Genomic DNA, 44,101 nt, shown 5'->3' on the forward strand with positions numbered 1-44,101 from the left:
ACGAGCTTGGACGTCTTCGACGCCACCCCGGCCGAACTCGCCTCCTGGATCAGAGGTCACTGGGGCATCGAGAACCTCCTGCACCACGTCCGTGATCGGACCTTCCGCGAGGACGACTCCAAGGTCCGCACCGGACACCTGCCCCGTACCATGGCCGGCCTACGCAACCTCGCCATCAGCATCTTCCGGCAGAACGGCGACACCAACATCGCCGCCGCCCTCCGGCACACCGGCCGCGACCACCGGCGGCCTCTGACAGCTCTGGGCCTTACGTGATCAACCCGGACAGATCGCGATCACGCAATGACCTTGGTCCACACCCCTCGCCGACTGCGGCTCGACGGCCTTGACGGCCTCGGTCACGGTCACGTTCCCGCTGGTCCCCGATGCATCTTCCTTGATCAGAAGTTACACCGAACGTTTTACAGTCCCTCGCCAAGACCCAGGGGCCTGGCTGACATTCAGCGGACCCAGCTTCACCAACACCGGGGGGAGGGGAGAAGATACAGCGGCAGGCACGGGCCACCTCTTGATCGTTGAGCTTAGACACCCCAATGATCACGAAGCCCGTGCCTGCTTTGCTATGCACCCCGACCGGTCGCCGCCCGACCAACCCGCGCGACCCAGGAACTTGATCAAGTCCTGACAGGACGGTGCCGTGGCGAGCGACTTTCCACCTTTCCCGGCGGCCGCATCCCTCATGTTTTTGAGTCGGCGATCTCGATACAGGCGGCCGATTCTTTTCTTTTCGCGAGAGCGCGAAACAGCTTGCGAGGAACTTGGAGGCGTTGAGCACCGGGGTCATTCGTTGCAAAGGTGTATCCGGCCGTCTCGGCGCAGAGTGGCAGCGGACGTCAGCGCCTACTGCTCGCCACCCTGGCATCGAGAGCTGTCCACCCTTGCATGACCCGATGCGGGGGCCGGGGGTACGCGTGAGGTGACTGGGCAACACGGTGCGCCGACCCGGCGGCGGTACCTGGACGTGGCTGGATCGAGCCCGGGCGCTGCGCCCGGTCCTCGTGCGCAGCGTGCTTCCCCGTTTCAGCGACCGGCTCGCCGGCCGGTCCCGGCACACCGGCTCACTGCGTACGCTCACTGTGCGATTGGCGCGAGAATTTCGCGCGCCCGCGTGCGCCGGTGCAAACGACTGCGTCCTTTGCCGTATTGTCATGAACTTTCGAGCGTGCATGCCTGAGAGTGAACTATTCCCCTGTTTTCGATGGCCGGCTTGCCATTCGGGTGAACTCTTGCGTGCCGGATACCGGGCGGTGACTCTCGTACACATTTTCATCAACTCGCCTCGCACTGCACGGCATTGGCAGGGAAAGCAGTTCGTTTCGCGAAAGCCGTACACATGGCGCCCTACTCCTCGGGTCCGGTGCGGTCAAGCACACAGAACAGTGATTGCATTGCTCAACGACATCTCCCTAGCGTGGCCGTGATGACGTTTCGCGATTCGGACGGGGATGCACCGCCGTGTCCTCCCCGGACATCACATGGGACCGATGGACGTCGAAAGTCCTCGGAATCCGTATCGGGGAAACGCACCACCTCACGAAAAAGCGGTCCCGCCACGAGCCCGACCGCTTCCCTCCTTCAGAAGCGGCACACCATGACCAACACCACCAACGCCCTGCTCGGCTGGTCTCCCGAAGCCGTCGTCTTCGACTGCGACGGCACGCTGATGGACACCGAACGCCACTGGCAGGACGCACGCAACCACGTGTTCCGGGCCTTCGGGATCCACCCCGCCCCGGGCTTCGCCGAGCGGGCCAAGGGCATCCACTACGTCGACTGCGGTCGGATGATGGCCCAGGAGGCGGCCAAACCCGAACTGACGGCGGAGATGACCGATTCGCTGCTTTACCACTTCATGGCGCGGGTCGCCGAGGACCCGGTCACGATGCCCGGAGCCGCCGCCCTCGTACGCCGGCTCGCCGGACGCCTTCCCCTCGCGGTGGCGAGCAACTGCCCTGTGGCGGTGGTGGAGTCGAGTCTGGACAGGGCCGGGCTGCTGGGTCACTTCGAGCACGTCCTGGTCCCGAGCGAAGAGGACGCCCGCGCCGGGAGAGGAGAGCCGGTGCGCCCGAAGCCGTGGCCGGACCTCTACCTGACGGCCGCCCGCCGGTGCGGTGTTGCACCGCACCGGTCCCTGGCCGTCGAGGACTCGATGGCGGGGATCGAGTCGGCCCGGCGGGCCGGGCTGCGTGTCGTCGGGGTGGGCCCGCGCCCGCAGCCCGAGGACGCGGACCGGGCCGACCTGTGGGTGGCGTCCCTGAACGACCCGGATCTGTCGGCCTGGGTGGAGTCCTGGTCGGCGCCCGGTGCGCGGGGATAGAGGCCGGCGGCCCACTCAGCCCAGGCGCGTGCCGAGGTCCTCCACGACTGTTTCCGCGGAGGCGAAGAACAGCGCGATGCCCACCGCGCCCGGGTCGGGGACTCCTTCGGCGCGTTCGCCGAGGTAGCTGGAACGTCCCATCCTGGCGCGCAGGCGTGCGGTGCTGCGCACTCCGGCCCAGGCCGCGTCGGCGGCCAGGGCCAGGGCCCGCGCGGGCGGGGTGTCGTCCGGGGCGGCCCGGAGGGCCTCGGCCGCCGGGCCCAGCGCGTCGACCAGGGTCTTGTCGCCGGGTGCGGCGTCACCCACTCGGCGGATGGCTGCCAGGCCGTCCGCCGCTCCGGCTGCGAAGGCCGGCGTGGTGGCGGCCCCCGAGTCGGTCACTGCGGCGGCCAGCGACTGGAACAGCAGGCCGAACAACGGGCCGCTGGTGCCGCCGACCTCGTCGAGGAAGGCGGTGGCCGCGGCGTGGAGAGACGCGGCGGGGTCACCGCCCGACGGGGGACCCGCGTCGAGACGCCGAAGGGTGAAGTGTGCTCCGGTGCTGAGGTTGATGCCGAAGTCGCCGTCGCCCACTTCCTGGTCCAGGGAGGTGAGGGAGTCCTTCGCGGTGAGGGCGGACTGCACGAAGCGACGCATCCAGGCGTCGGGGGAGAACGCGTCAGGGGACGTGCTGGTCGTCATGGGGTGCCTCCCGTACTCGGGGGAACGCTCTCGGGGACGGTCGTGTGCCGCCTTCTCACCACCGCATGGCGGCGGTCCGCACGGGCGCGTCGTACAGGCTCAGGACCTCGTGGTCGGCGGCGAGCAGGGTGAGGGAGAAGCCGCGCATGTCCAGGGCGGTGACGTACTCGCCGACGAGAGAACGGGCGGGTTCGACACCACGGTCGTCGAGCAGGCCGCAGACCTCGGCATGGACGGCGTGCAGCTCCAGCGAGGTGACGGCCCCGAGGCCGTTGACCAGGACGATGACGGAGGAGTCCCCGGTCGGGGAGAGCGCGTCCAGAAGCGCCAGGGTCATCCGCTCCACGAGGGGTCCGAGGAGTTCCCGGCGGATGGTCTCCCGGGCACGCTCGCCGTGGATGCCGACCCCGTACTCCAGTTCCGCCGGGTCGAGGAGGAAGGCGGGTTTGCCGGTCGTGGGGGCGGTGTGGGCGGCAGAGGCCACGGCAAGGGTGCGACAACTCGCGGCGAGACGGGTACCGAGCACCCGGAGTTCCCGGAGACCGAGGCCGGTGTCGGCCGCCGCCCCCAGCACCTTCTCGATCAGGACGGCGCCGCCCGTGCCCCGGCGGCCCGCGGCGATGTCCTCGGAGTCGGTCGCGAGGTCGTCGTCGACCAGGACACGGGCGCACGGGATGCCACGGTGGGCGAGCCGTTCGGCGGCGATGCCGAAGTTGATCCGGTCCCCGGTGTAGTTCTTCACGATGTGCAGCACACCCTCGGACCGGGCCGCGGCGAGGGACCCCTCGTACACCTGCCGGTTGTGCGGTGAGGCGAACACGAGCCCCGGGCAGGCGACGTCCAGCATCCCCCGGCCGACGTATCCGGCATGCAGGGGTTCGTGCCCCGACCCTCCGCCCGAAAGGAGGCCGACCCTCCGGGCGGGTGCCGGGTCGCGGGCCAGGAGGAAGCCGTGGTGGTGGTCGAGCGTGAGCAGATCCGCGTGGGCCCGGGCGAAACCCCTGAGTGCCTCCGGTACCAGGGTGCCGTCACCGTTCTCGAAGTACGATGCCATCCAGGTCCTCCGTCGTCGAGGGCCGCGGGCGGCCGGGCCCTCCCGCCGAGGTGATTTACATGCTGCGCTCTCGACCGCCCCGGGGCAATTCGTGGAGCAGTCGATCACACATTCGTACGCACCCGGGACGATCGGCTGATCCCGAGGTACTCACCGCGTCCCACTCCTCGCTGCCCAGGGCTCACCTCACCGGCGGCCACCGCAGCAGCGCGCACACCGGCGCAGGCAGTCTGCGACGCACCGCAGAGCTGCCCGGATCGGTCCGCGTACAGGCGGACGAGCCCACACTCCGCCTCCGCGGAGCACCGGCGGGGGCACCCGGCGCCCACGGGGGGCCACGCCGCGTCCGGCCCTCCCCGATCCGCGCGCACCGCCTTGGTGATACTGCCACTGATACTGTTGTTCCTGTTCCAGTATCACCAAGGGGGAACCCGTGCCTGCTGACCGCGTACTGCCCAGCCACGGAGCGGTCCGACTGCTCCACGACGTTCGCACCGTGGCGCGGGAGACGCTCGCGCCGCACGCCGCCGCGGCCGAGGCGGCGGCGGTCTTCCCCCGTGACACCTTTCGGGTCCTGGGCGGCACGGGCATGCTCGGGCTCCCCTACCCCGCGGAGTTCGGCGGCGGGGGCTGGCCCCACGAGGTGTACCTACAGGCGCTGGAAGAGGTGGCGACGGTCTGGGCCACGGCGGGGGTCGGGGTGTCGGTCCACGTCATGGCCTGCTTCCCGCTCGTCCACTTCGGCACGCAGGAGCAGCGCCGGCGGTGGCTGCCGGACATGCTCGGCGGGCGGACGCTCGGCGCGTACTGCCTCTCCGAGCCCGATGCCGGCTCCGATCCGGCGGCGATGCGCACCCGGGCGGTCCGGGACGGCGACCACTACGTCGTGGACGGGCTCAAGGCATGGACCACGCACGGCGGCCACGCGGACTTCTACACGGTGATGGCCCGCACCTCCGACCACCGTTCGCGGGGGATCTCCTGCTTCCTCGTCCCCGCTGACACTCCCGGCCTCACCGCCGACCCGCCCGAACGCAAGATGGGGCTGACCGGATCGGCCACGGCGAGCATGCGGCTCGACGGCGTACGGGTGCCCGCGTCTCGGCGGATCGGCGAGGAGGGGCAGGGCCTGCCGATCGCCCTCGCCGCCCTCGACCACGGCCGCATGGGCATCGCAACCGTCGCCACCGGGCTCGCCCAGGCGGCGCTGGACGCGGCGGTCGATCACGCCTGCCACCACGAGTCCTCCGGTGCGCGACTCATCGAGCAGCAGGGACCGGCGTTCGCGCTGGCGGACATGGCGACCGCCGTCGCCTCGGCCCGCGCGGCCACGCTCGCCGCGGCGCGCCGCAAGGACCTGGGCCTGGACTTCGGGCGTGACGCGTCCATCGCCAAGCTGCTCGCGACGGACAACGCCATGAGGGTGACCGGTGGCGCCGTCGATCTCCTGGGCGACGAGGGGTACTCGGCCGACCGTCCGGTCGAGCGCTACATGCGCGAGGCCAAGGTCATGCAGATCTTCGAGGGCACCAACCAGATACAGCGCCTGCTGATCGGCCGCGCGCTGCGCACCGCCGGCGCGGGCCTGCTGACCGCCGCGCCCGCCGCCGACCACCCGGTTCGGGCCGCCGACGCCCGCCCGGCGGACGGGGCCCTGCCCACGGCTCCGCGCTGAGCGGAGCCGACCGCCGGCACCGCGATCAGGAGGCGACGGCGTGCACGAGGAGCGAGGCCAGTTCGGCGAACGCCTCCGAGTCGGTCAGCCCGGTGCGGGACCCGACCTCGCCCCGCTGGATCGCCTCCATGGTCGCCGCGGCCACCTCCCCGACGAACGCGGCGTGCACCTCGCGGAAGGCTCCCGCGGCGACGCCTTCCGTGATCAGTTCGCGGACGCGGTCGGCGGCGAGGCGGGTGTTCGCCTCGTACACCTCCCGAGTGACGTCGAGCTCGGCCATGTCGTCGAGGAACCGGCGCGACAGGGGATGCAGCTGCTCGGCGACGGCCGTGAGGTAGACGACCACCCGCTGCGCCGGGGCGGCGGTGTCCGCCACCTGCTTCTCCACCGCGGCCGTCGCGTTCCTGAAGTAGTGCTTGACCGCCTCGCGCACCAGGCCCTGCTTGCTGCGGGCGAGCTGGTACAGCGTCGTCTTCGAGCAGTGCAGGCGTTCCGCCAGGACGTCGAGGGTGAACGCGGCGAACCCCTCCGCGACCATGAGCGCCACCAGCCGCTCCAGAAGATCGGTCTGATGTGCGGTGCGACGCGTGGCTGGCATGGGCGCAAGGATATCGAGAGGCCCCGTACCCGGCGCCGGCCCACGGACGCCCGGTTCCACCGCGGGCAGCGGAGCCCGTCGGGAGATCTTGCCGGGATTGAGCAGCCGTGCGGGTCGAGAGCCTTCTTCACCGCGTGGTGCACCGCCATCAGCTCGGACGACACCGCGGCCGCGAGGCCCGGCCGCTTGAGCAGCCCGACACCGTGCTCCCCCGTGGCCGTCCCGCCGAGCACGATCGCTTCGGCGATGATTCCCTTGAAAGCCCACTGGGCACGGATTCTCACGGCCTCGTCACCGGGCGGCGCGACCGGCAGCCGGTGCAGATTGCCGTCACCGGCGTGCGCGATGTTCGCGATCACGAAGTCGTGCCGGCCGAACGTGTCGGGGGCGAGCACTCCTGGTGGGTGGTGGACGCGCTGGTAGGCAGCGGGGCGGAGCACGCCCCCGACACCTTCGTACCGCTGTGGATCGCCGCCGGCTGGCCCTTCCGGCGCTCCGGCGCCCGGAGCGGGACAGCACCTGGGGAGGACTGGTTCGCGCTGCCGCAGGCTCCGTGACACGCCCTGGGCCCGTACGCCGCGCCCGGCACCCGGCACCCGGTGAACGCGGGGTCGGGGGCCGGGGCGGGGGCGGGGGCGTCAGCGAACGGTGGCGGTCATCGGCTCGTCCGCCGGTGGACGAGGGAGGGCCCGGGGGCCCCTCGCGAGAATGGTGAGGAGGAGGACGGCCATCACAGCGACCCCCGCCCACATGGCCTGCTGCCAACCGTCGACGAAGGACTGCCGCGCGGCGTCGGCGAGTGACGGTCCGTGCGCACCCGCACCCTCGGCGGCACCCAGAGCGTTGGCGACGCCTTCCCGGGCCGTCTCGGCCGCCCCCTGCGGGACGCCGTCGAGCCTACCGTCGATGGCGTTGCGGTATCCGGAGGAGACGAGTGCGCCGAGCAGGGCGACGCCGAGCGCGGTGCCGAATTCGCGGGTGACGTCGTTGAGTGCCGAGGCGACACCCTGGCGTTCGCGCGGCAGGGAGGCGGTGATGGCCTCGGTCGAGGGCGTCATCGACAGGCCCATGCCGATGCCCATGGCGAGCATGCCGGGAAGGATGGAGAGGTAGCCGCCGTCGACGGAGACGCTGCCTGCCATCAGGGTCAACCCGGCACCGAGCAGGAGGATTCCGGTGGCCATGGCCGCGCGGGGGCCGGTACGCGTGACCAGTTCGGGGGCGAGGCCGGAGGCCGCCATCATGAGCAGGGCCATCGGCATCAGCGCGAGCGTGGACAGCAGCCCCGACCAGCCGAGCACCGCCTGGAAGAACAGGAACAGGACGACGAATACGCCGGCCTGCACACCGAACACCACCAGCAGCGTCAGCGATCCGCCGGCCAGCCCGCGCTCACGGAACAGTCGCACGTCCAGCAGCGCGGCGTCCCGGAGGCGCAGCTCCCGGACGACGAAGCCGATGGCGGCGAGGACGCCGACGGCGAGGCCGATCAGGGTGCCGGGCGCGGTCCAGCCGCGTTCCGGCCCCTCCTGGAGGACGAAGATGAGCCCGACCACGGCGAGGACGGAGGTCAGCGCACCGACCGTGTCGAAGGAGTGGCCGGGAGCCTCGCGGGAGTCGGGCACCGAGCGCAGCGCCATGACCAGGGCGACGAGGACCAGGACCACGGGCAGGACGAACAGCCACCGCCAGTTCGCGACGTCGACCAGGGCGGCCGAGAGGAACATGCCCAGGACGCCACCGCCCCCGGCGACGCCGGTCCACACGCCGATCGCCCGGCCGCGCGCCTCTTCGGGGAAGGTCGTGGTGATGACCGCAAGCGTGATGGGCATGATCATCGCCGCGCCGACCCCGCTCACCAGGCGCGCGGCGAGCATCACCTCGACCGTCGGGGCGAGTCCCGCCGCCGCGCTCGCGAGGCCGAAAACGGTCAGGCCGGTGAGCAGCATGCGCTTGCGGCCCCAGCGGTCCCCGAGCGCGCCGAGCGGCAGCAGCAGTGCAGCCAGGCCGAGGGTGTAGATGTTGATCATCCACAGGATCGTGCCCTGGGAGGCCCCGAACGCGACGGCGAGATCGGGTTGGGCGACGTTCAACCCGGACACCGAGGCGATGACGGCCATCAGCGCGACGCAGACCGTGACCAGGATCGTGCGGCGCCGTCGGGCGTCCGGGACGGTCGAACCGTCCGCGGCGCCCGGGTGCGTGGCGCGTTTCGGCTCGGCCGCACGGGCGCGGGGAAACCGGTTGGTACTCATGGGGTCCTCTCGACGGGGGGGGGGACGAAACGCCGGTGCCGGACGGCGCCGGCGAAGGCGGGCGGAGGGCGGGCCGCCGGTGGCGGAGGGCGGAGCGTCGCGGGCGGGGCACGGGCGTGCCACGGAGGCGCGGACGGGCGCAGCCTCCGGGGTCCGGAGCAGGCCGTCGACCGGGCCTGGGTCGGGCCGACGTCGGGCCTCAGCCGGGCGCTGGGCCGGGTCGAGCCGGGGTCAGGCCGCGCGGGTGACGGGCCCGGAGGCGGCCAGGGCGGCCTCGGTGTCGGCGGTGACGAGGTCGGCGTTGATGTGGGCGCCGGCCAGGGCACCCGCCGCGGCCGAGGCTCCCACCTGGGCGGCCGGCTCGGTGGCGTTGCCGGCCACCCACACGCCGCGAACGTCGGTGGCGCCGGTCGGACCGGAGGCGAGGCGCCAGCCCGTGCCGCCGGGCAGGTCCTCCCCCGGGAGGGCGAGCCCGTCCAGGCCCTCGGTGCGGGCGTGCATCGCGGTGGCCACCGCGAGAACCCTGCGGGCCACGACCCGCCCGTCGGTCAGCCGCACGCCCGCCACGGCGCCGTCCTCCGTCGGCACGACCTCCTGCACCGGGGTGTCCTCGACGCGGATGCCGCGGGCGGCGAAGCGGGCGCGGGTCGCCTCGTCCAGCGCGGTCCCGCGGGTGAAATGGACGAGGTCGTCGGTCAACTGTCGGAACAGCAGGGCGTGGTGGACGGAAGCGGAGCCGGCGGAAAGGATACCGATCGGTTCGTCGCGCGCCTCCCAGCCGTGGCAGTAGGGGCAGTGCACCACACCGCGTCCCCAGTGCTCCGCCAGCCCCGGCACCTCGGGCAGTACGTCGCGGACCCCGGTCGCCACCAGCAGGCGTCGCGCCGTCAGCGTGCGGCCGTCGGCCAGGGCGACTGTGAACCGCGGATCGCCCTCGGCGGACGGTGTGGACGGGGCAGCGGAGGCCACCGTGCCGGTCACGACCCGGCCGCCGTACCGCAGCACCTCGGTGCGGCCGGTGCGCAGCAGTTCGGCCGGCGGGGTGCCGTCCAGACCAAGCAGCCCGTGTACACCTTCGGCGGGCGCGTTGCGGGGCGTACCGCTGTCGATCACGACGACCGAACGGCGGGATCGGGCGAGCATCAGCGCGCCGTTGAGGCCCGCCGCGCCGCCTCCGATCACCACGGCGTCGGCGGTCGCACCGGGCAGTGGCCCCGTCGGGTGTGGGGACGTGCGCACAGTCATGGTCTCGTCGCCTTCCTCTCGTGGCGGATCCCGGTCGTTCCGGCACCGCTGGGGACGACGGTAAGCATGGTTTGCATCGGGGGCATACACTCTTGCTCATGACGCAAGATGATGACGACCTGGACAGCCTGGTGCGCAAACGCATCCGCGCGCTGCGGATGGCGCAGGGCTGGTCGCTGGAGGAACTGGCGACGCGCGCCCGGCTCAGCCAGTCCACGCTCAGCCGCATCGAGAACGGTCAGCGCCGCCTGGCCCTGGACAGCCTGGTCACCCTCGCCCGGGCCCTGGACACCACCCTCGACCAACTCGTCGAGACCGCCGCGGACGACGTCATCACCAGCCCGGTGATCGACGGCGCGCACGACCGGATGCGCTGGCCCGTGAAGGCGGATCCCGGCATGACCGTCATCCGTCAGCGGATGACCGAGCCGCCACCGGACAACCCGGCACGGATGCGCGCCCACCCCGGCCGGGAGTGGCTCGTCGTGCTCTCCGGCACCGCGACCCTGATGCTCGGTCATCGCCGCTTCCGGGTCGAGACGAACCAGGCCGCGGAGTTCCCCACCATGCTCCCGCACGCCATCGGCACCGCGGGGGGGCCGTGCGACATTCTCGGCATCTTCGACCGCGACGCGCGCCGCAGCCACCAGCGCGGGAACGGCGAGGGCGACACCGGCGGTGCCTGACCCCGCAGGCTCCGCACCCCGCACGGGGACGCACCCGGGGCCACCTTGCGCTTCGGGCACCGCACAGAGCCGTCGTCTTGCGGTAGGAGCAAAGGTTCGTGCCAAAACCGCTCGACGGTCCTAATGTGGCGCCCATGAGCCAAATACCCTCGCACGCAGCCCACCACAGCCACAGCCACAGCGATCGCCGCACGGACGACGACCGCACCGGCGGCACGGAGCACTCGGAGCACAGCAGTCACGGCCAGGGACACGGCCACCACGACCACGACCAGGTGGAGCTGCTCGATCTGGACGCGGAGGTCCTCGCCGAACACCTCGCCTCCCTCGTCGGATGGCTCCCCGTGAAGAGCGGGCCGCACCGGATCCTGGATCTCGGCAGCGGCACGGGGACCGGCACGTTCGCCCTCCTCGCCCGCTTCCCCGAAGCGCGGGTCACCGCCGTGGACTCCTCGGCGGCGCATCTGCGGCGCCTGCGCGAGAAGGCGTGCACGTACGGGGTGGAGCAGCGTGTCCGCACGGTGCAGGCCGACCTCGATTCCGAGTGGCCCGACCTCGGCACACCCGACCTCGTGTGGGCCTCGGCTTCGCTGCACCACATGGCCGACCCGGAAGCGGTGTTGCGCAAGGTGCACGCCGCCCTCGCACCCGGTGGCCTGTTCGTCGTCGTCGAACTGGCCCGCTTCCCCCGGTTCCTGCCCGAGGGCGCTCCCGAGGACCGGCCCGGGCTGGAAGAGCGCCTCCACGCCGTGGGCGACCACCGCCACGCCGGGCAGTTGCCGCACCTGGGCGCCGACTGGGGTCCGATGCTGACCGCGGCCGGGTTCGCCGTGGAGGGCGAACGCACCGTGGACGTGCACGTCGAGGGATCAGGCAGCGAGGCGATCGGCCGCTACGCATTCAGCGGTGTGCGACGCCTCCGGGACGCCACAGCCGACGCGCTGACTGCCGAGGACCTCGCCGCGCTCGACCGGCTGCTCGACCCCGACGACCCCCGTGGCCTACTGCGCCGTGACGACCTGGCGGTGCGCACCGAACGCAGCGTGTGGGCCGCGCGTCGCGAACGCTGACGTTTCGGTCCCGGAGCCGCCACCGTGCACCGCCCCGCCCGCCCCGCCCGGGTTTCCGGGAATCCCGGGCGGGGCGGGCGACACTCCGGTCAGGCCGCCACAGGAGCCGCACGACCGGGTTCCGGGAAGGAGAAGAGACACGATGACGACGACCCACCACATACCCGGGCTCCCCTTCGTCCTCGCCTCCTCGCCCCCTCGCCCAGCGCGAGGTGGCGCGTCGACGAGGCCGCCGGCCCGGTGGCGGTCACCGCGTCGCCCCGCAGCGACCTCTTCATCGCCCCGGGCGCGGACGACGGCGCCGGGACGGGGGCCGAGGGTACACAGGGCACCTCCGACGCCGTGACGCTGCTCGGCATCCCACCGGAGGGCGACTTCCGGTTCGGCGCCCGCGTCACCGTCGGATTCGGAGCCGCTTTCGACGCCGGCGCGCTGCTCCTGCGGATCGATGACCAGCACTGGGGCAAGCTCTGCTTCGAGTACTCCCCAGCCCGCGAGCCCGTGGTCGTCGCGCGCGGCGTCGCCGACGATGCCAACGCCTTCACCGTGGACGGACGGTGTGGCTCCGGGTCTCCCGGATCGGTCGCGCCTTCGCCTACCACGCCTCCCTGGACGGCAGCCCCTGGCGGCTGGTCCGCCACTTCGCGCTCCACGACCCGGCCGCGCCCGTCACTCTCGGGTTCGAGGCGCAGTCGCCGACCGGTGACGGCTGCGAGGTCCGCTTCGACGACGTCCGCGTCACCCGTGAGCGGCTGGACGAGCTCCGCGACGGCTCCTGAACCCGGGCGGGCCCGCGGTCCTCAGCCGCCGGACTGGACACCGGTGACGTAGAGGCCCCGGACGAGGCCCGGTCCGGGGTGACGGATGGTTCCCGCGAGTTCGCGCCCCTCCTCCGCCGGTCGTCGCCTCCCCTCGGCGGGCAGGGGGATCTCGAAGTGCACGGTACCCACTCCCGGGCCGTGCTCACCTGTCGTGCGGGCGTCGAACACCTCGACAGCCGTACTGCGCCAGAAGGCCTCACTGCCGTCCACGTTGACGTTGGTGTGCAGGCAGATGTGCTCGTAGCCGGGTGTGGCGGCGACGAATTCGCACGCCCGGCGCACCAGGGTGCGCGCCAGCCCGCGCCGACGGTGGTCGGCTCGGACGTAGACCCTGACCAGTTGCGCCGTGGTGGCCGGCGCATAGCGTTCGGCGAGCCACCGCGGGTGCGGAGGGTGCTTCGGCCCGCCGGAACGTACGCCTGTCGTGGCCACCACCTCGCCTCCGTGCACGGCCACCAGCAGCAGGTGCCGCGGGGTCTCCAGGTAGGTGCCGCGCAGGTCGACGACATCGCGGTGCCAGGCGGGCACGTAGCCGTAGCCGAACTCCTGGTAGAAGGTGTCGAGCATCAGACGGCGGGCTCCGTCCACATCCGTCCCGGTGGCGGGGCGGACGGCGTACGGGACGTCAGGAGCGGCGTCGGTCATCGTGGTTCTCCGTGATCGGTGTTCGAGCGTGCGTCGCCGCAACGGGTTCCTGAGGGAAGGCGCCTGCCGGGCCCGGCCCTCCGGAGCGGAGAGGCGGGTGGTGCGGCAGCCACCGAGGGTCTCCGCGGAGAGCCCCCCGCGCGGCGGAGACCGCGGTCCACGCGGTGTTCGCAAACGACTCACCATCAGATGACACCGATAACGATTATCGCTACGGTGGGGCTCCGTCAAGCCGGACACGCCAGGCGCGGCGGTGCCACCGACACGCCTGGCGTCCTCAGCCCCCGGAGAAGGGAAACCGTGGCTCATCCGCTGAGGCGGCGAGAACCGGGTCGGGTCGATGAGCAGCCTGCTGCCACGTGCCCAGCAAGCGGAGGGCCACGAGTTCACCTTCGTCACCCGGACCTGCATCACTACCTGCGCCCCGCGTCCGAGAGCGGCACGCACCCCCTGCTCAACGCCCGCAACGTGCTGACGGCCGAGACGAACGAATTCGCCGCGCCACTTCCGGAGGTCGAGCGCCTGCCCGGGGCCCTGGCACCGGACGGGGTGGTCACCTCCTGCGACTACTACCCGGACGCCGCCCGGATCGTGCGTGCCGCCGGGGCGGAAGCCGCATCGCGCCCGGTGGTCGAGGTGCTGCGGATTCAGGGGGAGACCTGGTGACGCACAGCCGTCGGCCATGTCGGCAGGTCCGTGGGGCGCACGCTGGCCGCCGACGCCGGGGTCCGGCTCACGGGCGTGCTCTACCTCGCGGCGACCGCGGCGTTCCTCGGTGCGGGGACCGCTCCGGACGCCTCCGACCGGGTTGCGACGGCCGACCGCAACCGGACGGGGCTCTTCGTGCAGCCCTGGGCCGTGGTGGTGCCCGCCCTGCTGATCGTCGCCCTGACCCTGGGGAGCAACTCGCTCTTCGACGCCGCGCTGCAGAAGAAGGGAAGGCACACGTGAGGGTGATCGCCGAGCTCCGGGGGCGGCGCGTCGAGATCGGCGGCCGGGCGCTGGCCGACGAGGTGCTGGTCATGCGCGGCGGTCGCGTGGTGGAGTCCGGGCCGGTGGAGCGACCGGACACCTCGCCCCGGCACCCGGGGACCCGCGCACTCTTCACCGCCGGAACCGCCGCGCCCCCGCCCTCACGGCGGAAGCGGGGAGACGTACTACTGCGGGTCGCCCTCCTCACCGCACGACACGGACGAGTGTCCGTGCTCCGCCTCCGGGACGAACTGGCCCTGCGAGCGGGCGAATCACTGCCGGTCGTCGGCCGCTCCGGCAGCGATATGACGACGCTCGCATGCTGCGTCGCCGGACTCCACCGCGATTACGACGGCGGGATCGTGCTCGACGGTGATCCGCTGCCGCGAAGCCTGCGCGGTCGCAGCCGCGCGCGGTCGGCCGCGGTGCGGTACGTCTTCCGGGACGCACGGGCCGCGTTCGACGAGCAGCGGCCGGTGCTCGACCAGGTGGCACGTACAGCGGTCGGAATGCCCGGAGCCACCCCCGTCGCGGCTCCGTCCCGTCCGGGGGGGCGCCGCGCACCGGTTCGGGACCAAGCTCCGCCGGAGGTGCTCGCAGTGAATGTGCGCGGCGCGGAGGAACGAGCCGCCGGGCCCCAGGACCCACGCGCTCTCATCCCCGCCGGGCCGCCCACGAGGCCACGGCGCACCGGCACCGGTGTGGCGGCAGCCGGTGCGTGCTCCTTGCTGCTGCTCGCGTCACTCGCCTGGCGCGCAGGGCTCGGCGACTGGCTGACCCATCCGGCCCTCCTCGCCTGGCAGACGGTCTGCATCGCCCTCCTCGTCCAGTCACTGCCGTTCCTGATCCTCGGCACGGCGGTGTCCGGGGCGATCAGCGCCTTCGTGCCCGCCCGCGTGTTCCGCCGGGTGCTGCCCCGCAGCCCGGCACTCGCCGTTCCCGTGGCCAGCGCGGCAGGCGTGGTGCTGCCGGGGTGCGAGTGCGCCTCGGTACCGGTCGCGGGGAGCCTGATCCGGCGCGGGGTGACGCCGGCGGCCGCGTTCGCCTTCCTCCTCTCCGCTCCGGCAGTGAACCCCGTCGTCCTCGTCTCCACCGCGGTGGCCTTTCCCGGGAGTCCTGAGATGGTCGTGGCCCGGCTGGCGGCGTCGCTGCTCACCTCCGCGGTGATGGGCTGGCTCTGGCTTCGACTGGGCCGCGCCGAATGGCTGCGGATGCCCGCCCGGTTCACCGGGCACCGTCCCGGCCGCAGCAGGTGGGAGGAGTTCCGCCTGGGCTCTCAGCACGACTTCCTGCACGCCGGCGGCTTCCTCGTGCTCGGCGCGATGGCGGCCGCGGCCTTCAACGTGGCCGTCCCCCGTTCCGTGACATCGGCGTTCTCCGACCGGCCGTGGCTGTCCGTGCTCTTCCTGGCCGCTCTGGCCGTCGTTCTCTCGGTCTGCTCGGAGGCGGACGCCTTCGTGGCGGCGTCCCTCACCGGTTTCTCCCCCACCGCCCGGCTCGCGTTCATGGTGGTCGGTCCCATGGTCGACCTGAAGCTGATCGCACTCCAGTCGGGCACCTTCGGGCGCGCCTTCGCGCTGCGGTTCTCCGCGGCCACGACCGTGGTAGCCGTGTCCTTCAGTGTCCTCGTCGGGTGGTGGCTGTGGTGAACCGCATCTGGCAGTCGGTACTGCTCCTGCTGACGGGGGCGGGGGTACTGCGCGTCTCGCTTCTCGGGGACATCGCGCTGCGCTATGTGAGGGAAGGCCTCCAGCCCTTCCTGATCGTCTCCGGTCTCGTCCTGGTCGCTCTCGGACTGCTCGGCTCCGTGCGGGACGGGATCCGGCCCGGGGGCGTGCGGCGGCCGCCCCGGGGGGAGTGGCACGCGGAGGCAGACGCCCACGGGCACGGCCACTCCCGCGGACCACGGATCGCGTGGCTGCTCCTGCCACCGACACTGGCACTCCTGCTCTTCGCGCCCCCGGCCCTCGGTTCGTACACCGCCGCGCGCGAGAACCCGAAAATCGTCGAGGACTACCCCGGCTTCGAGCCCCTCCCGGCGAGCGGACCCGTCCGGCTGTCCGTGACGGAGTTCACCGCCCGAGTGCAGCAGCAGAGCGAGCAGGGCATCCGGGGCCGCACCCTCGTGCTGGAGGGGTTCGCCACCCGGGGCGAGGACGGAGCGTGGAGCCTGGCCCGGCTGCTCGTCGCCTGCTGCGCAGCCGACTCACAGGCACTCACCGTGCGGATGCACGACGTGGCCGCGCCGCCGGAGGACACCTGGGTACGGGTCACAGGCACCTGGCACCCGGGCGGCACGCTCGGCACCGTGTCCGCCGCCCTCGCACTGGACGTGACCTCCCTGCGGCACACCCCCGAGCCCTCCAGCCCGTACGTCGATCGCGCGCCCTCCCCCGGTCCGGTCGGTGCCCGCGAGCCGGGCTGAGCCGCCCCCAGTTGCCCGTACCCGGCCCGGTCGTGCACGGGGCCGGGGGTACCACCGGTCGCCGCACGCGGAGCGCCACAGCACCGCCTTCCCGATCTCGGCGGAGCCGTCCCGGGCGAGGGCCGGACGAAGCCGCAGCCGAGGACCCCGCAGGCGGTCGGGCCGACACCCGGGACCCCGGAGCGCGGGCGCCACCTCCTCCTCCACCGCCCGGGGGTGGAAGACACCGGCACCGGGAGCTGCCGCGGTGTCAGGCGTCCTCGCGGTAGAGGTCGGTGAGCAGGGCCACGGCGTCGCGGGTGCCCTGCTGTACGCGCTGGCCGCGGGGGTGCTGTCCTCGGCCGTCCCCTTCCTCGCCGACCTGCTCACCCTGCGTCGGGTCCCGGCCCGCTTCCTCGGGGTGTTCATGAGCGTCAACCCGGTGTTCGCCACGCTGATCGGCATGCTCGTCCTCGGCGGGCGCCTCGCTGCGGTGTCCTGGCTGGCGGTCGCGGTGATCGTCCCGGCCAACGCGGTGGCCGCGTCCGGTGCGGCACGTCCTTCCGGCTCCGCTGCCCACCTGGACGAGCCGTCCAGGTGCTAGACTCTGATTCCAAACGATAAGGGCCCGGACGGGTGCGCGCAGGCGGCGCCAAGACGAGCCCGGAAACGGGACGGAGGAAGCGGTGACGGCCCAGGAGCAGGACGCGATCATCGCCGCGCTCGGCCCGGTCGTCGACGGGATCGCCGCGACCCTGGGCCCGGTCTGCGAGGTCGTGGTCCACGACTTCCGCCGCCCGGAGCGGTCCGTGGTGGCTCTCGCGGGCTCGGTGACCGGCCGCGCGGCCGGGGGGTCGATGAGCGAGATCGGCATGGGGGTACTGGCCCGCGGGGACAAGGCGGCGGACGAGCTGAACTACCTCACCCGCACCGCCTCCGGGAAGCTGGTCAAGTCCTCCACCGTGGTGCTGCACGACTCGGGCGGGACGGTGTTCGGGGCTCTGTGCCTCAACCTCGACGTCACGGCCGTGAACCAGGCGCAGGCCCTGCTCGGCGGACTGGCGGGCATCGAGGGACAAGTGTCCGTGCCGACGACCACCTTCGGCGACGACATCGAGTCGGTGGTCGACACCCTCGTCGACACACACCAGTTGCACCAGAACAAGCCGTGGACCGAGCTCAGCCGGACCGAACGCCTGGAACTGTTCCGGGGCCTGGACGGGCGCGGGGTCTTCGCCGTGCGCGGCGCCGCGCGGCAGGTCGCCACCCGGCTCGGGATCTCCCGGGCCTCCGCCTACAACTACCTCGCCGAGGCCAGGAAGACCCCGGGCAGCGCCGAGGCCGCACACACCGACGGCAGGAGCACCGAGGTTCCCGCCGCGGGCGCCCGCCCCGGGCGCCGCACCCCTGAGGACGGAGCAGACACGTGACGCACACCCCGCCGATCACCCTGGACGACGTGCGCGACGCCGCCGCGCGGATCAAGGGCGTGGCCCACCGGACCCCGGTGGTGCGCTCGCGCACCCTGGACCGGCTCGTCGGGGCGCAGGTGTTCATCAAGTGCGAGAACTTCCAGCGCGTCGGCGCGTTCAAGTTCCGCGGCGCGTACAACGCGGCCTCCAGGCTCGATCCTGCGCAGGTGTCCGCGGGGATCGCCGCCTACTCCTCGGGAAACCACGCGCAGGCCGTGGCGCTGTCGGCGCGCGAACTCGGCACCAAAGCGGTCATCGTGATGCCGGCGGACACCCCGCAGTCGAAGCTCGACGCCACCGCCGGCTACGGCGCCGAGATCGTCACCTACGACCGCTACACCGGCGACCGGGTCGCCATCGGGGAGGCGCTGGCCGCCGAGCGCGGTCTCACCCTGATCCCGCCGTACGAGCATCCGCACGTCATGGCGGGGCAGGGCACCGCCGCCCTGGAACTGATCGAGGAGACCGGCGATCTCGACGCGCTGGTCGTGCCCGTCGGGGGCGGCGGACTCCTCGCGGGCAGCGGCACGGCCGCCAAGGGCCTGCGGCCAGCCACCCGGATCATCGGGGTCGAGCCGGAGGCCGGCGACGACACCAAGCAGTCCCTGGAGGCGGGGCGCCGGATCTCCGTTCCGGTCCCCCGCACGATCGCCGACGGGCAGGCGGCGGAGATCCCGGGCGCGCTGACGTTCTCCGTCAACCAGCAGGTGTGCGACGAGATCGCCCTGGTCGGCGAGGACGAGATCCGTGCGGCGATGCGGCTGACCTTCGAGCGGCTCAAGATCGTCGTGGAACCGAGCGGTGCGACCGCGCTGGCCGCACTGCTGGCCGGCCGGACCGGACCGGTGCCCCCGCGGGTCGGCGTCATCGTCTCCGGCGGCAACATCGGTACCGCCCGCTTCGCCGAGATCCTCGGCGGCTGAGACCCGTCCGTCGTTCCGACCACTGGGCCCTGTCGCGGCGGACGGAACGACGGGCGAACCGGCGGACGGAACGGCGGACGGAACGGCGGACGGAACGGCGGACGGACGCTCCGGCCGGCGGACGGCGCCGCGGGTGCCGCCGGTCAGTGCCGCTCCACCTCCGCCGCCGGGTCTCCGCGGAGCGCGGCGAGGGCAGACGGCGGGTCGAGGACGTCGGCCGCGTAGTGGACGCCGGGCGGCACGGAGTCGTCGAGGGTCCGCAGGACGGCCAGCGCGGTCAGGAAGCCGCTCAGCTCGCAGGGGTCCTCGGCTCGCAGGGTGAGCGTCGCCGCGGGCGGACCGGCGGCCGATCCGTCCCAGAGACGGAACTCCTGGCCGTACCAGGCTCCGTGCCGCCGCGCGTCCGCCTCGGCGGCCGCTGCCAGATCGGCGGTGCCGTTGCTCTCCAGCGCCCAGGCCATCGCCAGTTCCTCGGCGAGCCGCTCGCCGCCGAAGACGGTGTACCAGCGCACCTGCTCGACCCCGGTGGCCCGGGCGAGCCGGACCGCCTCCGTGGAGAGGAAGGGGAAGGCATCCACCGGTCGGGGGAAGGCCGCCGCGCGCACTCCGCGTCGCGGCTCCGACGACCGCTCGGCGACCCGGCCCTCCTGCCAGGAGGCGCCCGGTGTGCCGTGCTCCGGGCCGCGGGCGAGCAGGACGTCCCCGGCCGCGGCGGGACTGAGCGGCGCGACGCCGCCCAGGTAGGCCTCCAGCAGGACCGGTCGCGCGGCGTCGGCGGCAAGCACCCGGGGCAGCAGCCCGGACAGCCCCGGCAGCGCTCCGGCGGAGAGCACGGACACGCGCCCGGCGCCCGCCCAGTGGGCTGCGTCCAATCGGTTGCCGACCGGGTCGTCCCCGGCGGCGTCCACGTAGTCGGCGCCGTGGCGCAGCGCGGCGGCGGCCACCGTGTCCAGCACCCGGTAGGCGGAGCCGGCGCAGTTGACGACCAGTCGGCAGCGGGCGGCGAAGCGGGCGAGGGACTCCGGGTCGTCGAGGTCGACGGCGGCGCCGGCCGCAGCGGGACCCCCGCCTGAGGGCATCCCCAGCGTGTCGAGCAGGGCGTCGGCCCGGGTGCGGTCACGGCCCGCGATCAGCAGTGGGGCGACCCCCGCCCGGTGCCTACGAGCGCGGCCTCCTCCGCCCCCAGGACTGAGCCGGACCGGGGGCGCGAGCCCGACTCCGGCGAAGCGCCGGAACCACCGGAGCCCCGGAACCACCGGAAAGCGCTCGGCCGGGCGCCGGCAGCGGGCGAGCCGGGCTCACCCTCCCCGGCGAGCCTCCGCCACCCCGTGGCCGGTAGCCTGCGTCACCATGACGCGCACCTGGCTCCTTCCCCTCCTGTTCGTGACCGGCGGCACGGCCACCGCGGCGGGCCTGACGGCCGCAGGAAGCCCCGGGACGGCCGCAGTACTCCTGCTGCTGTTCGCACTGCTCGCGGGCGTCAACTCGCCCCTGGCGTTCCCGAGGCCCATCGGCGCGCTGGAGGCGCAACGCCGCAGCACCGTTGACGGCCGGCCCGTCGTCTACTGGCGACCCGGCTGCCCGTACTGCCTGCGCCTGCGCCTGCGGTTGGGCCGCAGCGCCCGCCGGCTGCACTGGGTCGACATCTGGCGGGACCCGGCCGGGGCGGCGGCGGTGCGGGCGGCCAACGGCGGCGACGAGACGGTGCCGACCGTCGTCGTGGCGGGCCGGCCGCACACCAATCCCGACGCCGGATGGGTACGCACCCAGCTCCCCACTTCCGCCTGACCGGGCGGCGCCCTGCGGGCAGGACTCCGGGACAGGGTGGCCGACCAGGCGCCGGACAGCGTCCGCGGACGGCCGCGCGCGACCGCCGCGAAACCCCCGGTGAGCCCGCGCACCGGGGTAACGGGGGAAGCTCAGCGGGTGACGAGGTGGAGCCCCGAACCGGACTCCCCCGCGGTGACTCGCAACCCGTGCGCGGCGAGTTCGGTCGCGAGCTGCCCGGCGGTGAAGACGTACCAGGTGTTCCGGGCGGTGAACTCGGAGACGACACGGCCGTCCTCCACCGTCCGGTAGGTCATCGACCAGGTCACCGCTTCGTCACCGGCCGGCTCGGCCGACGCGGAGCCGGTGTAGCTGCGCCGCCCCACCCGGGCCTCACCCATCGGAGCCGCGGGCACGACCACCGGTTCCGTCGGGGGTGCAGATTGAGAACGGCCCGGCCGCCGGGGGCCAGCCGAGCGGCCAGCAGCCCCCAGAGGGCTTGGCGCTCGGTCGGCACGAGGTGGCCGAGCACGTTCATCGCCACCAGCGCGGACACCCGTTCCGGCAGCCCGGCCGCGAGCACGTCGCGGTCGATCACCGTGACCCGCCGGGACAGTCCGCGTCCCCGCCGAGCCGGCCCAGCAGCGCGGTGCGCAGTGCGGGGTGCGGCTCGACGGCGAGGATCTCGGCTCCCGGGAGGGCACGTGCGATCACCGCGACCCCCTCGCCGCTGCCGGCACCGGCGTCGACGACCGGCCCTGCCGACGCGTCACACCCCTCCAACGCCCGGCCGAGGGCCGGCCCCAGTTCCCGCCAGGCCAGCGGCAGCAGCGCCGTGACGTACTCGGCGGTGCGGTCGTAGAACTCGTTCGTCGCCGCGTCGGCCATCTCTCGCCCTCCTCGGCGATGATTATCATTCGCATTAACAGTCGAGGGCCGTGCCCCGGGAGGGCAGCATGGCGGGCGGCGGCGACTTCGGAGAGCATTGACGCAGGCCGGAACGCCCCCAGACGGCGTCACGGCCGCGATGAACAGAGCGCCGGCGGGGGCCGTACCTCCCCGTGAAGCGTCCACGGACCAGGAAGGTCTTCGCACATGTCGCACGCAGTCACCAACCGCCGCACCCTGCTCGCCGCCGCGGGAGCCGCCTCACTCGCCGCAGGACTCACCGCCTGCGGGGACTCGGGCAGTTCGGACGGCGGCACCGACCCCGAGTCCTCCGAGGGCGGCACCGGCGCACCGGAGGGCGGGCAACCGGAGGGCGGGGGCGAGCAACTGGCGAGCACCGGCGACATCCCGGAGGGCGGCGGTGCGGTATTCCAGGACGAGAAGGTGGTGGTGGTCCAACCCTCCGGCGGCGAGTTCAAGGCGTACTCCGCCGAGTGCACCCACAAGGGCTGCCTGGTCGCCGAGGTGTCGGACGGCAGCATCAACTGCCTGTGTCACGGCAGCAAGTTCAGCATCGCCGACGGCAGCGTCACCGCGGGACCCGCCCAGCAGCCGCTGTCCACGGCGAATATCACGGTCGAGGGCGACGCGATCCGGCTGGCCTGAGCAGCCGCCGCATCCGGCCGCTCCGCGGGCGCCCACCCGGCATCCGGGGGCGGGCGCCCGCTGCCGACTCGGCACGGCCGTCAGCCGGTGCGCCGGGGCTCCACCGGCCGCACGGCGCGGGCCACCGCCTCGGCCACCGCGTCCACCTCCTCGTCCGCGAGCGGTGAGACCGTCAGGCGCACTCCGGGCGGCGAGGTGAGGCGGAAGCGCGCACCTGGCGCGACCGCCCAGCCGGATTCGAGCAGCCGGCTCACCACCCCCGTCTCTTCCGCGACCGGAAGCCAGACGTTCATGCCGCTCCTGCCCCCGGCCGACACGCCGCGCGCAGCGAGAGCCGCAAGGAGCGCCTCACGGCGGCGGTCGTACGAGGCGGCCCCCGCGGAGAACCCCGCGCCGTCCCGCCAGAGGTGCGCGACCACGTCCTGGAGCAGGTGGCTGACCCACCCGGGACCGAGGCGCTGGCGCCCCTGCACGCGCTCCACGGTACCCGGATCGCCCGTCAGCACGGCGAGCCGGAGGTCCGGCCCGGCGGCCTTGGCCATGGAGCGGACGAGCACCCGGAGCGGGGACGCGGGGGACGCGAGCGGCCGGAGCGGAAGCCCGGTGATGCCGTGCCCGTGGTCGTCCTCGACCAGCAGGACGTCCGGGTACGCGCCGAGGACGGCCCGCAACTCCTCGGCCCGGGGCTCCGAGAGCACCGCGCCGGTCGGATTCTGCGCCCGGTCGGTGACGATCAGGGCGCGCGCGCCCGCACGCAGCGCCCGGTCCACGGCGTCCGGGAGCGGACCCTCGTCGTCCACCGGGACCGGTACCGAAACCAGACGCAGCGCCGGCAGCAGGTCGAGCAGGCTGCCCCACCCCGGGTCCTCCACCGCCACCCGGTCACCGGGCCGGAGCCGGGCGTGCAGCACCCGCTCGATGGCGTCCAGTGCGCCTGAGGTGACGGCGAGCGGGCCGCCCGGGACGCCGTCGGCGGCGAACGCGGCACGCGCCACCTCGGCCAACCGGTCGCTCACCGCCGGGTGGCCGTAGAGGACGGGGGTGCGCGCGCCGCGCTCCGCGGCCTCCGCGAGGGCGGGGAGCAGTGAGGGGAGCAGTGAGGGGTCCGGGTTGCCCTGCGAGAGGTCCCGCGCCCCCGCGGGCACGGGCACCCGGATCGCCTCCCTCGGGCTGGTGGCCGGGCGGTCCCGCACCCGGGTGCCGCGCCGCCCGGCCGTCTCCACCACACCGCGCTCCCGCAGTGCCCGGTAGGCGGCGGCGGCGGTGTTCGGGTCGACGCCCAGCCGCCTCGCGAGCTCCCGCATCGGCGGCAGCACCGCACCGGGGGCCAACCGGCCCTCCGACACGGCCTGTTCGACGCTTGCGGCGATCTCGGCGGCACGACGTCCGGTGATGCGATATTCTTCTAGCACAAACAAGAGTATGCACTAGTACGTAAGCGAGAACAACGGGAGACCGACCGTGTCCGACACCGACTACCCGTCGACCGCCCGCACCTCGCCGACCCGGTCCCGCGAGCGTGTCCACTACGACCGGGAACTCGTGCACGGGATACTCGACCAGAGCTGCGTCTGCCACCTCGGCTTCGTCCGGGAGGGCCTGCCCGTGGTGCTCCCCACTCTGTACACGCGGCTCGGCGAGGTGCTCTACCTGCACGGCTCGACGGGCGCCGCCGCACTGCGCGCCGCCCAACGCCCCGGCGGACTCGCGGTGTGCGTCACGGTCACCCTGGTCGACGCCCTGGTGCTCGCCCGGTCGGGGATGCACCACTCGGTCAACTACCGCTCCGTGGTCGCCCACGGCGCGGCGCGGCCGGTCACGGACCCGGCGGAGCAGAAGCGGGTCCTGAACGCCCTGGTCGACCAGGTGCTCCCCGGCCGGGCGGCGGACACCCGTCCGCCCGACGCCAGGGAGCTCGCCGCCACCGCGGTGCTCGCCCTCGACCTGTGCGAGGTCTCGGCCAAGGTCCGCACCGGCGGCCCCGCCGACGACCCGGGCGACGTCCCCCTCCCGCACTGGAGCGGCACGGTGCCCCTCCACACCCGCTACGGCGAGCCCGTCCCCGCCGGCGACCTGGACCCCGCGATCCCGGTCCCCGACTACCTCCGCGATGCCCTCGGGGCACCGGCCCGGCACTGAGCCCGGGCGCCCGCGGCACCGCGCCCGCGGACCGCTACGGGACGGACCCGGCGGTGCTCTGCTCGACGCCCGGCTCCCCCGCCGCCGCGGAGGGACCGCCCTGCGGCACCGGGAGCGGCTCCGGTGCGGCGGGGGCGGCGCGCTGGGCGACGTAGGCACCGCACAGGACCACGGCGCCGCCGAGCACCTGGGCCGCCGCCAGGTGCTCCTTGAGCAGCACCCACGCAAGCCCGGTGGCGATCACCGCCTCCAGGCAGGCGACCACCCCGGCCACCTGCGGCGAGAGCCGTCGCACCGCCACCACACCGGTCACGTAGGCCGCCACTGTGGCGATCAACACGATCCAGGCGAGCAGGACGGCCGCGGGCACCCACGCGCGGCCCATCGCCGCCTGCCCGGCCAGGACGTCCCAGTCGGTGCGCCAGGGGCGGGCGACGGCCGTCAGCAGCAGGGCGCCGACCAGCAGTCCGTACGCGATCACCCCGAGCGGCTCCGGTGCGGGGCGGCCATCCGCGCGCCCGTGGTCGGACAGCACGAAGTAGCCGACCTGGCAGCAGGCGGCACCCAGGGCGAGCAGCAGTCCGACCGCGTCGAAGGCGAGACCGGACCAGATCTCCACGACACAGGCGAGGCCGCCGACGGCCAGTACGACCCCGGCGCCCGCCGCGCGCGCCACGGGTCGGCGCTGAACGAAGCGGACCCAGCCCAGCACCAGGGCGGGAGCCAGGTACTCGATCAGCAGGGCCACCCCCACCGGGATCCGGGAGATCGCGGCGAAGTAGCAGGCCTGCACCCCCGCGACCGCGAACAGTCCGAAACCGGCGAGCAGCGCGGGCCGCTCCCACACCAGGCGCCGATGGCGCCAGGCGGCCGGCAGCAGGACCAGCGCCGCCCCCGTCACCCGGAGCCAGGTCACCTGGAGCGGTCCCAGGCCCGCTTCGATCAGCGGCTTCGCGGCCACACCGGAACCGCCGAAAGCGAAGGCGGAAAGGAGCGCCAGGGCCGTCCCCGTGCGGAGTGCGGGGTTCGTCGGAGAGGGCATGGCCCCATCATGCCCACCCGGTACAGGAGTGTCGATCCTTTCACCCCTGTCGCCGGTGCGCCGGTGGCCCTCGGTCGGCGGGGCAGCCGCGCGATCTCCGCAACCGTTGCCCGGCGCCGCTCGTCACCCCTGGGTGAGAGAAGGCGCCCACTGCCAGGGAGGCTCATGGCCACACGCGCCGAGGTCCGAGTGCACACCTGGATGGTGGCGCTGCTCGGCGCGGACCGCCGCCAGTACGTCTACCGGGTCTACGCCCCGCCCGACGCGCTGCCCGGCGACCTCTTCTGGTCCACCTTCCACCGGCACGACGAAGAAGGGCTGCCGCCCGCCTCGGACGCCTTCGACAGCGCCGAGATATGGCGGCTGCGGCGCGCCTGAACCCGCCCTGCCCCGTGTGGACGAACGCCGCCACTCAGGCCGTCGGCAGCCAGCCGACGCGGTCGGCCAGCAGCGCGTACCCGAGGAACGCGACGATGTCGATCAACGCGTGCGCCGCGACCAGCGGGCCCACCCGTCCCCAGCGCCGGTAGAGCAGGACGAACACCACGCCCATCACGAGGTTCCCGACGAAGCCCCCGATGCCCTGGTAGAGGTGGTACAGGCCGCGCAGCAGGGCGCTCGTCCCCAGCGAGGCCGAGGCCGACCAGCCCAGCTGATCCAACCGCCGGAGCAGGTAGCCGACAACGATCACCTCCTCCAGCACGGAGTTCTGCACAGCGGAGAGGACGAGCACCGGGAACTTCCACCAGACCTCGGGCAGCGACTCCGGCACGACGGTCAGGTTGAATCCCGCCGCCGTGGCTCCCAGGTACAGCGCCAGTCCGCTGCCGCCGATCACAGCCGCCACCAGCGCCCCCCGCGCCAGGTCCGAGCCCGGACGCCGCAGGTCGAAACCGATCGACCGCACCCCGTCCGCGTCCGCCGGCTCCTCCGCCCCGGCGGCGCGGTCCGGGCCGGGCCGCTGCTGCGAGGCGCGGGCGCGCAGCCGGTCCCGCAGCAGCAGGTGGGCCACCAGGGCGACGGGCGCCAGCGCCGTGGTGATACCGAAGAGCTGCCAGGCCAGGTCCAGCCATGGCCGGTCGGGGGCGAGCGAGCCGTTGAGGTTCGCGGCCTGGTCCCGCAAGCCGCCCGGCCGGGTGAGCGAACCGGTGAAGCTGATCAGGGCGGAGACGGCGCTGGCCCCCAGCGACAGCGCCAGGACCAGGAGCGTCTCCTGCCGCAGCGTCCGGCGCGTCCGCCAACCAAGGGGTGTACCGGTCGCCGTCGCCTCGGGCTCTGCCCGCACCGTGCCTCCGCATGAGGGTTCTCGTCGGTCGTTCACGACGCGCGCCCCGGCGGCGGATCGCGGACGCATCCGCACGGGGCCGACGGCGTCCCCGGCAGCGTACCCGCGGCGGCTACGGACCCGGCGGCCAGCAGTGCACCGGCTCGCCCTCGCGCACGTGCTCGCAGTAGCGCCGGACGGTGGCGGCGAGCGCCTTCTCCCGGTCCAGCCCGCTCTCGCGGGCGCGGTGGTACGCCGCGACCTGCCAGGCCGCTCCGTTGGTGCGGCGGCGGCAGCGGCCCTCGATGACACCGAGGTAGCGGTCCCGGTCGGCGGGCTCCACACCCCACGCGTCGAGTCCGGCGGCGGCCAGCGGCAGCAGTTCCTCCAGCACCAGGCGGTCGGCGGGAACGGTCGCCAGGCCACCGCCGCGGCCCGGACGGGGCCACTGGAGGCGGGCGTCGATGCCGTGGCGGCAGGCGGCCCGCAGGTTCTGCTCCGCGGTGGCGAAGGGGAGCCGGCTCCACACCGGCCGGTGCTCGTCGGCGAGCGCGCGCACCAGGCCGTAGTAGAAGGCCGCGTTCGCCAGCACGTCGGTGACCGTCGGCCCCGCGGGGAGCACCCGGTTCTCCACCCGCAGGTGCGGCACACCGTCGGCGATGTCGTAGACCGGGCGGTTCCACCGGTAGATCGTCCCGTTGTGCAGGACGAGCTCGGCGAGCGAGGGCACAGCGCCGGAGGCCAGTGCCTCCAGCGGGTCCTGTGCGTCGCACACCGGCAGCAGCGCGGGGAAGTAGCGCACGTTCTCGGCGAACAGGTCGTGGACCGAGTCGATCCACCGCTCGCCGAACCAGGTGCGGGGCCGCACACCCTGCTCGCGGAACTCGGGCGGTCGGGTGTCGGTCGACTGGAGGAAGAGCGGTATCCGGGATTCGCGCCACAGTTCACGGCCGAAGAGGAAGGGCGAGTTGGCACCCACCGCCACTTGCGCCGCCGTCACCGCCTGGGCCGCGTTCCACACGTCAGGAAAACGCTCGGGGGTGACCTGGAGATGCAATTGCACGGAGGTGCACGCCGCCTCGGGTGCAATGGAGTCGGAAACGTAGTCGAGATGTTCCACCCCCTCGATGTCGAGTACGACCTCCTCCCCGCGCGCCACCATGATCTGCTCGTTCAGGAGGGTGTAGCGGTCCGCGGCGGAGAGGTTCGCCGACACCAGATCGCCTCCGGTGAGGGTGGGCAGAATGCCGATCATCACGATTCCCGCGTCCACCTCCCCCGCCTTTCGGTCGGCATACGCCAGCCCGGTGCGCAGTTCCTCGGCCAACTGGTCCAGGACGCGGCCGGTGAGCTCGTGCGGGACGATGTTCACTTCGAGGTTGAACTGGCCGAGCTCGGTCTGGAAGTCGTGACTGGCGATGCGCGTGAGGACCTCCGCGTTCATCATCCGGGGCATTCCGGCGGCGTCCGCGAGATTCAGCTCGATCTCCAGCCCCATGCGGTTGCGCGGACCCTGGAAGCGGCGCTGCGCCAGCATCTGCTCCAGACCGGCGAGACAGCGGTGGAGCTTCTCCCGGTAACGCCTGCGGTCCGACAGAGCGAATCCGTCGGCCGCGACCTTCTCCCCCATCGCTGGGCCCCTCCTCGACTGAACGCGTTCCCGGATGATGCCCTGCCCCGTGATCGACAACTCCCCGGGAAGACTCTCACGGCGGCGCTCCGTCCACACCTATCAGCAGGCACATTACGACGGCATACTGGAGTGTGTTCCCGATACCTCCGGCGCGCATTGCCGACGGGCGATTTCCGGCCTCCCACCGGCGCGGATGAGCCGAGGCCCGCGCCCCGGAGCGGAAAACCCACCGGCGGGCCCCCGCAGCCGATGTCCGGATGGACTCTTGCCGGAAACATTCCGAGCGGCTAGCGGAAAAGCGAGGGGAACATTTGTCGTATACACTCCGAGCTGAGGCTGTGACGTGACGCCCGAGGGCGCCGGTCCCCGCACGACCTCCCGACCGCCCAGGCGGTCCCGGCTCGCCGACAGCGTCGTCCGCGCCCCGCCACGCACCCCGTGACTCACGAGCGAGAGGCGACCCACCATGTCCTTGCACACCCTTGTCGCACCTGCCCCCGCGCTGCGCACCGTGCACGCGGCACTCGGTTCCGCCGCCGCCGTCCGCGGCGCCCGCACGCCGCTCGCGATCCGTGCGGTCGGCAGCACGCTCCGGCCCGAACTCCCGCTGCCCGTGCACGTCCTGAGCGGACTCGACGCGCCGACCGGGCCCCCGCGGACCACCCTCACCGGGTGGCGCTTCCTGCTCCGCGGCAACGGGCCGGCGGTAGGCACGGCCGAGACCGTGCTGACCCCGGACGGGTATGCCTTCTCGCACTTCGGTGAGGGCCCCTACGTGGCCTCTGCCGAGAACGCCCTGCGCCGGGCCGCAGCCCTGCCGGGGTCCTACCAGCCGCGGCTGCTGTCCATCCCGGAGCTCTACATGCTGACGCTGTGGCTGCACGCGGACGCGGGCGCCCCGCAGGACGAGGCGGAGCCCGCACTCACGGACTCCGACCTGCTGGTGCCGCTGGCGCCCGCCCCGCCCGGTATCGCGGCGGACCGGCCGCACCGGGTGGACGAGTTGCTCCCCCTGCTGAGCCACCGGCTGCTGCCCGGCCCGATGCTGGAGGCGCCGGCCGCCTGACCGCGCGGAACGGCGAGGGGCCACGGAACCGTTGACGGTTCCGTGGCCCCTCGCCGTTCCGCGCGGTCAGGCGGGGCGTACGTCCCGGGGCGGACGCGCCCCGCCCTCAGGCAACCGCCCGCACGGGTGACACGTCTTCACCCGATGAGGAGCGGTGCCCCGAAATCCCTGCGGAACCCTCTTGGCAGGACGACACTGGGTACCGGCAGTCGGATCGAAACGGGGAACTGCCATGAACGCAGGAAACGTCGAAGCCGTACACCGCGGCGAACCGTGCCGCAGTACGAGTACCACTCCACAGCGAAAGAACTCCGCCATGTGTCAGCACCAGCCGCCCTGCCCCTCAGCCGCCTCAGTCGACCGGGAGGCCGCCCACCTCGTGGCCCACCACCCGGAGCAGGGCTGGAGTCTGCTGTGCAACGGCGTCCTCCTCTTCGAGGACACCGGGGAGCTGCTGCCCGACGGTCGGATCATCGCACCGCACCGCCCGCCGGGCGGCGGCCGGTTCACCGCGACGGTCTGAACGGTGGGCCGGCGGCCCGGGCACCGAGCCGGGCGGTCCACCGCACTGCCCGGACGACCGCTCAGCCGTCGTACGCGTCCAGGGGCGGGCAGGAGCAGACGAGGTTGCGGTCACCGAACGCGCCGTCGATCCGCCGCACCGGCGGCCAGTACTTGTCGGACGCCGCCGCTCCCGCGGGGAACACGGCCGTCTCACGGGTGTACGGGCGATCCCACTCCCCCACGAGCTGCTCCGCGGTGTGCGGGGCACCGCGCAGCGGGTTGTCCTCGACCGTCCACTCCCCCGATCCCACCTTCTCGATCTCCGCGCGAATAGCGATCATCGCCTCGCAGAACCGGTCGATCTCCGCGAGGTCCTCGCTCTCGGTCGGTTCGATCATCAGCGTGCCCGCGACGGGGAACGACATGGTCGGGGCGTGGAACCCGTAGTCGATCAGGCGCTTGGCCACGTCGTCGATGCTCACCCCGGTCGCCTTCGTCAGCGGACGGACGTCGATGATGCACTCGTGGGCGACGAGCCCGCCCGGACCGCTGTAGAGCACCGGGTAGTGCGACTCCAGCCGCTTGGCGATGTAGTTGGCGCTGAGCACCGCGACCTGGGTGGCCCGACGCAACCCCTCCGCGCCCATCAGCCGGACGTAGGCCCAGGAGATCGGCAGAATCCCGGCCGACCCCCAGGGTGCGGCCGAGATCGGCCCGATCCCCGTCGCGGGCCCCGCCTCGGGCTGGAGCGGGTGGTTGGGCAGGTACGGCGCCAGGTGGGCGCGCACGCCGACCGGACCGACACCCGGTCCGCCGCCGCCGTGCGGAATGCAGAAGGTCTTGTGCAGGTTGAGGTGCGAGACGTCCGCACCGAACCTGCCCGGCTTGGCGAGCCCGACGAGGGCGTTGAGGTTGGCCCCGTCCACGTAGACCTGGCCGCCCGCGTCGTGGACGGCGGCGCAGATGTCGGAGATGTTGTCTTCGAACACGCCGTGCGTGGACGGGTAGGTGACCATCAGGACGGCCAGTTCGTCCGCGTGCCGCTCGATCTTGTCCCGCAGGTCGGACACGTCGACGTCCCCGGTCTCGCCGGTCCTCACCACCACGACCCTCATCCCGGCCATCACCGCGCTCGCGGCGTTCGTGCCGTGCGCCGAGGAGGGGATCAGGCAGACCGTGCGCTCGGTGTCGCCGTTCGCACGGTGGTGGGCACGGACCGCGAGCAGACCCGCCAGTTCGCCCTGCGAGCCGGCGTTCGGCTGGACGGACACCTTGGCGTAGCCGGTGAGTTCGGCCAGCCGCTCCTCCAGCTCCCGGATCAGCGTCAGGTAGCCCTCGGCCTGCTCGGCCGGCGCGAAGGGGTGCAGCCCGCCGAACTCGGGCCAGGTGATCGGCTCCATCTCGGTGGTCGCGTTCAGCTTCATCGTGCAGGAGCCCAGCGGGATCATGCCGCGGTCCAGCGCGTAGTCGCGATCGGCGAGCCTGCGCAGGTAGCGCAGCATCGCCGTCTCCGAACGGTGCCGGTGGAAGACGGGATGGGTCAGGAAGTCGTCCTCGCGCAGCAGCCCGGCCGGAAGCGCGTCGGCCACCCGGGAGTCGAGCGCGTCCACGTCGGCCCGGACCCCGAACGCGCCCCAGACGGCGGTGAGCTGCTCCGGCCCGGTGGTCTCGTCGCAGCTCACGCCGACCCGGTCGTCGTCCGCCTGCCACAGGTTGACGCCGGCAGCGCGGGCCGCGGCCACCACCTCGGCGGCCCGCCCCGGGACGTGGCCGGTCACGGTGTCGAAGTAGGACTCGTGCACCACCTCGACGCCGCCCTCGCGGAGTCCCGCGGCCAGGATCGTGGCCAGTCGGTGCGTGCGGCGGGCGATGGAGCGCAGTCCGTCCGGTCCGTGGTGGACCGCGTAGAGGCCGGCCATGACCGCGAGCAGGACCTGCGCGGTGCAAATGTTGCTGGTGGCCTTCTCCCGGCGGATGTGCTGCTCGCGGGTCTGCAGGGCCAGGCGGTAGGCCTTCTTCCCCGAGGCGTCGACCGAGACGCCGACCAGTCGGCCCGGCAGGTTGCGGGCGAACCTCTCCCGGACCGCCATGAAGCCGGCGTGCGGGCCGCCGAAGCCCATCGGCACGCCGAAACGCTGGGTGGTACCGACCGCGACGTCGGCTCCCAGCTCGCCGGGCGAGGTCAGCAGCGTCAGCGCGAGCAGGTCGGCGGCGACCGTGACGATCGCGCCCAGCTCGTGGGCACGGTCGACGACCGGCCCCAGGTCGCGGACGCGTCCGTCCGCACCGGGGTACTGGAGCAGCACCCCGAAGACACCGCGCTCGGCGAGCTCCGCCGGGATGTCCTCGGTGAGGTCCGCGACGACGACCTCGACGTCGGCCGGTTCGGCGCGGGTTCTGATCACGGCCACGGTCTGCGGCAGGCAGGCGGCGTCCACCAGGTACACCCCGCCCTTGACCTTGCCCACCCGGCGCGAGAGCGACATGGCCTCGGCCGCCGCGGTGGCCTCGTCCAGCAGCGAGGCTCCCGAGGTGGGCAGCCCGGTGAGGTCGGCGACCATCGTCTGGAAGTTGAGCAGCGCCTCCAGCCGGCCCTGCGAGATCTCCGGCTGGTACGGGGTGTACGCCGTGTACCAGGCCGGGTTCTCCAGGACATTGCGCAGGATGACCGGCGGGGTGAAGGTGCCGTGGTAGCCGAGTCCGATCATGGAGTCGAGCACCTGGTTCCGCCCGGCCAGGTCGCGGAGCTCCGCGAGCACCTCGGCCTCGCTGCGTGCGTCGGGGAGGTCGAGGGACTCGGTCGACTTGATGACGTCCGGCACGGCGGCACGGGTCAGCTCGTCGAGCGAGCCGTAGCCCACCTGTGCCAGCATCTTGGCCTGCTCCGCGCTGTCCGGCCCGATGTGCCGCTCCGCGAAGGGGACGGAGTGCTGGAGAGCGGCAAGGCCGACTCGGTCTGTGGTCATCTGGAGGCCTCCTGGTCTGCGCGACCTTCGAGGGGCACCGCGGCGCGGGTGCCCGTCCGGCCTCCCCCTCTGTCATCTCGACCTGAGAGTTTCACCGGTCCGCAGGGTGCTCGGGCCGGCTTTCACCGTCGGTGAGGGGGAACCGTGGGGCGGCTTGCGCTCCCGGATCGCCCTGCTTTCCAGAGTGACCTCGCCTGCGCGGTACGTGGGCCTGAGAGATTCCGGGGAGGGTTTGCTCCTTCGGCGCCCGCCGACCTGGGCCGGTGGGCTCTCCCGCGCGGGGTCGACAGCCACCGCCGAGCTTACCAGCGCCCACCGGCACCGGTCTGTGGTGCGGCTCTCGACTGGCCGGGGCGGCCGATGTGGTCTTTGCTGGGAGGGAGGTGGTGGGAACTCCTGCGGGACGCCCGCGAACCATCGGGAGGCACAGTGCACACCGACATCGATCCGCACAGTCTCATCGGCCGAAAGGCCCTCGACCAGGACGGCGTCAGGATCGGGACCGTCGACGAGGTCTACCTCGACGACGCGACGGGACGGCCCGAGTGGGCGTCGGTGCGCACCGGCCTCTTCGGTCGCGACGCCTTCGTGCCGCTGACGCCGAGCGAGTTCGTCGACGAGCAGTTGCGTGTCCCGTTCCGCCGGGCGCTGATCAGGGAGGCGCCCGACTTCGGAGTCGGCCGCCACCTCAGCCCCGAGCAGGAACTCCAGCTCGCCCATCACTACGGACTGCACCCGGCGAGCCCGAGGGACGCCCCGCCGCCGGGCGAGGAGCGCGAGTTCGGCACGGTCGCCGGCAGCGGTACGGCCGGGCACCGCCGGGACGGGGACGACGCGGTCGGGGAGGCTGGAGTGGAGAGGGCCGCGGGAGCCGGGCCGGAGGCGGCACCCCGTCAGCCGGGGAACGACCCGGACTGATCTCCCGCCGGCCCCGGGACCAGCGGCAGCGGCTCTCCGCGGCTCAGCTCCGGATCGTCCGCGGCGAGAGTGCGCACCCGGCCCGGTGGGGAGTCGGGGCGCTCGAAGCGCACCGTCACGCGGCCCAGCCCGCCGCCCTGCACCCAGCCGGGCCCGTGCACGGTGTGGCGGACGTCCAGGCCGGGCAGCAGCCACTGCTCCCGGCGGAGTTCCGGTGGGGAGTCCGCCGGCACCGTCTCCGCACCGTCCCCGCCCCGCGGTTCGGGCGCGGAGGGCTCGTCCGCACCCGCGAACTGAGCGAAGAGGTCCTCCTGGGCGTAGTCGGCCAGTCCGCTCACCCCGACCCCCAGCAGCCGCACCCCCGTGGTGGTGTCCACCGACTCGACCAGCCGGGCGGCCGCCTCCCGGACGACCCGGGTGTCGTCGGTCGGCCCGCGGAGGGTCTCCGACCGGGTGAGAGTGGCGAAGTCGTGGCTGCGCACCTTGACCACCACGGTGCGTCCGGACCGGCCGGCCGCCCGCAGCCGCTCCGCGCAGCGGTCGGCCAGGTGGCCGACCTCCCACTGGATCCGCCCCCGGTCGGTGAGGTCGATGTCGTAGGTGTCCTCGACCGACACGGACTTCGACGCCCGGTCCGTGACGACCGGGCGGTCGTCGACGCCCCGGGCCATGGTGTGCAGGGAGAGCCCGTGGGCCCGGCCCAGCAGCCGCACCAGTTCCGCCTCGCCGGCCAGCTCGGCCTCGCCGACCGTGCCGATGCCGGCCCTGCGGAGCACCTCGCCGGTGGCCGGCCCGACCCCGGGCAGAATCCGCACGGACTGCGGGGCGAGCAGCGCGCGCTCCGTCCCCGGCTCGATGAGCCGCAACCCGTCCGGTTTCGCCCGCTCGGAGGCGATCTTCGCCAGCATCTTGGACCCCGCAAGACCGACGGACCCGCTGAGTCCCGTGGCGGCACGGATCGCCCTCCGCAGTTCCGCGCCGACCGCCTCGGCCGCCTCGGCCGTGCCCGGCACACCGCCCGCGGCCAGGTCCACGAAGGCCTCGTCCAGACTGAGCGGCTCCACCAGCGGGGAGAGCGTCGCGAGGATGCCCATCACCGTGTCGCTGAGCCGCCGGTAGAAGCCGAAGCGTGGGGTGAGGTAGGCGGCGTTCGGGCAACGCCTGCGGGCCTGCGCGGTGGGGAGTGCCGAGTGCACGCCGAACCGGCGCGCCTCGTAGGAGGCCGTGGCCACCACACCGCGCGGGCCGAGCCCGCCCACCACCACGGGCTTGCCCCGCAGACTGGGCTTGGCGGCCTGCTCGACGCTCGCGAAAAACGCATCCATGTCCAGATGCAGAATGCTCGGTGCGCTTCTCACACCCACCTATGCTGCCGCACGGGTCCGACAACGGCCCGCCGCACGGCTTCGGAGGACGGGCCGCACGGCGCCGTGCGGACGCTCCCGTTCAGCCGGCCCGGTTGCGGCGGCGGGCCAGCTCGTCGGACGGGTTGTCCGCGACGAGCGTCTCGCCGGTGTCCACCCGCTCCGCGTGCAGCTGGGACAGGGCGGTGCGCACGTCGCGCCACACCACGCCGACCGCGATGCCGAAGACGCCCTGACCGCCCTGGAGGAGGTCGACGACCTCGTCGGGGGAGGTGCACTCGTGGACGGTGGCTCCGTCGCTCATCAGCGTCATCCGGGCCAGGTCGTGCGGTCCTCTGGTGCGCAGGTGCCGCACCGCGGTGCGGATGTTCTGCAGCGACACCCCCGCGTCCAGCAGCCGCTTGACGATCTTGAGCACCACCACGTCGCGGAACCCGTAGAGCCGCTGACTGCCCGATCCCCTCGCCGAGCGGACGCTCGGCTCGACCAGGCCCGTACGGGCCCAGTAGTCGAGTTGCCGGTAGGTGATGCCGGCCGCGGCACATGCGGTCGGACCGCGATATCCCACCTGTTCCTCGGGCTCCTCGCCGGGTTCGGGACCCGGCTCGGGTACGGGTTGCGCCGGTGCTCCGTACCACGGAGAGGGGCCCTCGGCCGTCCTGCCGTCGCCGGTGCTTCTCACGCCGACCCTCCATCCCTTCACGTCCCGGGGAACCTTCCGGGACCAGCCTCCATGACGGTAGGCAGTCGCTCGGGGTGCGTCAACGATCGCCACACTCGGCACGCCGGGTGAAAATGACCCATCGAGTGGTTTGACGTTACTTCAGAGCGGGAACGGGCGTCTTTTGGACCTGTTTCCGTCTCACTGGTTGCTGCCGAAGTCCTCCGGCGAGATCTGGTCCAGGAACTCCCGGAACTTCTCGACCTCATCCTCCTGCTCATCCGGGATGGCGATCCCCGCGTCGTCCAGGACGGCGTCGCTGCCGTAGATCGGCGTACCGGTACGCAGCGCGAGGGCGATGGCGTCCGAGGGGCGCGCACTCACCTCGGCGCCGCCGGCGAACACCAACTCGGCATAGAACACCCCTTCGCGCAGGTCCGTGATCCGGACCGCGGTGAGTTCCTGACCGACCGCCTCCAGCACGTCCTTGAACAGATCGTGCGTCAGCGGACGGGCCGGGGTCATGCCCTGCTGGGCGAAGGCGATCGCGGTCGCCTCCCCCGGTCCGATCCAGATGGGGAGGTAGCGGTCGCCTCCCACTTCACGCAGGAGCACGATCGGCTGGTTGGAGGGCATCTCCACCCGGACACCCACGACGTCGAGCTCATTCACACGGCAACCCTAGGACGTGCGCCACCTGTTTGGGTAGTCGGGAACCCCGCGGCGCGGTTCACCCCGACCCCTTGACACGCAGCGCGGACTGGACGAATGCGGCATGCAGACGCACCGAGAGCGAGGCAAGTTCCCCCGCCGTGGCCTCCGCACACGCCCGGATCTGCGGATTGCGGTGCCGCCGCAACGGCGCCACCACCTGCTCCACGAGGCCCGCCTCGCGTTCGGCGGCCGCCTTCACTGCACGCAGGTGACGCGGTTCGAGGCCGTACCCGCCCAGCCCGGCCACGAGCCGGGCCACCTCGACCGCCTCCGGCGGATATCCATCGTCGTCGAGCGGCGGGATCAGGCCGTGGGACTCCCATTCGGCCAGCTGCTCCGCCGAGATGCCCGCGGCCGCCAGCAGCTCCGCCCTGCCGAGTGCCACCGGGGCGGGCTCCCCCGACGGTCGGGCGGCCTCCAGGAGTCCGTCGGGAAGCGCGGACACTCCGGCTCGCCCCGGGAGCACCGGCTGCTCGCCCCGGTCCCGCGCATCGAGGTGCTCTCTGATCACCCGCAGCGGCAGGTAGTGGTCGCGCTGCATCCGCAGCACGCTGCCGAGGCGCTCCACGTCCCGGGCGCTGAACTTGCGGTAGCCCGAGGGCGTGCGCTGCGGCTCGACCAGGCCCTCGGACTCCAGAAAGCGGATCTTGGAGACGGTTACCTCGGGGAACTCCTCGCGCAGCAGGGCGAGCACGGCCCCGATACTCATCGGGCCGCGCTCCGTGGTGGCGGTGCCGTTGCCGGCACCGCCCGACGGTGTGTGAAGCATGAACCTTCCCTGGAGGGGCCTGTCAGATGCTTCGCTGGCTGGCGAAGAACACCAACCGGAACTTTCCGATCTGGACTTCGTCGCCGTTGGTGAGGACGACGGCATCGATGGCCTCGCGGTTGACGTACGTCCCGTTGAGGCTTCCGACATCCGAGGCCGTGAAGTGGCCGTCCCGCCCTCGGCGGAACTCCACGTGGCGCCGGGAGACGGTCACGTCGTCGAGGAAGATGTCGCTCTGCGGATGACGTCCGGCCGTCGTCAGCTCCCCGTCCAGCAGGAACCTGCTGCCGGAGTTCGGGCCCCTGCGGACGATCAGCAGCGCCGATCCCATCGGCAGCGCCTCGACGGCCGCCGTGGCCTCCGGGGAGAGCATCGGCGTCTGACCGGTGACCTCGGCGTCGTACGACTCCAGGCCGGAGATCGAGATCGTCGACGTGGTCTCCGAGGGGCGCTCCGCGGGAGTGCCTCCCCTCAGCGGGGCCCCGCAGTTCGAGCAGAACCTGCTCGCCTCCGCGGCCTCGGCTCCACACCTCGGGCACACCGGCACACTGAACCCTCCACCCTTACTTGAGGCTGATGGTTCTGTGGAACCTATGCGGCCCGATGCGCCCTGGTCAACAGAGGCAGCGCCGTGACCACCCGAATTGCCGCCATCCGGGGCATTGAGCTCGTCACGGAAGAGCGGCCGCTCCGCACCCGCCTCCGGCGCCTCCTCGTCCACCGCGGCTCCGTGCCGCGAGGCGCGGTGACGCGGGGCGGTGTCCCCGGCGTCCCGGCGCTTGCCGAACAACTTCGCAAGAAAACTCACGGGCGATTCCCCTCGCACGAAACAGACCCGCCCGTGGGGCAGGACAGACCCTCATTGCACACACTGGCCGATCCGGACATCCTGGCAACGTCCGTTGCCTCCACACAGTTTCCACCACTCGGCGCCCGGGTGGCGCGTCGGCCCCCCGGAAAGCCACTCACCCGTCTCACCGGGAGGACGACTGAGCGTAATCAGGCTGTTCCTCGGACCGCAAGGCGTCCACGACGATCTTTTCGGAACGCTCGACGGACACCCCGGCCTGCTCGTTCTCCAGCGTCTGCACCACCCCACCAGGGATGTTGAGCGCCGGCTCCAGGTCCTGCGGACGGCCGATGACCTCGAACCGGTACGGCGGCGACACCTTGCGGCCGTCGATCCGCACCCCGCTGTCCGCCTCGGCGAAGTAGGTCCCCGCCACGACCCGCACCTCGTTGATCTGGAGGGCTTCCGCGCCCGCGGCGCGCAGTTCCTGGATAGCATCCAGCAGCCGGTCGGCCTCCACCGCGCCCACCCGGTCCGTGATGGTCAGGCGGATGCCGGGCCCCTCGGCCGCGACGGTGCCGGCCAGCACGCCGAGCTGGCCGGCCCGTTCCCGGGTCTGCTTCCGCGCCTCCTCGGCCTGGTCGGAGCTGTTCTCCAACTCCGACTTCTGCCCCTCGAGACGGGACTTCTCGGACTCCAGCCTGTCGTTGCGCTGGTCCAGCTCCCCCAGAATCCGCACCAGGTCCTCCTGTCGGGCTCCCAGCAGCGAGCTGTCCTCACTGGTCGAGCGGACCTGGATGGCCAGTCCCAGCCCCAGGACACCCAGGAGCACGGCAGTCACCAACTGGTTCCGGTTCACCCGGGGTGGCCAGAGCCCCGCAGCCAGTCGCTGCCGACCGGTGAGCACCGGAGCGGCATTCGCCTGCTGCGGTCCGTCCGCCGCACCATCGGAATCCGCGTGCGAGGCGGCCGCAGCGCCCGTACGGCCCCGCTGCTCGGCCGCTTCCGCCTCGATGCCGGGGGCGGGTTCGCCGCCCGGATCGGGCCGCGGCGACGCCGGGCGCGGCTCCGCCGGGCCCGTGCGCGGCGCCCCGGAGCGGCGCCCCTCGGCGCCGCGGGCCTCTTCGGATTCCCTGTCCTCGCTGCTCATGACCTCACGCCCGGAAGATGTGGCGACGGATCGCCGCGGCATTGGAGAAGATGCGGATGCCCAGCACCACGACCACGCCGGTGGAGAGCTGGGCTCCGACACCCAGCTTGTCCCCCAGGAACACGATCAGTGCCGCCACGACCACGTTGGAGAGGAAGGAGACGACGAAGACCTTGTCGTCGAAGATCCCGTCCAGCATCGCCCGGAGGCCGCCGAAGACCGCGTCCAGCGCGGCGACCACGGCGATGGGCAGATACGGCTCCACGACCGTCGGCACCACGGGCTGCAGGACGAGTCCGGCGACGACTCCCACGATCAGGCCCAGTACGGCGATCACGATGTGCTGCCCTCTCCCTTTTCCACCGGCTCGGCGGTGCGCACGGTCAGGCTCGGTGCGGCGGGCAGCCGCACCTCCTCCTGCTCGGCGATGCTCGTCCGGATTCCGTAGTTCTCCTGCAGCACGTGCAGATACTGCCCGTCCGCACTGTTCTGGAACGCGGTGCTCAGCTCTCGGCTGTCCCCGACCGCGAGCAGGGCGTAGGGCGGCACCAGCGGCTTGTTGTCCACCAGCACCGCGTCGCCCGCGGCGCGGATCGCGGAGAGCGCGGTCAGCCTCTGGCCGTTGATGGCCACCGCCTCCGCACCGGACTGCCACAGGCCGTTCACCACGCGTTGGAGGTCGCGGTCCCTGACCCGGCCGTTGTCGGAGAACTGAGTGCTCTCCCGCGGACCGCCGGCCTCGCCCCCGGTGCCCTCTGCGTCGTCGACGACCAGCTTGATGCCCGGGCCCTCCACCGGGGTCGCCCCGGCGAGCAGCCCGACCAGTTCCCCGGTGTCGCCGCCGTGTTCCCGCAGCGCCTCGCGCTGCATGGCGGCCACGGTCTCGCGGAGCCCGTCCACCCGCTTCTGGAGCCCGTCCGCGTCGGAGGTGCCATTCTTGATCCGCTCGACCAGGTCCTGACGCTCCCTGGCCTCCGTGGGTGCCGCGACGCGCGCCTCGGCGGCGCCGAGCGTCACCACGGAGGCGGCCAGCAGCAGCCCCAGTGCGAGCACGAGTTTACCCCGGAGGCCGGTCGGGAGACGCGAGCACCCCACGGCGCCGCGGCGGGCGGCGGCCTCCGCGTAGCCGTCGTCGAGACTGTGCTCCATCACGTTGGTCAACAGGGACATGGAGGCATCGGGTCGCGCAGGCCGCGGTGCGGTACTCCGTTCGGGGTGCTGCTGCGACATGCCGCACATCGTCGCACGTCGGCCGCCCCTGCGCCGAACGGACCCACCGAAGTGCCCGATCGGGTCAACTCCGGTGGGCCGTCCGGGCGGCGGGACGGCGTGGCGTCAGCGGCCGGCGCTGTCGACCACGGCGGACCACTCGTCCAGCAGGGCCTGGGCGGAGGCCTCGTCCGGCCCCTCTGCCCAGAGATGCGTGATCGCTTCCGCTGGGTCGGGGAGCACCATCACCCAGCGTCCGTCGGACTCCACGACACGCACTCCGTCGGTCGTGTCGACCGACCGGTCGCCAGCCGCCTCCACGACGCTGCGCATCACGAGGCCCTTTACCGCCCACGGCGTGGCCAGGTCGCGCTTGGCCACGTGGGCCCGGGGGATCCGTGCGTCGATCTGACTGAGCGTCAACTGGGTCCTGGCCACGAGTCCGATCAACCGGACGAACGCCGCGGCACCGTCGAAGACCGAGCTGAACTCGGGCACGATGAAGCCGCCGCGGCCGTCGCCGCCGAAGACGGTGGTCTCCTCCCGGCCCACTCGCGTGAGGTCGTCCGGCGAGGTCGTCGTCCATTCGACCTGGGTGCCGTGGTAGGCCGCCACCTGCTCCGCGATCCGGGTGGTCGTCACCGGCAGGGCCACCCGGCCGCTGCGACGTTCCGCCGCGATCAGGTCGAGCAGGACCAGCAGGGCGCGCTGGTCCTCGATCAACTGCCCGCGCTCGTCGACCAGGGAGAGGCGCTCCCCCACGGGGTCGAACCGGACACCGAACGCGGCCCTGGCGGACGCGACGATCTCACCGAGGCGGACCATGCCGGCCTGCCGCGTCTCCGCGGTCTCGGTCGGACGCGACTCGTCCAGTCCGGGGTTGATGGTCAGTGCGTCCACCCCGAGCCGTCCGAGCAGACTGGGCAGCACCAGACCCGCGCTGCCGTTCGAGGCGTCGACGACGACCTTCAGCCCGGCATCGGCGATGCCGCTGGTGTCGAGCTCCCGCAGCAGCGAACCGGTGTACGCGTCGAAGACGCTCGCCGGGAACCGCAGATCGCCGATCTCGCCGGGGAAGGCCCGGCGGAACTCCTGCCGCTGGTATACGCGGTCGAGTTTGCGCTGGGCGGCCTGAGAGAGGTCGGCACCCCGCTCGTCGAAGAACATGATGTCCACGGAGTCCGGTACACCAGGCGTCGTACGGATCATGATGCCGCCGGCGCTGCCCCGGGCCGTCTGCTGGCGCGCCACCGGCAGCGGGACGTTCTCCAGGTCCCGGACGTCGATCGCGCTGGTCTGCAGGGCGGAGATCATCGCCCGCTTCAGTGCGCGCGCACCGCGGGAGTGGTCGCGCGCGGTGGTGACCGTGGAACCCTTCTTCAGAGTCGTCGCGTAGGCGCCGGCGAGTCGCACCGCGAGTTCCGGGGTGATCTCCACGTTGAGAATTCCGGAGACGCCGCGGGCACCGAAGAGATAGGCCTGCCCGCGGGACTCCCAGATGACGGAGGTGTTGACGAAGGCGCCCGCCTCGACCGTCTTGAACGGGTAGACCCGCACGTTGCCCTGGACGATCGATTCCTCGCCGACCAGGCATTCGTCCCCGATGACGGCGCCGTCCTCGATCCTCGCCGCCCGCATGACATCGGTGTTCTTGCCGATCACGCATCCGCGCAGATTGCTCTGCGGACCGATGTAGACGTTGTCGTGGACGACCACCTTGTGCAGGAAGGCACCGCTCTTGACCACCACGTTCGACCCGATGACGGTGTGCTCGCGGATTTCCGCGCCCGCCTCGACCTTCGCGTAGTCGCCGACGTACAGCGGCCCGCGCAGTTCCGCCTCGGGGCTCACCTCGGCACCCTCGGCGATCCAGACCCCCGGGGAGATCTCGAAGCCGTCGATGTCGACGTCGACCTTGCCCTCCAGTACGTCCGCCTGGGCCTTCACGTAGCTCTCGTGGGTGCCGACGTCCTCCCAGTAGCCCTCGGCGACATAGCCGTACACCGGCTTGCCGTCCTTCATCAGCCTGGGGAACACGTCACCGGACCAGTCGACGGAGACGTCAGGTTCGACGTAGTCGAATACCTCGGGCTCCATGACGTAGATGCCGGTGTTCACGGTGTCGGAGAAAACCTGGCCCCAGGTGGGCTTCTCCAGGAAGCGTTCCACCTTGCCCTCGTCGTCGACGATCGTGATGCCGAATTCGAGTGGGTTGGGCACACGGGTGAGGCACACCGTGACCAACGCGCCCTTCTCCCGGTGAAATTCTATCAGCTCGGTCAGGTCGAAGTCAGTGAGCGCGTCACCGGAGATCACCAGGAAGGAGTCGTCCTTGAGTGCCTCTTCGGCATTCTTGACACTGCCGGCCGTTCCGAGCGGCTTTTCTTCGTTGGCATAGGTGAGTTCCATCCCGAGTTCCTCACCGTCGCCGAAGTAGTTCCGGACAAGCGAGGCGAGGAACTGGACGGTAACCACTGTTTCGCTGAGACCGTGCCGCTTCAGCAGCCTCAGCACATGCTCCATGATTGGCCTGTTCACGACAGGCAGGAGCGGTTTGGGCATACTGGCGGTCATCGGGCGAAGACGAGTGCCTTCGCCGCCGGCCATCACGACGGCCTTCATGTCGGTTGCGCCCTCCTTGAAAAGACGACGGTCAATCCGACCGAGCCGCTCCGGACGACCGTGGAACACGTGCCCCGGCGGCGCCTCTGCTCGGCGACGCTGCCATGAGGGAGGCCTGCTCAGTCGGCTGCAGAGTCTGCTCGGAGAATCCGGCGGACCTGAACCACGTACAGGATTCCTGCCCACCAGTAGAGGGATGTACCCCATCCGGCGAACGCCCATCCGAAAACAGCAGCCAGCGACGACACCCAGCCGGATCCGTCACTGAGCAGCAGCAGCGGAAACGCATACATCAGGTTGAACGTCGCCGCCTTGCCCAGGAAGTTGACCTGCGGTGGGGCGAATCCACGACGGTCGAGTACCCAGACCATCGCAAGGAGAACCGCCTCTCTTGCGAGCAGGACGCCGGTCAGCCACAGCGGCAGAATCCCGCGCCAGGTCAGCCCGAGAAGTGTCGACAGGATGTACAGGCGGTCGGCCGCCGGGTCGAGGATGCGCCCCAGGCTGCTCACCTGGTTCCACCTGCGGGCGAGCTTGCCGTCGAGGTAGTCGCTGACCCCGCTCAGCGCCAGGACCAGCAGCGCCCAGAGGTCGAGGTTGGGGCCGCCGAACTCCGGCAGCAGGATGAGCCAGAGGAAGAGAGGGACGCCCAGGAGTCGCGCCATGCTGAGGACGTTGGGGATGGTGAGGATCCGGTCCGTCTGGACCCGGGTCTCCTGGACCTTCACCGGAGCCTCCTGTCGATATGCCTACTATGCCTACGATGCCCCTGACCTTACCGCCACCGCGGTCGCCGGCATCGCGGCCCCCGGGCACACGAGAACGAGCCCTGCCGGATGACCCGGCAGGGCTCTTCACTCAAGAATTGTTCGGCGGCGTCCTACTCTCCCACACACTCCCGCATGCAGTACCATCGGCGCTGAAAGGCTTAGCTTCCGGGTTCGGAATGTGACCGGGCGTTTCCCTCACGCTATAACCACCGAAACACAATGAAACACACACCACCCGCACACACACCCCACCCACCCGAAAACGGGGAATGACATGTGTATGGGGTCTGGTTGCTGTCTCAGAACCAACACAGTGGACGCGAGCACCTACGGACAAGCCCTCGGCCTATTAGTACCAGT

40 protein-coding genes, 1 rRNA gene, 5 pseudogenes and 2 riboswitches are annotated in these 44,101 nt (G+C 72.3%); of the genes and pseudogenes, 20 read left to right on the forward strand and 26 right to left on the reverse strand.

The features are described from left to right. Together H300_RS0119540 and H300_RS0119550 are read left to right on the forward strand one after the other, a co-directional pair. Window positions 1–276, forward strand: a pseudogene (locus tag H300_RS0119540) (ISAs1 family transposase); the annotation flags it as partial. Window positions 277–1,612: 1,336 nt separating this feature from the next. Then, on the forward strand, window positions 1,613–2,338 hold the full coding sequence (locus tag H300_RS0119550; protein ID WP_028428761.1) for an HAD family hydrolase: 726 nt from the start codon (window positions 1,613–1,615) through the stop codon (window positions 2,336–2,338). Window positions 2,339–2,353: 15 nt separating this feature from the next. On the opposite strand, the gene dhaL is transcribed toward H300_RS0119550, so the two are convergent. Both dhaL and H300_RS0119560 read right to left on the reverse strand, forming a co-directional pair. After that, complete coding sequence (dhaL, locus tag H300_RS0119555) at window positions 2,354–3,019, reverse strand: dihydroxyacetone kinase subunit DhaL (RefSeq protein ID WP_028428762.1); 666 nt, start codon at window positions 3,017–3,019, stop codon at window positions 2,354–2,356. Between the two features lie 55 nt (window positions 3,020–3,074). Next, on the reverse strand, window positions 3,075–4,073 hold the full coding sequence (locus H300_RS0119560) for a dihydroxyacetone kinase subunit DhaK (RefSeq protein ID WP_028428763.1): 999 nt from the start codon (window positions 4,071–4,073) through the stop codon (window positions 3,075–3,077). A 433-nt stretch (window positions 4,074–4,506) separates the two neighbouring features. Between H300_RS0119560 and H300_RS28000 the strand changes: the two genes are divergently transcribed. Beyond that, a complete protein-coding gene (locus H300_RS28000; protein ID WP_078516149.1) occupies window positions 4,507–5,748 on the forward strand; it encodes an acyl-CoA dehydrogenase family protein in 1,242 nt (413 codons plus the stop codon). 25 nt (window positions 5,749–5,773) lie between these two features. Here the strand turns inward: H300_RS28000 and H300_RS0119570 are convergent, their stop codons facing one another. Beyond that, window positions 5,774–6,346 (reverse strand): TetR/AcrR family transcriptional regulator, encoded by a 573-nt coding sequence (locus H300_RS0119570; RefSeq protein ID WP_028428764.1) that lies wholly within the window; start codon window positions 6,344–6,346, stop codon window positions 5,774–5,776. A gap of 164 nt (window positions 6,347–6,510) precedes the next feature. Next, window positions 6,511–6,786, reverse strand: a pseudogene (locus H300_RS32630) (FAD-linked oxidase C-terminal domain-containing protein); the annotation flags it as partial. On the opposite strand from H300_RS32630, the gene H300_RS32635 reads away from it, so the two are divergent. Next, window positions 6,712–6,903 carry a hypothetical protein gene (locus H300_RS32635; RefSeq protein WP_486583953.1) on the forward strand — a complete coding sequence of 64 codons (192 nt, stop codon included), beginning with the start codon at window positions 6,712–6,714 and terminating at the stop codon, window positions 6,901–6,903. The pseudogene H300_RS32630 and the gene H300_RS32635 sit on opposite strands and share 75 nt — an antisense overlap. A gap of 81 nt (window positions 6,904–6,984) precedes the next feature. On the opposite strand, the gene H300_RS0119580 is transcribed toward H300_RS32635, so the two are convergent. Both H300_RS0119580 and H300_RS0119585 read right to left on the reverse strand, forming a co-directional pair. After that, window positions 6,985–8,601: an MFS transporter gene (locus tag H300_RS0119580; RefSeq protein ID WP_051270229.1), complete on the reverse strand. Its 1,617-nt coding sequence runs from the start codon at window positions 8,599–8,601 to the stop codon at window positions 6,985–6,987. Window positions 8,602–8,832: 231 nt separating this feature from the next. Then, window positions 8,833–9,846 carry an NAD(P)/FAD-dependent oxidoreductase gene (locus H300_RS0119585; RefSeq protein ID WP_028428767.1) on the reverse strand — a complete coding sequence of 338 codons (1,014 nt, stop codon included), beginning with the start codon at window positions 9,844–9,846 and terminating at the stop codon, window positions 8,833–8,835. 98 nt (window positions 9,847–9,944) lie between these two features. Here H300_RS0119585 and H300_RS0119590 point away from each other — a divergent pair, with 98 nt between their 5' ends. The 3 genes and pseudogenes from H300_RS0119590 to H300_RS28015 form a co-directional block, all read left to right on the forward strand. Next, on the forward strand, window positions 9,945–10,532 hold the full coding sequence (locus tag H300_RS0119590; protein ID WP_028428768.1) for a helix-turn-helix domain-containing protein: 588 nt from the start codon (window positions 9,945–9,947) through the stop codon (window positions 10,530–10,532). A gap of 134 nt (window positions 10,533–10,666) precedes the next feature. Further along, window positions 10,667–11,602, forward strand: a complete 936-nt coding sequence (locus H300_RS28010) for a class I SAM-dependent methyltransferase (RefSeq protein WP_078516150.1) — start codon at window positions 10,667–10,669, stop codon at window positions 11,600–11,602. A 201-nt stretch (window positions 11,603–11,803) separates the two neighbouring features. Continuing rightward, window positions 11,804–12,381: pseudogene (locus H300_RS28015) on the forward strand (DUF1349 domain-containing protein); the annotation flags it as partial. 21 nt (window positions 12,382–12,402) lie between these two features. On the opposite strand, the gene H300_RS28020 reads toward H300_RS28015, so the two are convergent. Continuing rightward, the gene (locus H300_RS28020; protein ID WP_078516151.1) at window positions 12,403–13,068 is read right to left on the reverse strand and encodes a GNAT family N-acetyltransferase; all 666 of its coding nucleotides are present in this window, start codon (window positions 13,066–13,068) and stop codon (window positions 12,403–12,405) included. Window positions 13,069–13,641: 573 nt separating this feature from the next. On the opposite strand from H300_RS28020, the pseudogene H300_RS28025 reads away from it, so the two are divergent. The 6 genes and pseudogenes from H300_RS28025 to H300_RS0119640 all read left to right on the forward strand — a co-directional run. Beyond that, window positions 13,642–14,019 (forward strand): annotated as a pseudogene (locus tag H300_RS28025) (ABC transporter permease subunit); the annotation flags it as partial. Window positions 14,020–14,645: 626 nt separating this feature from the next. Continuing rightward, window positions 14,646–15,689 carry a permease gene (locus tag H300_RS0119620; RefSeq protein WP_078516157.1) on the forward strand — a complete coding sequence of 348 codons (1,044 nt, stop codon included), beginning with the start codon at window positions 14,646–14,648 and terminating at the stop codon, window positions 15,687–15,689. Beyond that, window positions 15,683–16,465, forward strand: a complete 783-nt coding sequence (locus tag H300_RS0119625) for a TIGR03943 family putative permease subunit (RefSeq protein WP_486583954.1) — start codon at window positions 15,683–15,685, stop codon at window positions 16,463–16,465. Before H300_RS0119620 ends, H300_RS0119625 begins: the two co-directional genes overlap by 7 nt. Window positions 16,466–16,712: 247 nt before the next feature. Beyond that, a complete protein-coding gene (locus H300_RS32640; protein ID WP_028428773.1) occupies window positions 16,713–17,048 on the forward strand; it encodes an EamA family transporter in 336 nt (111 codons plus the stop codon). An 82-nt stretch (window positions 17,049–17,130) separates the two neighbouring features. Then, entirely contained in the window at window positions 17,131–17,874 is a 744-nt protein-coding gene (locus H300_RS28035) for a helix-turn-helix transcriptional regulator (protein WP_078516152.1), read from the forward strand. Beyond that, on the forward strand, window positions 17,871–18,839 hold the full coding sequence (locus H300_RS0119640) for a pyridoxal-phosphate dependent enzyme (RefSeq protein WP_028428774.1): 969 nt from the start codon (window positions 17,871–17,873) through the stop codon (window positions 18,837–18,839). Before H300_RS28035 ends, H300_RS0119640 begins: the two co-directional genes overlap by 4 nt. A gap of 143 nt (window positions 18,840–18,982) precedes the next feature. On the opposite strand, the gene H300_RS28040 is transcribed toward H300_RS0119640, so the two are convergent. Beyond that, entirely contained in the window at window positions 18,983–20,095 is a 1,113-nt protein-coding gene (locus tag H300_RS28040) for a saccharopine dehydrogenase NADP-binding domain-containing protein (RefSeq protein WP_078516153.1), read from the reverse strand. 94 nt (window positions 20,096–20,189) lie between these two features. Between H300_RS28040 and H300_RS0119650 the strand changes: the two genes are divergently transcribed. Beyond that, window positions 20,190–20,627 carry a glutaredoxin domain-containing protein gene (locus H300_RS0119650; RefSeq protein ID WP_028428775.1) on the forward strand — a complete coding sequence of 146 codons (438 nt, stop codon included), beginning with the start codon at window positions 20,190–20,192 and terminating at the stop codon, window positions 20,625–20,627. Window positions 20,628–20,758: 131 nt separating this feature from the next. On the opposite strand, the gene H300_RS29490 is transcribed toward H300_RS0119650, so the two are convergent. Both H300_RS29490 and H300_RS29495 read right to left on the reverse strand, forming a co-directional pair. Next, entirely contained in the window at window positions 20,759–21,022 is a 264-nt protein-coding gene (locus H300_RS29490; protein ID WP_158678401.1) for a hypothetical protein, read from the reverse strand. A 178-nt stretch (window positions 21,023–21,200) separates the two neighbouring features. After that, on the reverse strand, window positions 21,201–21,494 hold the full coding sequence (locus H300_RS29495) for a hypothetical protein (protein WP_028428777.1): 294 nt from the start codon (window positions 21,492–21,494) through the stop codon (window positions 21,201–21,203). 207 nt (window positions 21,495–21,701) lie between these two features. Between H300_RS29495 and H300_RS0119665 the strand changes: the two genes are divergently transcribed. Next, window positions 21,702–22,160 (forward strand): Rieske (2Fe-2S) protein, encoded by a 459-nt coding sequence (locus tag H300_RS0119665; protein WP_028428778.1) that lies wholly within the window; start codon window positions 21,702–21,704, stop codon window positions 22,158–22,160. A gap of 80 nt (window positions 22,161–22,240) precedes the next feature. Here H300_RS0119665 and H300_RS0119670 read toward each other — a convergent pair whose 3' ends face one another. After that, the gene (locus H300_RS0119670) at window positions 22,241–23,572 is read right to left on the reverse strand and encodes an aminotransferase class I/II-fold pyridoxal phosphate-dependent enzyme (protein ID WP_028428779.1); all 1,332 of its coding nucleotides are present in this window, start codon (window positions 23,570–23,572) and stop codon (window positions 22,241–22,243) included. A gap of 49 nt (window positions 23,573–23,621) precedes the next feature. Between H300_RS0119670 and H300_RS0119675 the strand changes: the two genes are divergently transcribed. After that, window positions 23,622–24,299, forward strand: coding sequence for a pyridoxamine 5'-phosphate oxidase family protein (locus tag H300_RS0119675; protein WP_028428780.1), 678 nt, complete (start codon window positions 23,622–23,624; stop codon window positions 24,297–24,299). A 34-nt stretch (window positions 24,300–24,333) separates the two neighbouring features. Here the strand turns inward: H300_RS0119675 and H300_RS0119680 are convergent, their stop codons facing one another. Beyond that, the gene (locus H300_RS0119680) at window positions 24,334–25,341 is read right to left on the reverse strand and encodes an EamA family transporter (protein WP_028428781.1); all 1,008 of its coding nucleotides are present in this window, start codon (window positions 25,339–25,341) and stop codon (window positions 24,334–24,336) included. Between the two features lie 165 nt (window positions 25,342–25,506). On the opposite strand from H300_RS0119680, the gene H300_RS28050 reads away from it, so the two are divergent. Beyond that, a complete protein-coding gene (locus H300_RS28050; protein ID WP_037981112.1) occupies window positions 25,507–25,719 on the forward strand; it encodes a hypothetical protein in 213 nt (70 codons plus the stop codon). A gap of 34 nt (window positions 25,720–25,753) precedes the next feature. On the opposite strand, the gene H300_RS0119690 is transcribed toward H300_RS28050, so the two are convergent. Next, window positions 25,754–26,626: a CPBP family intramembrane glutamic endopeptidase gene (locus H300_RS0119690; protein ID WP_051270230.1), complete on the reverse strand. Its 873-nt coding sequence runs from the start codon at window positions 26,624–26,626 to the stop codon at window positions 25,754–25,756. A 112-nt stretch (window positions 26,627–26,738) separates the two neighbouring features. Beyond that, on the reverse strand, window positions 26,739–28,235 hold the full coding sequence (locus tag H300_RS0119695; RefSeq protein ID WP_028428783.1) for a glutamate-cysteine ligase family protein: 1,497 nt from the start codon (window positions 28,233–28,235) through the stop codon (window positions 26,739–26,741). Window positions 28,236–28,704: 469 nt separating this feature from the next. On the opposite strand from H300_RS0119695, the gene H300_RS0119700 reads away from it, so the two are divergent. Together H300_RS0119700 and H300_RS0119705 are read left to right on the forward strand one after the other, a co-directional pair. After that, complete coding sequence (locus H300_RS0119700; protein ID WP_028428784.1) at window positions 28,705–29,304, forward strand: hypothetical protein; 600 nt, start codon at window positions 28,705–28,707, stop codon at window positions 29,302–29,304. A 316-nt stretch (window positions 29,305–29,620) separates the two neighbouring features. Next, window positions 29,621–29,827, forward strand: a complete 207-nt coding sequence (locus H300_RS0119705; protein ID WP_028428785.1) for a DUF5999 family protein — start codon at window positions 29,621–29,623, stop codon at window positions 29,825–29,827. A gap of 61 nt (window positions 29,828–29,888) precedes the next feature. Here H300_RS0119705 and gcvP read toward each other — a convergent pair whose 3' ends face one another. Then, window positions 29,889–32,774 carry an aminomethyl-transferring glycine dehydrogenase gene (gene gcvP / locus H300_RS0119710; RefSeq protein WP_028428786.1) on the reverse strand — a complete coding sequence of 962 codons (2,886 nt, stop codon included), beginning with the start codon at window positions 32,772–32,774 and terminating at the stop codon, window positions 29,889–29,891. Window positions 32,775–32,833: 59 nt separating this feature from the next. Further along, window positions 32,834–32,963, reverse strand: a riboswitch (glycine riboswitch). Next, window positions 32,964–33,060: riboswitch (glycine riboswitch) on the reverse strand. A gap of 143 nt (window positions 33,061–33,203) precedes the next feature. On the opposite strand from gcvP, the pseudogene H300_RS28055 reads away from it, so the two are divergent. Next, window positions 33,204–33,572: pseudogene (locus H300_RS28055) on the forward strand (PRC-barrel domain-containing protein); the annotation flags it as partial. A gap of 95 nt (window positions 33,573–33,667) precedes the next feature. On the opposite strand, the gene H300_RS28060 reads toward H300_RS28055, so the two are convergent. The 11 genes from H300_RS28060 to rrf form a co-directional block, all read right to left on the reverse strand. Continuing rightward, window positions 33,668–35,050, reverse strand: coding sequence for a DNA polymerase IV (locus H300_RS28060; RefSeq protein ID WP_078516155.1), 1,383 nt, complete (start codon window positions 35,048–35,050; stop codon window positions 33,668–33,670). Between the two features lie 88 nt (window positions 35,051–35,138). Further along, window positions 35,139–35,738 (reverse strand): MerR family transcriptional regulator, encoded by a 600-nt coding sequence (locus tag H300_RS0119725; protein WP_028428787.1) that lies wholly within the window; start codon window positions 35,736–35,738, stop codon window positions 35,139–35,141. A gap of 180 nt (window positions 35,739–35,918) precedes the next feature. Beyond that, the gene (locus tag H300_RS0119730; RefSeq protein ID WP_028428788.1) at window positions 35,919–36,389 is read right to left on the reverse strand and encodes a bifunctional nuclease family protein; all 471 of its coding nucleotides are present in this window, start codon (window positions 36,387–36,389) and stop codon (window positions 35,919–35,921) included. Window positions 36,390–36,447: 58 nt separating this feature from the next. Next, window positions 36,448–37,200, reverse strand: coding sequence for a transcriptional regulator FtsR (ftsR, locus tag H300_RS0119735; RefSeq protein WP_028428789.1), 753 nt, complete (start codon window positions 37,198–37,200; stop codon window positions 36,448–36,450). Between the two features lie 22 nt (window positions 37,201–37,222). After that, window positions 37,223–38,050, reverse strand: a complete 828-nt coding sequence (locus tag H300_RS30565) for an FHA domain-containing protein (protein WP_078516156.1) — start codon at window positions 38,048–38,050, stop codon at window positions 37,223–37,225. A 124-nt stretch (window positions 38,051–38,174) separates the two neighbouring features. Then, entirely contained in the window at window positions 38,175–39,140 is a 966-nt protein-coding gene (locus H300_RS0119745) for a DUF881 domain-containing protein (protein ID WP_028428791.1), read from the reverse strand. Between the two features lie 4 nt (window positions 39,141–39,144). Then, window positions 39,145–39,477: a small basic family protein gene (locus H300_RS0119750; RefSeq protein ID WP_028428792.1), complete on the reverse strand. Its 333-nt coding sequence runs from the start codon at window positions 39,475–39,477 to the stop codon at window positions 39,145–39,147. Further along, window positions 39,474–40,379, reverse strand: a complete 906-nt coding sequence (locus tag H300_RS0119755; protein ID WP_199779217.1) for a DUF881 domain-containing protein — start codon at window positions 40,377–40,379, stop codon at window positions 39,474–39,476. Before H300_RS0119755 ends, H300_RS0119750 begins: the two co-directional genes overlap by 4 nt. A 96-nt stretch (window positions 40,380–40,475) precedes the next feature. Then, a complete protein-coding gene (locus H300_RS0119760; RefSeq protein WP_028428794.1) occupies window positions 40,476–42,971 on the reverse strand; it encodes a mannose-1-phosphate guanyltransferase in 2,496 nt (831 codons plus the stop codon). A gap of 119 nt (window positions 42,972–43,090) precedes the next feature. Further along, window positions 43,091–43,699 (reverse strand): cardiolipin synthase ClsA, encoded by a 609-nt coding sequence (gene clsA / locus H300_RS0119765; RefSeq protein WP_028428795.1) that lies wholly within the window; start codon window positions 43,697–43,699, stop codon window positions 43,091–43,093. A 139-nt stretch (window positions 43,700–43,838) separates the two neighbouring features. Continuing rightward, window positions 43,839–43,955: ribosomal RNA gene (rrf, locus tag H300_RS0119770) — 5S ribosomal RNA — on the reverse strand. Window positions 43,956–44,101 lie beyond the last annotated feature (146 nt).

It is taken from the genome of Streptomyces sp. TAA040 (genome assembly GCF_000424845.1).

Coding starts and splice junctions, on each gene's coding strand:
- H300_RS29495 (WP_028428777.1), bottom strand. CDS start 21,494: ATGGCCGACGCGGCGACGAACGAGTTCTACGACCGCACCGCCGAGTAC.
- H300_RS0119700 (WP_028428784.1), top strand. CDS start 28,705: ATGTCCTTGCACACCCTTGTCGCACCTGCCCCCGCGCTGCGCACCGTG.
- H300_RS28010 (WP_078516150.1), top strand. CDS start 10,667: ATGAGCCAAATACCCTCGCACGCAGCCCACCACAGCCACAGCCACAGC.
- H300_RS0119560 (WP_028428763.1), bottom strand. CDS start 4,073: ATGGCATCGTACTTCGAGAACGGTGACGGCACCCTGGTACCGGAGGCA.
- H300_RS28050 (WP_037981112.1), top strand. CDS start 25,507: ATGGCCACACGCGCCGAGGTCCGAGTGCACACCTGGATGGTGGCGCTG.
- H300_RS0119695 (WP_028428783.1), bottom strand. CDS start 28,235: ATGGGGGAGAAGGTCGCGGCCGACGGATTCGCTCTGTCGGACCGCAGG.
- gcvP (WP_028428786.1), bottom strand. CDS start 32,774: ATGACCACAGACCGAGTCGGCCTTGCCGCTCTCCAGCACTCCGTCCCC.
- H300_RS0119580 (WP_051270229.1), bottom strand. CDS start 8,601: ATGAGTACCAACCGGTTTCCCCGCGCCCGTGCGGCCGAGCCGAAACGC.
- H300_RS0119550 (WP_028428761.1), top strand. CDS start 1,613: ATGACCAACACCACCAACGCCCTGCTCGGCTGGTCTCCCGAAGCCGTC.
- H300_RS0119570 (WP_028428764.1), bottom strand. CDS start 6,346: ATGCCAGCCACGCGTCGCACCGCACATCAGACCGATCTTCTGGAGCGG.
- dhaL (WP_028428762.1), bottom strand. CDS start 3,019: ATGACGACCAGCACGTCCCCTGACGCGTTCTCCCCCGACGCCTGGATG.
- H300_RS0119585 (WP_028428767.1), bottom strand. CDS start 9,846: ATGACTGTGCGCACGTCCCCACACCCGACGGGGCCACTGCCCGGTGCG.
- H300_RS28020 (WP_078516151.1), bottom strand. CDS start 13,068: ATGACCGACGCCGCTCCTGACGTCCCGTACGCCGTCCGCCCCGCCACC.
- H300_RS0119755 (WP_199779217.1), bottom strand. CDS start 40,379: ATGTGCGGCATGTCGCAGCAGCACCCCGAACGGAGTACCGCACCGCGG.
- H300_RS0119705 (WP_028428785.1), top strand. CDS start 29,621: ATGTGTCAGCACCAGCCGCCCTGCCCCTCAGCCGCCTCAGTCGACCGG.
- H300_RS0119745 (WP_028428791.1), bottom strand. CDS start 39,140: ATGAGCAGCGAGGACAGGGAATCCGAAGAGGCCCGCGGCGCCGAGGGG.
- H300_RS0119590 (WP_028428768.1), top strand. CDS start 9,945: ATGACGCAAGATGATGACGACCTGGACAGCCTGGTGCGCAAACGCATC.
- H300_RS0119680 (WP_028428781.1), bottom strand. CDS start 25,341: ATGCCCTCTCCGACGAACCCCGCACTCCGCACGGGGACGGCCCTGGCG.
- H300_RS0119650 (WP_028428775.1), top strand. CDS start 20,190: ATGACGCGCACCTGGCTCCTTCCCCTCCTGTTCGTGACCGGCGGCACG.
- H300_RS0119760 (WP_028428794.1), bottom strand. CDS start 42,971: ATGAAGGCCGTCGTGATGGCCGGCGGCGAAGGCACTCGTCTTCGCCCG.
- ftsR (WP_028428789.1), bottom strand. CDS start 37,200: ATGCTTCACACACCGTCGGGCGGTGCCGGCAACGGCACCGCCACCACG.
- H300_RS0119665 (WP_028428778.1), top strand. CDS start 21,702: ATGTCGCACGCAGTCACCAACCGCCGCACCCTGCTCGCCGCCGCGGGA.